This window comes from Actinoallomurus sp. CA-142502 (genome assembly GCF_050936355.1).
In the GTDB taxonomy this organism is placed as follows: Bacteria; Actinomycetota; Actinomycetes; order Streptosporangiales; family Streptosporangiaceae; genus Actinoallomurus; species Actinoallomurus iriomotensis.
In genome coordinates this window covers 6,086,287-6,142,564 of sequence record NZ_JBNJMY010000001.1, presented here as the reverse complement: position 1 = coordinate 6,142,564, position 56,278 = coordinate 6,086,287, and the positions used below count along the sequence as shown (strand labels likewise).

At 71.9% G+C, this 56,278-nt stretch carries 53 protein-coding genes and 1 pseudogene (1 of these 54 cut by a window edge); 20 read left to right on the top strand and 34 right to left on the bottom strand.

The features are described from left to right. Positions 1–319 precede the first annotated feature (319 nt). Entirely contained in the window at positions 320–1,237 is a 918-nt protein-coding gene (locus ACQEV1_RS29270) for an LLM class flavin-dependent oxidoreductase (protein WP_433397585.1), read from the bottom strand. A gap of 113 nt (positions 1,238–1,350) precedes the next feature. Here ACQEV1_RS29270 and ACQEV1_RS29265 point away from each other — a divergent pair, with 113 nt between their 5' ends. Then, on the top strand, positions 1,351–1,506 hold the full coding sequence (locus tag ACQEV1_RS29265; RefSeq protein ID WP_433397583.1) for a hypothetical protein: 156 nt from the start codon (positions 1,351–1,353) through the stop codon (positions 1,504–1,506). Positions 1,507–1,517: 11 nt separating this feature from the next. Here ACQEV1_RS29265 and ACQEV1_RS29260 read toward each other — a convergent pair whose 3' ends face one another. Continuing rightward, complete coding sequence (locus ACQEV1_RS29260; RefSeq protein ID WP_433397582.1) at positions 1,518–2,813, bottom strand: amidohydrolase family protein; 1,296 nt, start codon at positions 2,811–2,813, stop codon at positions 1,518–1,520. Positions 2,814–2,908: 95 nt separating this feature from the next. On the opposite strand from ACQEV1_RS29260, the gene ACQEV1_RS29255 reads away from it, so the two are divergent. Beyond that, the gene (locus tag ACQEV1_RS29255; protein WP_285634677.1) at positions 2,909–3,385 is read left to right on the top strand and encodes a MarR family winged helix-turn-helix transcriptional regulator; all 477 of its coding nucleotides are present in this window, start codon (positions 2,909–2,911) and stop codon (positions 3,383–3,385) included. A gap of 72 nt (positions 3,386–3,457) precedes the next feature. On the opposite strand, the gene ACQEV1_RS29250 is transcribed toward ACQEV1_RS29255, so the two are convergent. The 11 genes from ACQEV1_RS29250 to aroB form a co-directional block, all read right to left on the bottom strand. Continuing rightward, complete coding sequence (locus tag ACQEV1_RS29250; RefSeq protein WP_433397580.1) at positions 3,458–3,877, bottom strand: hypothetical protein; 420 nt, start codon at positions 3,875–3,877, stop codon at positions 3,458–3,460. A 61-nt stretch (positions 3,878–3,938) separates the two neighbouring features. After that, positions 3,939–4,289, bottom strand: coding sequence for an STAS domain-containing protein (locus ACQEV1_RS29245; RefSeq protein ID WP_433397579.1), 351 nt, complete (start codon positions 4,287–4,289; stop codon positions 3,939–3,941). A gap of 192 nt (positions 4,290–4,481) precedes the next feature. Continuing rightward, positions 4,482–5,084, bottom strand: a complete 603-nt coding sequence (locus ACQEV1_RS29240; RefSeq protein WP_433397578.1) for a hypothetical protein — start codon at positions 5,082–5,084, stop codon at positions 4,482–4,484. After that, a complete protein-coding gene (locus ACQEV1_RS29235) occupies positions 5,071–6,657 on the bottom strand; it encodes a VWA domain-containing protein (protein WP_433397576.1) in 1,587 nt (528 codons plus the stop codon). Before ACQEV1_RS29235 ends, ACQEV1_RS29240 begins: the two co-directional genes overlap by 14 nt. Then, positions 6,654–7,817, bottom strand: a complete 1,164-nt coding sequence (locus tag ACQEV1_RS29230; RefSeq protein ID WP_433397574.1) for a toxic anion resistance protein — start codon at positions 7,815–7,817, stop codon at positions 6,654–6,656. Before ACQEV1_RS29230 ends, ACQEV1_RS29235 begins: the two co-directional genes overlap by 4 nt. Before the next feature lie 26 nt (positions 7,818–7,843). Beyond that, entirely contained in the window at positions 7,844–8,911 is a 1,068-nt protein-coding gene (locus ACQEV1_RS29225) for a hypothetical protein (protein ID WP_433397572.1), read from the bottom strand. 105 nt (positions 8,912–9,016) lie between these two features. Next, positions 9,017–9,874 (bottom strand): TIGR03619 family F420-dependent LLM class oxidoreductase, encoded by an 858-nt coding sequence (locus ACQEV1_RS29220; RefSeq protein ID WP_433397570.1) that lies wholly within the window; start codon positions 9,872–9,874, stop codon positions 9,017–9,019. Further along, positions 9,871–11,385 (bottom strand): GMC family oxidoreductase, encoded by a 1,515-nt coding sequence (locus ACQEV1_RS29215; protein ID WP_433397568.1) that lies wholly within the window; start codon positions 11,383–11,385, stop codon positions 9,871–9,873. Before ACQEV1_RS29215 ends, ACQEV1_RS29220 begins: the two co-directional genes overlap by 4 nt. A gap of 24 nt (positions 11,386–11,409) precedes the next feature. Continuing rightward, a complete protein-coding gene (locus ACQEV1_RS29210) occupies positions 11,410–12,513 on the bottom strand; it encodes a sugar phosphate nucleotidyltransferase (RefSeq protein WP_433397566.1) in 1,104 nt (367 codons plus the stop codon). 23 nt (positions 12,514–12,536) lie between these two features. Then, entirely contained in the window at positions 12,537–14,858 is a 2,322-nt protein-coding gene (locus tag ACQEV1_RS29205; RefSeq protein WP_433397564.1) for a TIM barrel protein, read from the bottom strand. A gap of 65 nt (positions 14,859–14,923) precedes the next feature. Further along, positions 14,924–16,096, bottom strand: coding sequence for a 3-dehydroquinate synthase (aroB, locus tag ACQEV1_RS29200; protein WP_285634642.1), 1,173 nt, complete (start codon positions 16,094–16,096; stop codon positions 14,924–14,926). A 276-nt stretch (positions 16,097–16,372) separates the two neighbouring features. On the opposite strand from aroB, the gene ACQEV1_RS29195 reads away from it, so the two are divergent. The 4 genes from ACQEV1_RS29195 to ACQEV1_RS29180 are packed head-to-tail and all read left to right on the top strand — an operon-like array spanning position 16,373 to position 21,040. Continuing rightward, the gene (locus ACQEV1_RS29195; protein ID WP_433397561.1) at positions 16,373–17,293 is read left to right on the top strand and encodes an SDR family oxidoreductase; all 921 of its coding nucleotides are present in this window, start codon (positions 16,373–16,375) and stop codon (positions 17,291–17,293) included. 26 nt (positions 17,294–17,319) lie between these two features. Further along, entirely contained in the window at positions 17,320–18,744 is a 1,425-nt protein-coding gene (locus ACQEV1_RS29190) for a trehalose-6-phosphate synthase (protein WP_285634636.1), read from the top strand. Beyond that, complete coding sequence (locus ACQEV1_RS29185; RefSeq protein WP_285634633.1) at positions 18,744–20,003, top strand: aspartate aminotransferase family protein; 1,260 nt, start codon at positions 18,744–18,746, stop codon at positions 20,001–20,003. The genes ACQEV1_RS29190 and ACQEV1_RS29185 overlap by 1 nt, the downstream gene beginning before the upstream one ends. A 32-nt stretch (positions 20,004–20,035) precedes the next feature. After that, positions 20,036–21,040, top strand: coding sequence for an alcohol dehydrogenase catalytic domain-containing protein (locus ACQEV1_RS29180; protein ID WP_285634630.1), 1,005 nt, complete (start codon positions 20,036–20,038; stop codon positions 21,038–21,040). On the opposite strand, the gene ACQEV1_RS29175 is transcribed toward ACQEV1_RS29180, so the two are convergent. After that, a complete protein-coding gene (locus ACQEV1_RS29175; protein WP_285634626.1) occupies positions 20,949–21,404 on the bottom strand; it encodes a MerR family transcriptional regulator in 456 nt (151 codons plus the stop codon). The genes ACQEV1_RS29180 and ACQEV1_RS29175 overlap by 92 nt on opposite strands. An 87-nt stretch (positions 21,405–21,491) precedes the next feature. On the opposite strand from ACQEV1_RS29175, the gene ACQEV1_RS29170 reads away from it, so the two are divergent. Next, a complete protein-coding gene (locus ACQEV1_RS29170) occupies positions 21,492–22,151 on the top strand; it encodes an SDR family NAD(P)-dependent oxidoreductase (RefSeq protein WP_433397558.1) in 660 nt (219 codons plus the stop codon). On the opposite strand, the gene ACQEV1_RS29165 is transcribed toward ACQEV1_RS29170, so the two are convergent. Continuing rightward, positions 22,079–23,014, bottom strand: coding sequence for an NADP-dependent oxidoreductase (locus tag ACQEV1_RS29165; RefSeq protein WP_433397556.1), 936 nt, complete (start codon positions 23,012–23,014; stop codon positions 22,079–22,081). The genes ACQEV1_RS29170 and ACQEV1_RS29165 overlap by 73 nt on opposite strands. A 52-nt stretch (positions 23,015–23,066) precedes the next feature. On the opposite strand from ACQEV1_RS29165, the pseudogene ACQEV1_RS29160 reads away from it, so the two are divergent. Further along, a pseudogene (locus tag ACQEV1_RS29160) lies at positions 23,067–23,243 on the top strand (helix-turn-helix domain-containing protein); the annotation flags it as partial. Positions 23,244–23,627: 384 nt separating this feature from the next. On the opposite strand, the gene ACQEV1_RS29155 reads toward ACQEV1_RS29160, so the two are convergent. Then, positions 23,628–24,329 carry an HAD family hydrolase gene (locus ACQEV1_RS29155; RefSeq protein ID WP_433397554.1) on the bottom strand — a complete coding sequence of 234 codons (702 nt, stop codon included), beginning with the start codon at positions 24,327–24,329 and terminating at the stop codon, positions 23,628–23,630. Positions 24,330–24,506: 177 nt separating this feature from the next. Here ACQEV1_RS29155 and ACQEV1_RS29150 point away from each other — a divergent pair, with 177 nt between their 5' ends. From ACQEV1_RS29150 to ACQEV1_RS29130, 5 genes are all read left to right on the top strand, one after another. Continuing rightward, positions 24,507–24,872: a histone-like nucleoid-structuring protein Lsr2 gene (locus ACQEV1_RS29150; protein ID WP_285578536.1), complete on the top strand. Its 366-nt coding sequence runs from the start codon at positions 24,507–24,509 to the stop codon at positions 24,870–24,872. 31 nt (positions 24,873–24,903) lie between these two features. Continuing rightward, positions 24,904–25,296 carry a histone-like nucleoid-structuring protein Lsr2 gene (locus ACQEV1_RS29145; RefSeq protein WP_432705666.1) on the top strand — a complete coding sequence of 131 codons (393 nt, stop codon included), beginning with the start codon at positions 24,904–24,906 and terminating at the stop codon, positions 25,294–25,296. A gap of 500 nt (positions 25,297–25,796) precedes the next feature. After that, positions 25,797–26,120, top strand: coding sequence for a hypothetical protein (locus tag ACQEV1_RS29140; protein ID WP_433397552.1), 324 nt, complete (start codon positions 25,797–25,799; stop codon positions 26,118–26,120). Positions 26,121–26,673: 553 nt separating this feature from the next. After that, entirely contained in the window at positions 26,674–27,213 is a 540-nt protein-coding gene (locus tag ACQEV1_RS29135; RefSeq protein ID WP_433397550.1) for a hypothetical protein, read from the top strand. Positions 27,214–27,298: 85 nt separating this feature from the next. Beyond that, positions 27,299–28,288: a glutathione S-transferase family protein gene (locus tag ACQEV1_RS29130; RefSeq protein ID WP_433397548.1), complete on the top strand. Its 990-nt coding sequence runs from the start codon at positions 27,299–27,301 to the stop codon at positions 28,286–28,288. Between the two features lie 6 nt (positions 28,289–28,294). Here ACQEV1_RS29130 and ACQEV1_RS29125 read toward each other — a convergent pair whose 3' ends face one another. Next, positions 28,295–29,266: a zinc-binding dehydrogenase gene (locus ACQEV1_RS29125; protein WP_285634608.1), complete on the bottom strand. Its 972-nt coding sequence runs from the start codon at positions 29,264–29,266 to the stop codon at positions 28,295–28,297. A gap of 133 nt (positions 29,267–29,399) precedes the next feature. On the opposite strand from ACQEV1_RS29125, the gene ACQEV1_RS29120 reads away from it, so the two are divergent. Next, on the top strand, positions 29,400–29,942 hold the full coding sequence (locus ACQEV1_RS29120) for a TetR/AcrR family transcriptional regulator (RefSeq protein WP_285634605.1): 543 nt from the start codon (positions 29,400–29,402) through the stop codon (positions 29,940–29,942). On the opposite strand, the gene ACQEV1_RS29115 is transcribed toward ACQEV1_RS29120, so the two are convergent. The 17 genes from ACQEV1_RS29115 to ACQEV1_RS29035 form a co-directional block, all read right to left on the bottom strand. Next, entirely contained in the window at positions 29,920–30,459 is a 540-nt protein-coding gene (locus ACQEV1_RS29115) for a hypothetical protein (protein ID WP_285634602.1), read from the bottom strand. The two genes, ACQEV1_RS29120 and ACQEV1_RS29115, sit on opposite strands and share 23 nt — an antisense overlap. A gap of 101 nt (positions 30,460–30,560) precedes the next feature. Then, positions 30,561–31,151: a hypothetical protein gene (locus ACQEV1_RS29110; protein WP_285634598.1), complete on the bottom strand. Its 591-nt coding sequence runs from the start codon at positions 31,149–31,151 to the stop codon at positions 30,561–30,563. Between the two features lie 32 nt (positions 31,152–31,183). Then, positions 31,184–31,939, bottom strand: a complete 756-nt coding sequence (locus ACQEV1_RS29105) for a hypothetical protein (protein ID WP_433397546.1) — start codon at positions 31,937–31,939, stop codon at positions 31,184–31,186. Between the two features lie 30 nt (positions 31,940–31,969). Next, positions 31,970–32,608, bottom strand: a complete 639-nt coding sequence (locus ACQEV1_RS29100; protein WP_433397544.1) for a hypothetical protein — start codon at positions 32,606–32,608, stop codon at positions 31,970–31,972. A gap of 11 nt (positions 32,609–32,619) precedes the next feature. Continuing rightward, entirely contained in the window at positions 32,620–33,096 is a 477-nt protein-coding gene (locus tag ACQEV1_RS29095; protein WP_285634589.1) for a hypothetical protein, read from the bottom strand. Continuing rightward, complete coding sequence (locus ACQEV1_RS29090) at positions 33,096–34,337, bottom strand: MCE family protein (protein WP_433397542.1); 1,242 nt, start codon at positions 34,335–34,337, stop codon at positions 33,096–33,098. The genes ACQEV1_RS29095 and ACQEV1_RS29090 overlap by 1 nt, the downstream gene beginning before the upstream one ends. After that, a complete protein-coding gene (locus ACQEV1_RS29085) occupies positions 34,337–35,548 on the bottom strand; it encodes an MCE family protein (RefSeq protein WP_433397540.1) in 1,212 nt (403 codons plus the stop codon). The genes ACQEV1_RS29090 and ACQEV1_RS29085 overlap by 1 nt, the downstream gene beginning before the upstream one ends. Then, complete coding sequence (locus ACQEV1_RS29080) at positions 35,548–36,714, bottom strand: MCE family protein (RefSeq protein ID WP_285634580.1); 1,167 nt, start codon at positions 36,712–36,714, stop codon at positions 35,548–35,550. Before ACQEV1_RS29080 ends, ACQEV1_RS29085 begins: the two co-directional genes overlap by 1 nt. Beyond that, positions 36,714–37,724, bottom strand: coding sequence for an MCE family protein (locus ACQEV1_RS29075; RefSeq protein ID WP_285578518.1), 1,011 nt, complete (start codon positions 37,722–37,724; stop codon positions 36,714–36,716). The genes ACQEV1_RS29080 and ACQEV1_RS29075 overlap by 1 nt, the downstream gene beginning before the upstream one ends. Next, the gene (locus ACQEV1_RS29070) at positions 37,721–38,767 is read right to left on the bottom strand and encodes an MCE family protein (protein ID WP_285634577.1); all 1,047 of its coding nucleotides are present in this window, start codon (positions 38,765–38,767) and stop codon (positions 37,721–37,723) included. The genes ACQEV1_RS29075 and ACQEV1_RS29070 overlap by 4 nt, the downstream gene beginning before the upstream one ends. After that, positions 38,764–39,990 (bottom strand): MCE family protein, encoded by a 1,227-nt coding sequence (locus tag ACQEV1_RS29065; protein WP_285578515.1) that lies wholly within the window; start codon positions 39,988–39,990, stop codon positions 38,764–38,766. The genes ACQEV1_RS29070 and ACQEV1_RS29065 overlap by 4 nt, the downstream gene beginning before the upstream one ends. After that, positions 39,987–40,814, bottom strand: coding sequence for an MlaE family ABC transporter permease (locus tag ACQEV1_RS29060; RefSeq protein WP_285634574.1), 828 nt, complete (start codon positions 40,812–40,814; stop codon positions 39,987–39,989). Before ACQEV1_RS29060 ends, ACQEV1_RS29065 begins: the two co-directional genes overlap by 4 nt. Before the next feature lie 3 nt (positions 40,815–40,817). Then, positions 40,818–41,606, bottom strand: coding sequence for an MlaE family ABC transporter permease (locus ACQEV1_RS29055; RefSeq protein ID WP_285578511.1), 789 nt, complete (start codon positions 41,604–41,606; stop codon positions 40,818–40,820). Continuing rightward, a complete protein-coding gene (locus tag ACQEV1_RS29050) occupies positions 41,603–42,574 on the bottom strand; it encodes an ABC transporter ATP-binding protein (RefSeq protein ID WP_285578510.1) in 972 nt (323 codons plus the stop codon). The genes ACQEV1_RS29055 and ACQEV1_RS29050 overlap by 4 nt, the downstream gene beginning before the upstream one ends. A 286-nt stretch (positions 42,575–42,860) precedes the next feature. Then, on the bottom strand, positions 42,861–43,799 hold the full coding sequence (locus ACQEV1_RS29045) for a hypothetical protein (RefSeq protein ID WP_433397536.1): 939 nt from the start codon (positions 43,797–43,799) through the stop codon (positions 42,861–42,863). A 236-nt stretch (positions 43,800–44,035) separates the two neighbouring features. Beyond that, entirely contained in the window at positions 44,036–45,460 is a 1,425-nt protein-coding gene (locus ACQEV1_RS29040; RefSeq protein WP_433397534.1) for a DUF6801 domain-containing protein, read from the bottom strand. 384 nt (positions 45,461–45,844) lie between these two features. Further along, complete coding sequence (locus tag ACQEV1_RS29035) at positions 45,845–46,498, bottom strand: hypothetical protein (RefSeq protein WP_433397532.1); 654 nt, start codon at positions 46,496–46,498, stop codon at positions 45,845–45,847. A gap of 572 nt (positions 46,499–47,070) precedes the next feature. On the opposite strand from ACQEV1_RS29035, the gene ACQEV1_RS29030 reads away from it, so the two are divergent. The 6 genes from ACQEV1_RS29030 to ACQEV1_RS29005 form a co-directional block, all read left to right on the top strand. After that, positions 47,071–48,381, top strand: coding sequence for a PucR family transcriptional regulator (locus ACQEV1_RS29030; RefSeq protein WP_433397530.1), 1,311 nt, complete (start codon positions 47,071–47,073; stop codon positions 48,379–48,381). Positions 48,382–48,591: 210 nt separating this feature from the next. Beyond that, positions 48,592–49,806, top strand: coding sequence for a helix-turn-helix domain-containing protein (locus ACQEV1_RS29025; RefSeq protein ID WP_285634559.1), 1,215 nt, complete (start codon positions 48,592–48,594; stop codon positions 49,804–49,806). Between the two features lie 173 nt (positions 49,807–49,979). Then, positions 49,980–50,918 (top strand): hypothetical protein, encoded by a 939-nt coding sequence (locus ACQEV1_RS29020; RefSeq protein ID WP_285634556.1) that lies wholly within the window; start codon positions 49,980–49,982, stop codon positions 50,916–50,918. A gap of 175 nt (positions 50,919–51,093) precedes the next feature. Continuing rightward, the gene (locus ACQEV1_RS29015; RefSeq protein WP_285634553.1) at positions 51,094–54,471 is read left to right on the top strand and encodes a pyruvate carboxylase; all 3,378 of its coding nucleotides are present in this window, start codon (positions 51,094–51,096) and stop codon (positions 54,469–54,471) included. Positions 54,472–54,601: 130 nt separating this feature from the next. Continuing rightward, the gene (locus tag ACQEV1_RS29010; protein ID WP_433397527.1) at positions 54,602–55,810 is read left to right on the top strand and encodes a serine hydrolase domain-containing protein; all 1,209 of its coding nucleotides are present in this window, start codon (positions 54,602–54,604) and stop codon (positions 55,808–55,810) included. A 253-nt stretch (positions 55,811–56,063) separates the two neighbouring features. Beyond that, positions 56,064–56,278, top strand: partial view of a GlsB/YeaQ/YmgE family stress response membrane protein gene (locus ACQEV1_RS29005; RefSeq protein WP_285578499.1) — the 5' portion only. It continues 49 nt past the right edge of the window; only the first 215 of its 264 coding nucleotides appear in the window; it begins with the start codon at positions 56,064–56,066; its stop codon lies beyond the right edge, outside the window.

The following is a 56,278-nucleotide window of genomic DNA, read 5'->3' as shown; positions in this document are numbered from 1 at the left end:
ACGCCACTGAGACCAACGAAGGCGGGCCCGACAATGGGGTAGGGCCCGCTCCGCCCAGCGCCGCCCGGTGAACCGACCGGCCGCGGCGACACGAATCGACCGGTCCCGAGCCAAAGGGGATGGCCTCGGGACCGGTCGACCATCGTGGACGTCGGGGAGTCTCCCGGCACTTGGCCGCGGCACGTCAGCTGAACCCGCTCCACGGGCGAGCGGCACATCGGCGGGAGCACCGGCTCGACCTCCGGCCGTCCCGTCCCCGCCATCCGGCCACCCTGTCGAAGCGGCCACGGCTTACGCGGCGAACCAACGGCTCAGGACACTAGGTGAGCCGGGGAATGACCGTCTCGGCCAGGCGTTCCATCTGCTCGGCCGGGTCGAACACCGGGGTGAACAGGATGAGTTCCGCGCCGGCCTCGGCGACTCGGCGCAGCTCACGGACGCAGTCGTCCGGGGTGCCCGCGACGGCCGCGCTCTCGATGTCCGCCGAACGGCGGCCGTACAGCCGCTCCAGCTCGGTGTCGATCCGGTCGCGCGCCCGGCCGGCGTCGTCGTCGACGGCGACGTAGACCCGTTTGGCGATGGCGAAGTCCTCTTCCGGCCGCCCCTCCTCGGCGAGCGCCTCGCGTACGGTCCGGACCTGGTCGGCGAACGCGGCGGTGGGGGAGGAGCCGGCGCCGAAGAAGCCGTGGCCGTGGCGTACGGCACGCCGCAGCAGGTTCCGGCCCGACCCGCCGTACCAGACGGGAGGGAAGGGCTTCTGGAACGGCTTGGGCTCCAGGGTCGCGTCCTCCAGCCGCCAGAACTCCCCGGTGAAGGTGACGCGCGGCTCGCTCCACAGCGCCCTCATCACCTCGAGCCCTTCGTGGAAGCGCGCGGCGTATCGGCCGGGATCGACCTCGAAGGCGGCGAAGGGCCGTCTCTTGCCACCGGTGCCGACGCCGACCTCGACCCGCCCCCGGCTCAGCTGGTCGAGCGTGCTCAGGCTCTGCGCCAGGTGCACCGGGTTGTGCAGCGTGGACACGAACACGGCGCAGCCGAGCCGCAGCCGGTCGGTGCAGGCGGCGGCGTAGGTCATCGTCTCGATCGGCCGGAGCACCGGATAGGGCCCGAGCAGATGCTCCTGTGCCCACGCGCTCTCGAAGCCGAGCTCCTCGGCGCGCGAGAGATAGGCGCGGAACGCCCCCGGATCGAACGCGCCGTCGGAGAAGAACTGCGGGATCGCGATGGCGAATCTCATGAGCCGCATCGTACGACGGGGCCTCCAGCGGCCCCGATCGCGCGGGGTCCAATGGGCCGCTGACCGGGGATTTTGCCCCGAAAACTGTCAGTACCGGCGGGGAGAATCGACCCATGGTCGCCACCGATCAGGCCGTTCTGGCCGACGTCCTCCTCCTGCTGGTCGAGCGCGAGGACCACCTCGTACGCCGCGTCGGCGAGGAGTGGATCTGCGTACGCCCGCGCCATCGGGGCGATCCCTGTAGCTCCGAGTTCACCACCCGGCGGTAGGGGGCGCGGGCTCACCCTGCCGGGGGCGTCCACGAGCCGTCGACCGCGATGCCGGCGGCCGCGGCGATCCGGTCGCGGGACTCCAGCAGCCGGGCGCGCAGCGACGGCAGGTCCACGCCGAGCAGCCGGCCGTCCCGCTTGACCGCCCGGCCGGCGACGAAGACGCTGTCCACCAGGCCGGGATGCCCGGCGGCGACGACCGCGCCGACGGGGTCGGTGACCGGGAAGATCGAGGGGTCCTCGGCGTCGAGCAGGATCAGGTCGGCGTCCTTGCCGACGGTGATGCTGCCCGTCCGGGCGTCGAGCCCGCACGCTCGGGCGCCGTCCACCGTGGCGAACTCGACGAGATCCCGTGCCGTGAGGCCGCCGTCCAGGCCGCGCTGCACGGCGAACGCCGTGCGCATCGTGGCGAACATGTCGCCGCCGGCGGACGGGCAGTCGTCGACCGACAGCGACGGGCGGATCCCGGCGGCGAGCATGCGGCCGGTCTCGGGCCAGCCCATGCCCATCTTCAACTCGACGTCCGGGCTGATCGACACCGAGCACCCCGCATCGGCCATCATCGCCACCTGGTCGTCGGATACGCCGTTGCAGTGCACGAAGGTCGTGCGATCGTCGAGCAGTCCGCGGTCCCGCATGTCGGCGATCGGGCGGCGGCCACTGGGCCAGCCGGTGGCGGAGTGCACGTGCACGCTCACGCGCAGCCCGAGTTCCCGTGCCAGCGCGACATCGGCGGCGGTGGTGTCCATCGTGGTCAGCTGCGGCCCGCGCAGGCCCAGCATCATGCCGTCGCCGGGCAGCTGGGACCGCACACGCGTCACCTCTGCCGCGATGTCCGGCTCGTCGGCGGTGCCCGCGCAGTAGCAGAACACCGAGCGGCCGGGCGCCACGCGCAGCGCCTGGATCGCGGCGTCGGCGTTCGCCGGGCGGTCGGAGCAGTGGAACCAGTCGATCATGGTCGTGACGCCCGAGTCGAGCGCCTCGATCCGGCCGAGCAGGTTGCCCAGGTACACGTCCTCCGGCTGGTAGTGCGGCTTGAGCGTGCCGTGCATGGCGACGCGGTACTGGTCGAAGGTCCAGTCCGCGCCGATGCCGCGGAACGCGGTCTGCCAGGTGTGCCGGTGGGTGTCCACGAAGCCGGGCATCACGATCTTGCCCGTCGCGTCCACGACCTCGGCGTCCGTCGCGTCGACGGCGGCGGCGACTGCGGCGATCCGGCCGTCCTCGACGAGCACGTCGCCCTGCGGGAGATCGCCCACGGCCGGGTCCATGCTGACCACCATGCCGCCGCGCAACAGTGTCCTCATCGGGCCTCCATGCATGCCGGGGAAGAGTTGACGTATCAACTCTAGAGATCGTGAAGTTGACGCGTCAACTCCCGTTCGTCGGTAGGATTCCCGCCATGGCGGAGACCCGGACGCTGGAACCCGAGGAGTGGGAGCTCTGGGACCTCTGGATGCGCGCGCAGCGCGTGCTCACCCAGGAGCTCGATCGTGTTCTGCGGCGCGACTTCGGCATCTCGAAGGCCGAGTTCAGCGTGCTCGTGACGCTGTCGCGGGCGCCCGGCCGCGAGATGCGCGTCAGTGAGCTCTGCGAGTCGCTCGCCTGGGAGAAGAGCCGCGTCTCCCACCAGCTGACGCGCATGGAGAACCGCGGCTTCGTGGAGCGCACCCAGTGCGGGGCCGGCGGCCGCCGCACCCGGATCGGGCTGACCGCCACGGGCCACCGCGCCGCGCAGAGCGCCATCCTCGGGCACGCCGGCAACATCCGCCGTTACTTCCTCGACTCGCTCACGCCCGAGCAGGCCGCGGCCATCCGGGCATGGAGCGAGCAGATGATCGACCAAGTCGAGCCGCCTCACGGCGGGTCCGACGGATGATCATCGCCCGCACCGTCCGGGCGAGTCGCGCCACGGAGCCCCGGCCCGCGTCCGCCACCTCGCCGACTCGCGTCAGCCGGAGGCGCGGGCCGTTCCGCCCGTCGCCGGCGTTGACGGCGACCGGGACGGCGACGCCGGGGGCGTGACCGAGGGCCGGGCGAGCGCGGCCAGGCCGTCGCCGTCCGGCCTCGGCGCCTCGCCGAGACGCGGCCGCGTGGTCGTGGCCGTCTTCGGGACGGGGGCACCCGGGCCCTTCCGCGGGAAGTAGTACCAGACGACGATCTCGTGGCCGCGTTCCTTGGCCGTCATCTGGACGCGCGAGATGACGCCCTTCGGGCCGATGTCGCGGCGAACGTGCCGTACGAACCCGCGTACCGGGCGCATGTCCAGGCCGCGGCCCTCGCCCGCGGCGTACTCGCGGACGAGAGCCTCGTCCTCGGCGCGCCGCTGTGCGGCGAGGTCGGCCCAGCCGTCGTAGCCGGTCTCTTCCACGTGTCCTCCCGTGACCGCCACCGGTCTCCGCGAAGAACACGGCCGCCGGCCCGGCGAGGGTTCACCGGGGGACGGCGCCGGCGACGCTCGCCTCCACCGGAAACCGCCGGTCGAGGCCCGTCATGGCGGCGATCCGGCGGACCGGGCCGGCCGGCGGCAGGACCAGGCAGATGCGGGTACGCCGGGCCGCCGCCTCCCGTCCGGCGCGCAGGATGACGCCGACGCAGGCGCAGTCGCAGAACTCGGTGGCCGTCAGATCCAGCACCAGGGGGCCGGCGCCGGCGCCGATCAGGTGCAGCAACTGGTCGCGGATCGCGGTCGCGTTGGAGGCGTCGGCTTCGGCCGGGAACGTCCCCACCGTCGCCCCGGACACCGTGGTGACCGAGAGCGGAGAACGGGTAGTGGATGGCATCGACGAGCCGCCTCGGAGTCGGGGACGAGGAGCCGCACTGCTGGACCTGTCGCCCGGTCGCGCGGGCGGTGCTGCCTCAAGGCTCTAATGCCTGACACGCACAGTCAAGCCGTCGCGACCGCCCGGCGTGGTGCGGGGGAGACGCGGGAGGAAGACTCGCTGACAGCCGCGCTGACAGTTGCACGGACGGTGTCAGACGGGTGGGGGTTCGGCGTCCCGGTCGCGCAGGTAACGCGTGTGGTCGCGCATCCGCCGTTCCTCCGAAGCGTAGACCTCGCCGGCCGTCCGGGACACCGAGTCGGCGATCAGGTCCAGCTGGGTGGTCAGCTCCTTCGCGGCGTCGCCGCCGTGCCGCGCGCCGTACCAGCGCGGCAGGTTGAGGTAGGACTCCAGGCTCGTCGGCAGGTCGGTGCGGATGGCCCGCGAGACCTCGTACAGCGCGTCCGGCGAGAGGCTGAGCAGGTCGTCGCGTTCCAGCACGTCGCGCAGCATCGCCGTGGTCTCCTCGAACCGTTCCACGGCCGGCGCCGGCAGCCGGTGCGCCGGGACCCGCGCGACCAGCCCGTCCAGGTCCGTGCGCAGCCGCGACGTTTCGGCGACGGTGTCGTCGATCACCAGCCGGACCTTCTCCGGCGGTGCGATGAGCGCCCCCGCGCCGTACAGGCCGGCCACGACGACCGGCCAGTACGGCCCGGCCGCCCCGGCGAAGTACAGTCCCAGGCCGGCCAGCCCGCCCAGGCAGCCGGCGAGGTTCTTGGCCGACCCGAGGTACCGCCACCACCTACTGGTAGCCACGGATCTCCCCGAAGACGGCGGACAGCGACTGGAGCCGGGCGTCGAAGGTACGGCCGCGGGTGAGCGCGGCGAGGGCGTTCATCTCACTCGTCGCCGACTCTCCGAACAGGATCGCGAACACCGGGATCCGCCGCAGCGCGAGCGGCTGCCGGCCGTACCAGGCGCGGAAGTCGGCGAGCGAGTCGCCCTGGTTGCTCTCCCCGTCCGACATGAGCACGATCGAGGTGATCCGGTCCGTCGCCGAGGACGTGCCGATCGCCGAGTACGCCTGCTCCAGGCTCTCGTAGATCGCGGTGCTGCCCCCGGCGGTCAGCTTCTCCGTGTTGGCGCGGATCCGCGCCAGCGTCGCCGCGGACCCGGTCGCGGGCAGGACGTACGTCGCGGGCCGCCGGGGCGTGCTGCTGAAGGGCAGCAGCGTCACCTGCTCACGGTCGTGGAACCGCTGGAAGCGCCCCGACAGTGACGTGTCCGCGCCGGTCAGCGCGGCCAGCGCCGCCTTCAGCGCCGCCAGCCGTGCGCCGCGCATCGACCCGGACACGTCCAGGACGTACACGGTGCGGGCGGGGCGGCGCAGGCGGTTGAAGTACGCGTCGATCAGCGCGTCGGCGGCCTCGGGACGGGCCGGGAACGGCAGTTCCGGCGGCTGGGCCCCGAACTCCGCGCCGGGACGGACCTGGGGCACGGCCGGCCGGCGGTGCGTCAGGGTCATGACGCGTCGCTGGACGGCGGGCCGCCGCAGGTAGCCGGTGAGCGAGCGCAGGGCCTCCGACGCCCGCTGCGAGGCCGAGGACAGCCGGGTCAGGGGATAGTCCGCGGTGACCACGCCGTCGGCCGGGTAGACGAGCGTGAGCGGCTCGGGCAGGCGGTGCGCGGCGTTCAGTGTGAGCAGCACGGACTCGTAGTTGACCAGGCCGTCCGCACGGCCCGGGTCGGCCGCGTAGGTGTCGGAGAGCCAGCCGGAGGAGCCGGAGGTGATCCGCTGGGCCGAGAAGAACCCCCGCAGGCTCGGCGCGACCCGTTCGACGGCCGGCGCGTCGAGGGCCGATCCGGTGCCGGAGAGCGCCGCGGCCACGCCGACGAGCGCGGAGAACCCCGAGTTGGACGACACCGGATTCGTCATGCCGTACGTGAACTTCCCGGCCGTCGCGGCGGCGGAGATCGCGGCCCAGGTCGGCCGCGTGCGGTCCCAGCCGAGCCGGTGCGCGGCCGACGCCCGCAGCCCGAGCAGCACGGGGGAGGACATGATCTTGACCGAGGGGCCGAGCCGGCTCTGCGCGGCCGGGTGCAGGGCGAGGTAGCGGTTGGAGGAGAACCAGATCGCGTCGTGGCCGCGGCCCGCCGATCCGTCGAGCACCTCCTGGACCCCGGCGAGCGTGCCGGTGTAGTCGACCTTGACCGTGACGCCGATGTCCTTCTCGGCCTGGTCGAGGATCGGACGCATGTCGGCCAGCTCGCTGCCCGCCAGGATCCGCACCGTCCCGCCACGGCCGCCGGAGTCGCCGTCGCCGCCACCGGTGCACGCGGCGACCAGGCTCAGCGCGCCCGCGATCGCCGCGAGCCGCCACGTCCTCACGCGAGTTCGCCCCGTTCGTGGGCGCGGGCGAGGTGGGCGCTCGCCCGGGTCATCTCGGCGCCCAGCGCCTCCACGGTGGACTGCATGTTCTCCACCGCCTGCACCTTGTAGGCGTCGATCGTGTCGATCGTCCGGTAGATCTGCTCGAACGACTTGCGCAGCGTCTCCAGCCCGACGGCCGGGTCGGCCGCGATGCGCTGGATCTCCCCGCTCTGGCTCTCGAGTATCTCGGCGTTCGCGGCGATGATGTCCTCGGTCGTGCCGCGCAACGCGTTGACCTGCTCGATCACGAGCTTCTGGCTGGACAGGGCGGCGGCGATGGTGACCGCGATCCGCAGGGCCGACACCGTGGTGGTGGCCGCCCGGTCGACGCCCTTGACCAGTTCGTCGTTGTTGCGGCGCACGGTGTCCAGCGCCAGGTACCCCTGGGCGCAGACGGCGAGCTGGGTGAGGATGTCCTGGTGGCGCTGGCGTACGGGGAACAGCACGTCGGCGCGCAGGGCGTTCGCCTTCTCCTCGTCGGGCGTCCGGCGGATCCGATCCTCGACCGCGGCGTCCAGCGCCGAGGCGAGCACCGCGTACTCCTGGAGCTTGCCCATCGTGGCCCACAGGGCGGCGCGCTCGTTCTGGATCGCGGCGTTGTCGCGGCGCAGCTCGTCCTGGCCCGACCGCAGCGAGGCGACGATCTTGTTGATGTTGACGTTCGCGGACTGGTAGCGGGACACGAAGTCGCGCAGGGACCGGCCGAAGGGCAGCTTGGCGAGCAGCCTGCGGCCGGTGAGCCGGCCGGCGTCCTTCGGGTCGAGGTCCTCGACCGTGCGCCGCAGCTCCACCAGGCCGCCGGCCACGCGCTTCTGGGCGTCGGCCGCCTCGCCCCTGGCCCCGGAGAGGGCGGCGACGGAGCGGTTCAGCATCCGGTTCGCGGCCTGCGCCGACGAGCGCATCTCGCCGGCCCCGAGACCGGACACCTGCCCGATCTTGGCCAGGAACTCCGGGCTGCGCGGGTCGAGGCCGGCCAGCTCGTCCACGTACGCACGCGCGCGTTCGGTCAGGGCGTCGCGTGTCGCGTCGTCGAGGGGGATGAGGGTCTCGGCCCGTTCCGCCGGCACGGCGGCGACGGGCTCGGGCGGTGACAGGAAGAGGTCACCGGTCTCTGCCATGAGGTTCTCTCCTTCGATGGCGGCGTTCACCCGTACGCCTTGGCGACCCCGGCGAGCAGGTGTTCGAGGGTGTCGTAGGAGGGGGTGTCGACCACGTCGATCAGGTCGGTGCGGACGGGCACGTGATGGTCGGCGGTCACCGCCGCGAACCGTGCCGGGTCCGCGGTGCGGAAGCCGTGCAGGGCGGCGAGCCGCTGCAGCTCCGGGTCGGAGGTCAGCAGGCGCCCGACGCGGTCGCCCCCGTCGTCGAACGGGATCAGCGTGTGCCGGGACTGCACGGTCGGCGTGGGGTACATGAGCACCATCCCCGCCTTCAGCAGATTCCGTACGGCGGCGTCGACGAACTGCGCCTCATAGACGCAGACCAGCGGCGCCTTGCCCATGCCGAGGGACAGGTAGTCCGCGAACGGGCCCTCGGTGGTGTTGTCGGTGTAGCCCTGGTCGACGAACAGCCCCGTCAGTGTGGGCAGCACGCGGCGCTCCTCCGCCGCGCCCCGTACGACCGCGTCGCCGTTGGCCACGTACGAGGCGATGGCCAGGTACATGGCGGCCGAGTTGGAGCTGCGCGGGTCGGTCGTGGAGACCAGGACGTCCCGGCGCACCGGGTACGCCGTGTTGTGCGGGAGCCGGTCCCAGCGCGTGTGCCGCGCGACCAGCCCGAGGTAGCGCGAGACGTCGAACGTCCAGACCGGACCCTGCCGCTTCGCGACGCCGGCGCCGGCGAGGAGATCGGCGATCGGCCGGAACGTCGCGATCGCCATCGGCGACGCGAACGGCGCGTACCGGGCGGTGACGTGCCGCTGCTGCTGGATCCGGTCGGCCGCCGGCGCGCTGGAGGGGAACGCGAAGTCGTACCGGCTCAGATCGACGGAGGTGGCGATCTGGCGGGACCCGGCCGAGTCGACCTCGACCGTGAGCCCGTCGCGGGCGAACGCCTTCCGCACCGCGGGGTCGGCGAAGAACGCCTCTTTCTCCGAGCCGATGACGCCGTGGACCGTGGTGGTCCGGTGGGACGAGCCGTGTCCCCGCAAGAGTGCGATCACCACGCCGGCGAGCAGAACCACCGCCAGTGCGATCGAGAGTATCCGCCGCATTTAGCGGTGATTCTCCGCGCCGTGATCGACCGGCGGAGGACGCATCGATGGCCGGGGGGTGACCGGGACGTGACGCCTGTGGGGCGCCGGGCTCCCGGCGTCGGGTCAGAGCGCGGCGAGGGACGCCAGGACGCGGTCGGCGAAGTCGGCGAAGGCGTCGGTCAGCTCGTCCACCGGCACCTGCGGCGGGTAGACCAGCACGATCGAGACGCCCATCGCGCGCAGCTCCGCCGCGCGCTCGGCGGTCGGCGGGGCGGCCTCGGCGACCAGCTCGATGGCGTCCGGGTCGCGGCCCGCCGCCTCCGCGGCCCGCCGGCACTCGGCGAACAGCGGTGCCGGGTCGGCGACCGCCGGGAAGAACCCGTCGGCCAGCCGTCCCGCGCGGCGTGCCGCCGCGACGCTGTGCCCGCCCATGATCAGCGGGATGCCGCCCGGCCGCACCGGTCTCGGTCGGCAGCGCACGCCCTTCAGCCGGTGGTGGCGTCCGTCGAAGTCCTCGTCGTTCCACAGCGCGCGCAGCACCCCGACGTACTCCTCGAACCGGGCGCCCCGGTCGTCGAAATCGACGCCCACGGCTTCGAACTCCTCGCGGAACCAGCCGAGGCCCACGCCGAGCGACAGCCGCCCGCCCGACAGGAAGTCGAGGGTCGCGGTCTCCTTGGCCAGCACCACCGGGTTGCGCTGCGGCAGGATCAGCATCCCGGTGACCAGCCGGACCGTGGAGGTCAGCCCGGCGACGTAGCCGAGCCAGGCGAGCGGGTCGGGGTAGGGCCACTCGGCCGGTACCGGCATGCGCCCGTCGGCGGAGTAGGGGTAGGGCGTGTCGTAGGAGGCGGGCAGCACGACGTGCTCGGGCACCCACAGCGAGTGCGCGCCGTACCGCTCGGCCAGCGTCGCGATCAGGCGTGCCGCCTCCGGTGAGTCGAACGGCGGCATGCTGGGGGACAGCAGACCGACCTTCATCCGGCCTCACTCCTTCCGTGCGCGCCGCTCAGGGAGGCGGCCAGCAGCTCGCCGAGCCGGTCGGCGACCGCCACGGTCGTCAGGTGGGTGTTCGCCCGGGGGATGAGGGGCATCAGCGATGCGTCGGCGACGTAGACGTTCTCCAGGCCGTGCACCCGGCCGCGCTCGTCCGCGACCGCCAGAGGATCGTCCTCGGGGCCCATCGCGCACGTCCCGACCGGATGCCAGTAGCCGTTCGCGTCCGCGAGCACCGACTCCCTCTCCCGGCGCTCGGCCGGCCACGGCGTCAGCCCGGCGAGACCGGCCAGCGGCACGCTGCGCGCCAGCTCGTGCGCCAGGTCGATTCCGTCGAGCACCACCTGCTGGTCGTGGCCCTCGGGGTCGGTGAAGAAGCCGTGCTCGATCACCGGCGGCTCCTCCGGATCCAGCGACCCGGCCCGTACGGAGCCGCGCGCGTCCGGGGCCATCGCGAACACGTAGAACCCGGCCGTCAGCGGCCCGTTGTACAAGCCCTGCGCGTCCTCGGCCGGCGCGGCCGACGGCACGATGTGAAGGTCCCAGAACTCGTCGCGGGCCACACTGGAGCGCGCCTTGATCACCGTCTGGGCGAAGTAGGACTCGGCCGCGTCGGGCATCGCGGCGTGCAGGCTCTCCAGCGGGTCCAGCATCAGGCCGAGCGAGCTGTGGTCGACGAGGTTCTCCCCGACGCCGTCGCGGGGGTGCAGGACCGGCGCGCCGAGCCGGCGCAGCACCGCCTCGGGGCCGACCCCGCTGCGCATCAGCAGCGGAGGGTTGCCGTACGTCCCGCAGCATAGGATCACCGCGTCGGCGGTCAGCAGCCGCTCGCCGTCCTCGCCCGCCACGACCAGCCCGGTCGCCCGCTCGCCCGCGAACTCCAGCCGTACGGCGAGGGACCGGGCCACGATCCGCAGGTTCGGGCGGTCGCGCGCCGGGTCCAGGTAGGCGAACGCGGTGTGCCAGCGGGTGCCGCCCACGGCGTTCAGCGGCACCCAGCCCACGCCCTCGCGCTCGTGCTCGGCGTTGACGTCCTCCAGGTACGGCAGGCCGAGCGCGCGCGCCGCCTCGATCACCGCCTCGTGCCAGGCGGTGCGGTCGTCCGGCGCCACGGGCCGCACGCGCAGCCGGCTCACCGCCCGCCGCAGGTACGGCCGCAGCGTGGCGTTGTCCCACGAGCCGCCGGAGTACGCCGCCCAGGCGTCGTAGTCGGCGGGCGCGCCCAACGTGGCCCAGCATCCGTTGTGCGCCGAGGAACCGCCGATCACCCGGGCGCGGGCGCAGCAGGACGGCCCCGGGCTCCAGTCGTGCCCGCGGGCCGCCGAGCGCGCGTCCAGGAGTTCGGCCGGCCAGCGTTCGACGTCGAACGTGCCATAGTCGGGCCCGGCCTCGACCAGTCCGACGCTGGTCCGTTCGTCCTCGCTGAGCCGGTTCGCGAGTACGCAGCCGGCGGCGCCGCCACCGACGATCAGTACGTTGAAGTGCGTCTGCCGCACAGAAGGTCCCTTCGGAGGTCGGCGTCAGGCGGGTTCCAGTCCGGCGAGGCCGGTGCGTGGTCCGGTCAGGTCCTCGCCGACCGCCGTGACCGTGTCGGCGAGCCGCGCGCCGGCCCGCACGCGGGCGTCCGGCAGCACGACGGAGCGCTCGATCCGCGCGCCGGGCTCGACCACGCAACCGGGGAACAGCACGCTGGACCGTACGACGGCGTCGCCCGGCACGACGACGCCGTCGCCGAGCAGGCAATGCGTCTCCGCGTCGAAGCGCGGGGGACCGCCGGCCAGCGTCCGGGGCAGGTCGGCCGGCGGCAGCGGGCTCGGCCGCTCCAGCAGCCTCATCTGCTCCAGGTGGTAGCGCTCCACGGTGCCGATGTCGGCCCAGTAGCCGGAGACCGGGTACGCGAGCACGTGCCGGCCGTCGGCGATCATCGTGGGCAGCACGTCGCGGCTGATGTCGTGCTGCCAGCCGTCCTCACCGAGCGCCGCCAGCGAGCCGAGCACCTTCTCCAGCACTTCCGCGCGGAACAGGCAGAAGGCGGTGAACACCAGGTCCGACGTCGGCTCGGCGGGCTTCTCCACCAACCGTCGCACCCGCAGGTCCCCGTCCACCTCGACCATGCCGAACAGCCGCACGAAGCGGCGCTCGATCCGCTGCACGCCGATCGTGACGTCCGCGCCCGCGTCGCGGTGCGCGGCCACCATCGGCCCGTAGTCGAAGGTGTAGACGTGGTCGGCGTGCTGCACCAGCACGTCGCGGACGCCCGGCCCGAACACGTACTCGGCGTTGGTGAGCAGCGCGTCGGCGGTGCCCGACTCGGGCGGCCGTGGCGGCAGCGGTGCCCCGGGCGGCAGGTCGCCCGAACGCACCAGCGTGTCGTGCGGGCCGAAGTGGACCCGGACGCCCGCACCGTCCCAGTGCGTGGCGAGGTGGTGGACCAGGTCCCGTTCGCGGTGCATCGACAGCAGCACCACCTCCGGGATCCCGGACCGCGCGGCGTTCGCCACGCTGAAGTCGACCAGGCGGCAGGACGCCGCGTAGGGCACGAGTGGTTTGCACATGTCGTCGGTCAGCCGGCCCATCCGCTCGCCGAGGCCGCCGGCGAGCAGCGCGGCACGGACGTCACGCATCATCCGATCCCTTCCGCCGTGGGTCACCAGGTGCGGCCCTGCGGGCCGCTCTGGGGCAGCAGGTCGCACAGGAGCCGTACGGAGGCCGTCGTGCTCTGCTCCCGCGGCAGCAGGGCGTCCTCGTGCTCGACGTAGAGGACGCCGCGGAAGTCCTCGTCGAGCAGCGCCGACACGATCGCGGGCCACGGCATCTCGCCGGCGCCCAGGGCACGGAACCGGATCGGCGGTCCGGGCCCGTACCGCGACCAGCCGGCCCCGGGCGGCGCCTCCGGACGGCCCCAGCGCTGCAGGTCCTTCGCGTGCGCGGCACCGAGGCCGGCGCCCCAGCCGCGGACCGAGTCGACCGGGTCGTGGCCGGTGGCGGCCAGGTTGGCCGGGTCGACGCACAGCCGTACCGAGGCCGACGGCTCGGTCTCGGCCGCCGCGTCGAGGAGCTGCCGGGCGCTGGCCCGGTCGTAGACGACCTGCTTGGGGTGCGGCTCGACGAGGAGCGTCACGCCGTGCTCGGCGGCCAGCCGCAGGATCGGCCGCGCCTCCTCGCACCAGAGGGCGATGTTGTCCGCCCAGCTCACCGCGCTGTGCCACCACGACAGCCAGCGCGCCACGTCCGGGACCCCGTACATCAGCCGGACGTGGGGCGCGCCGAGGTCGGCGGCGAGCCGCACGGTGTCCATCGCGGATCGCAGCGCGTGCTCCCGCTTGTCCGCGGCCGAGCCCGCGAGGACCGGGTCGGTGTGCGGGCCGTGCGGACCGAGCAGCAACTGGCTGTCGCGGCTGTTGCTCACGCACTCCACCGCGGTGCCGGCGACCGCCGCGCGCAGCTCGGCCCGGTGTTCCCTGTCCCGCGCCCAGCGCACCAGGTCGACCAGGCCGGACGTGCTGTCGGTGGGCAGGTCCACCGCGTCCACACCGCAGCGCGCGGCGTGCTCCAACGCGGCGTCCAGCCGCGACCCGCCCCAGGCGGCGAGGCACAGCCCGACACCCACCGGCCGGTCCCCGGGGCTCCGCAGGGGGCGGCGCGCGGACCGCGCGCGGTGGTTCGGTGGGTGGGGGTCGGGTGGCTTGTCGGTGGGGTTTGTCGCGTTCGCGGGTGGTGTGGGGTTGTTTGGTGGGTGGAGGTCGGGTGGCTTGTCGGTGGGGTTTGTCGCGTTCGCGGGTGGTGTGGGGTTGTTTGGTGGGTGGAGGTCGGGTGGCTTGTCGGTGGGGTTTGTCGCGTTCGCGGGTGGTGTGGGGTTGTTTGGTGGGTGGAGGTCGGGTGGCTTGTCGGCGGGGTCTCCCGCGTTCGCGGGCGGTGTGCGGTGCTCCCGTGGGTCGAGGTCGAGCGACCGGACGGCGTGGCCCACCGCGCTCGCGGGCGGCCGTACCTCCCCGTCGTCGCGTGCGAGGCTCCGCAGCGCCGCGTACACGGCCTCCGCCGGCCGGTCCACCGGCACGACCTCGGCGGCGCCCGCCTCGGTGCACAGCCGCCGGTCGAGCTCGGCCAGAAACGGCGGGCAGCCGCGCAGGACGCCGCCGCCGGCGGCCACCGACCACGCGCCGGTGAGCCCGGCGCGATCGCGGGCGGCACGGACGCCCAGGACGAGCTCGCCGACCGCCGCCGACACCAGCGAGGCCGCCACGGCGTCACCGTCGAGCCAGGCGTCGCAGACCGCCGGCGCCAGGGCGGCGACCGCGGCCTTGGGGAACGCCTCGGCGGCCAGCGCGCGGGCCAGCTCCACCGGCGACCGGCCCCCGGCGAGACCGGTCAGCCGGGCCGCGATCGCGGTCGCGGATCCGCGCCCGTCCGCGGCGCGGACGGCGGCGCGCAGCCCGTCCAGGCCGAGGGTGAAGGCGCTGCCCTCGTCGCTGCCGAGGTACTCGCAACCGCCGACCCGGCACAGCGCGTCCGCGCCGTCGGCGGCGGCGAATCCCGAGCCGGTGCCGCACACCAGCACGACACCGCGGCCGGAGAGCGGCGGCGCGACCAGCCAGGGCACGCAGTCGTTGGAGACCAGCAACCGCCCGCGCACACCGGCCGCCCGCGCGAGGTCGCGCAGGCGGAGCGGCTCGTCCGCACCGACGTCCAGGTCGACCGCGGCGGTGGCGATCCACCCCGTACCGTCCCGCCCGTCCAGCGCCGCCGCGACGTCACCGAACAGGTCGCGCAGGGTCCGCGCCGCCGGTCCGGCTCCGACCGAGGCCGGGTTGACCGACCCGTAGGTCCTGACCTCCCCGGCCCCGGGAAGGACCGCCGTCGTCGTACTCCCACCCGCGTCGACCGCCCACAACGCGGTCGTGAGGCCTCCTTCGTCGGGGGGAGTGACCACCGGGCCGTGCTTTCTGGTTCCCTCGCTTCGCTCGGTCACGGGGCCTCCTTCGTCGGAGGGGGTGACCACCGGGCCGCGTTTTCTGGTTCCCTCGCTTCGCTCGGTCACGGGCCGCCCACCGGGACGTCGTCGGAGACGGTGCGGAGCAGGGCCTGCCGCACCTCGTCCTCGGTGACGTCTTCGGCGATGAGCGTGGTGCCCAGCTCGACCGGGAGGACGAAGCGCAGGCTGCCGTCCCGGATCTCGCGGATCTTGTCCAGCGCGCCGAGCACGTCGTCGATGCGCGGCACGGAGCGGAGCTGTTCGAGCCGCACCGGAAGGCCGAGCCGCCGGATCAGGTCGACGATCCGCTCGGCGAGGGCGGCGTCGAGCAGGCCGCGAGCGCGGGAGATGTCCAGCGCCACGACCATCCCGTACGCGACCGCCTCCCCGTGCAGGACGGGCCCGTACCCGGTGGTCGTCTCGACCGCGTGCCCGACGGTGTGCCCGAAGTTCAGCGGGCGGCGCAGATCCACCTCGTACGGGTCGCGGCCGACGAGTTCGGTCTTGATCGCGCTGGCCGCCCGGACGAGCGGCCCGACCGCCGAAGAATGGCATCCCACCAGCGCGTCGGTGTGCCGCTCGATGTATTCGAAGAGTTCCGGTGAGGCGATTATCGCTTTTTTCAGGGCTTCGGCAAGTCCTGAGCGCGCCTGCCGCGGGTCGAGCGTCTCGAGGAACTCCAGGCAGGAAATGACGGCGCGCGGCTGGTAGAACGCGCCGACCAGGTTCTTTGCGGCATTGTGGTCGACCGCCACCTTTCCGCCGATACCGGCGTCGACCTGGGCGAGAAGGGTCGTGGGGACGTTGATGTACGGCACGCCGCGCATGAAGGCGCTGGCGACCCAGCCGACGGTATCCATGATCATTCCGCCGCCGAGGGCCACCACCACGTCCCGGCGTGCGAGGCCGAGCTGGGCCAGCCAGTCGAGGAGCCGGTAGGCGGTGTCCAGGCTCTTGCTGCGTTCGCCGGCGTCGACGACCATGCTGCCCAGCAGCAGGCCACGCTGGTCGAGGGTCTCGGTGAGCCGGTAGGCGGGAAGCGACGCGACGGTGCGCTCGGTGATCACCGCGGCGCGGCGTCCGTCGAGTTCGCCGATCAGTACGTCGGCCGCGGCCGACGCTTCGGGCACCACATGGATGCGGTAGGTGTCCCGTCGTTCGAGGCTGACCTCGATGGCCGACGAGTTCGCGGACAGTGGGATCCGATCACGAACGATATAGCTGTTCTCGGCCATCGGACTCCTTTTTTACCAAGATCCACCAATCGGGTCAGGCAGGCCACTCCGGTGCGAGAGTAATCTTCTCGGCCAAATGTTTATCAAACACGACTTTGGGCCAAAGATCGTGATGATGCACCTGAGCGAGGGCGCCGTTCCCGGCGCCGAACCAGTGACGCCGCCGGTACGAGGGGCGTCGACCCTCACAAACCGATCACCCCGACCGACGAGCCGATTCCGGAACCCGCCGATCGTGCCCGAAAGCGCGTGTCACGAGGCCGGACCGTGCTGACGATGGTCGTCGGCAGCGGCTACCTCGGCGGCCGCATCGGCGCCCGCATGCGTGGGCTGGGCGGCCGGGCGGTCCTGTGCTCCCGGCGCCCGCCGACCGCCCGGTCCGCGGACGGCACGCCGTGGAGCGAGCTCGACGTACGGGACGGCCGCGCCTGCGCCGAGACGGTGCGGCGCCTCGCGCCGGACGCCCTGGTCGTCGTGCACGGGCCCTCCGACATCACCTGGTGCGAGCGGCACGCCGACGAGGCCATGGCCGCGCACGGCGCCGGCGCCGCCAACCTCGCGGCCGCCGCCGACGGGCGGCCCGTCCTGTTGATCTCGACCGACAACGTCTTTCCCGGCACCCGCCACAGCTACGGCGAGTCCGATCCGGTGGCGCCCGCCAACGCGTACGGCCGGGCGAAACTGGCCGGCGAGCGGACCCTCCTCGACACCGGGAACGCCCTGGTGCTGCGGGTCAGCCTCGTCTACGGCTGGGACCCCGACGGGCACCGGCCCAACTACTTCACCACCTGCGTGCGCGGGCTGCGCGACGGCCGCGCCGTCCCGGCGCCCGCCGACCACTGGAACACCCCGGTCCTGGTCGACGACGTCGCCGCCTGGTCCGCCGCGCTGCTGCACGCCGGGCGTACGGGCGTGCTCCACCTGGGCGGGCCCGAACGCCTGTCCCGGTACGAGTGGGCCGGCCGGATCGCCAAGGGACTCGGCCTGGACGACCGGCCGATCCGCCCGACCGCCAAGGCCGGTACGCCGTACGCCTGCCGGCCCGACAACGCCTGCCTGCACAGCGAGCGGGCGGCGGACCTGCCGGAGCTGGCCGGGCTGCGTCCGGCCGACGTCGACGAGGGCACCCGCCGCCTGGCGTCCGTGGCCCTCGCCGAGGCAACACCCGAACCACGACCTGCGGAGGATCGCCTGTGAGCGAGCGAACCGACGAAGGAGGGGCCGTGACCAGACGCGTCTTCCTCGCCAGCAAGCGCGCGGTGGTGACCTACGCGCCCGAGCCGGAGACCGGGCAGCTGCGCGCGTGGCTGGCCCCCGGGGGCACCGGGAACGTCGTCGCCGAGCAGGCCGGCTACCTGGACGTCGCGTGGATCGTCAGCGCGGACAGCGACGACGACCACCGGGCCGCCCTGGAGAACCCCGACGGCATGCGCATCGAGCTGCCGTCGGGCCGCGGGGTACGCCTCCACCAGCTGCGCCACGACCGCGAGACCTTCCGCGTCGTGCAGAACTTCTTCACCGCCGAGCTGATGTGGGCCGGCAACAACTACGGCTGGGACCGGTGGACGCAGCCGTCCTTCGGCGACGAGACGCGGGCGGCCTGGGAGCGCTTCGGGGAGTTCACCGAGGACTTCGCCGGCGAGATGCTGCGGCGCTCCGAGGGTGAGTCCGACCCGGTCTTCCTCGTCCATGACTACCAGCTCGTGTGCGTCCCCGCGCGGCTGCGGGAGAAGCGCCCCGACGCGCCGATTCTGCTGTTCGTGCACATCCCGTGGCCCTCGGCCGACTACTGGCGCATCCTGCCGCGCGTGATGCGCGTCGGTGTGCTGGAGGGCATGCTCGCCGCCGACACGATCGGCTTCTTCGCCCGCCGCTGGAGCGCGAACTTCCTCGCCTGCGTCGCCGACCTGCTGCCGGACGCCGAGGTCGACCTTCAGGCCGGCACCGTACGGCGCGGCGGGCACCTGACCCGGGTCCGCACCCAGCCGCTCGGCTACAGCCCCGAGACGCTCCACCGCCGCGACGCGCGGCTGCCCGACGGCATCGCGGAGTGGGCCGGCGACCGCCCGCTCGTGGTGCACTCCGGGCGCACCGACCCGATCAAGAACGGTGAACGCGCGGTACGCGCCTTCGTCCTCGCCGTGCGGCGGGAGGAACGGCTGCGCGACGCGCGCATGCTGGTGCGGATGAACCCGAACCGGCTGTACGTCGAGGCCAACGCGGAGTACCGACGGCGCGTGGAGAAGGCCGTCGCCGAGGCCAACGCCGAACTGGGGCCCGACACCGTGCGCACGCACTGCGACAACGAGGTCGGCCACAGCTTCGGCTGCTTCGAGCGCGCCGACCTGCTGATGTTCAACTCCACCGTCGACGGCCAGAACCTCAGCGTCTTCGAGGCGCCGCTGGTCAACGAGCGCGACGCCGACGTGGTGCTGTCGGAGATGGCCGGCGCGGCCGAGATCCTCGGCCCGGTGTGCCGTACGGTCAACCCGTACGACCTGGTCGAGCAGGCCGACGCGATCGCCGCCGGGCTGCTCGCCTCTCCGGCCGAGCGCGCGGAGGCGGCACGGCTGCGCCGCGAGACCGCGCGGCCGTGGACGCTCGAGTCGTGGGTCACCGCCCAGCTCGCCAGCCTGGACGTGCGGTGATGGAGGCGACCGACGCACGGGCCTTCGCCTACTACGAGCTCGGCGACGCGGAACTGGTGCACGGCGAGGGCGTCCGCGTGTGGGACTCCGAGGGCCGGGAGTACCTCGACTGCGTGTCTGGCACCTTCAACCTCGTGCTCGGGCACAACCACCCGGCGGTGGTCGCGGCGGTGCGCGGCCAGCTCGACGACCTGGTGTTCGCCAGCTCCTCCTTCCGGACCACGCCGACCGACCGGGTGATGGAACTGCTCGTGGAGCTGAGCCCGCCCTCGCTCACCCGGGTCAACCTGCGCAGCACCGGCGGCTCGACGGCCAACGAGGGCGCCATCAAGATCGCCCAGTGGCTCACCGGGAAGCGCGACGTCATCGTGCCCTTCCGCGGGCACGTCGGCCAGAGCATCGCCGCCACGAGCTACAACGGGACCTCACGGATGCGCGAGCCGTTCCCGTACCACCTGCCGGGCGCCGTGCACGTGCCCGAACCGTACTGCTTCCGCTGCTTCTACCGGCAGACACCGGACACCTGCGGCATGTGGTGCGTCGACCGGATCGAGGACTTCATCACCTACGCCAGCTCCGGCAGCGTGGCGGCGATGATCATCGAGCCGATCAGCGGAGTGGGCGGCAACGTCGTGCCGCCGCCGGGCTACCTCCAGCGGCTCAAGGAGTTCTGCGACGAGCGCGGCATCATCCTGATCTTCGACGAGAACCAGACCGGGCTCGGCCGCACCGGCAGCCTGTTCGCCGCCGACCACTTCGGCGTCACCCCGCACATCATGACGCTGTCGAAGGGCCTGACCGGCAGCGGTTTCCCGCTGGCCGCCATCCTCACCGAGGAACGCCTGGTCGGCATGCCGCGCTCGATGCACGGCTTCACGTACGGCAGCCACACCCTGTCCGCCGCGGCCGCCGTCGCGACGCTGAACGAGGTGCGGCGCCCGGAGTTCCTCGCCGGCGTGCGGACCACCGGCGCCGCCCTCGTGGACCGGCTGCGCGGGCTCCAGACCGACTTCCCGTGCGTGGGCGACGTCCGCGGCGTCGGCCTCATGCTGGGCGTCGAACTGGTCGAGCCCGACGGCTCCCGCTCGAACCGGCTGGCCACCGCGCTGAACAAGGCGCTCACGGACCTGCGGGTCATCACCCGCGTGTCCGAGCACGGCCAGGGCAACGTCATCGAGCTGCGGCCGCCGCTGGTGCTGTCGGTCGAGGACGCGAACCTTGTCGCGGACCGGTTCGGTGAGGCGCTGGAGACGCTTTGACACCCGGCGCCGAACCGGCCACACGGACGCCGATGAGCGTCGAGCTGACGCCCGCCGGGCCGCGCCTGTCCTGCGAGCGACCACGGCGGCCGGACACGCCCCACGCCGTGCTGGTCGAACCGGCTCTCGTCGGCGTCTGCCGCTCCGACCTGAAGGAGATCGGCGGACGGCGGCCGGGCCCGAGCCAGTTCGGCCACGAGCTGGTCGGAGTCGTGACGCGCAGCTCGACGCCGCGGCTCCCGGTCGGCTCGCGGGTCTGCCTCGACCCGAACGTCCCGCTGCGGCGGGGGACCGGCTTCGCTCGCCGGATGTGGGCGGGCGGGGAGGCCTCCGCGCTCGCGCGGGCGCTGCCGCCGGCCCCGGCGGGGGTCGGCGAGCGGCGGCTGGTCTTCGCCGAGCCGCTGGCCTGCGCCGCCCACTGCCTCACCATGACCCGCCACCACCTCGGCGCCGCCGACCTGCGCGGCGCGCGGATCTGTGTGCTGGGCGCGGGCATGGCGGGTGTGCTCATCGCCCGGCTGGCCGAGGCGGACGGCGCCCACGTGCTGCTGGCCAACCGTGACCGGGACCGGCTGGACTTCCTCGCCGAGCGCGCCGCCCTGCCGTCCGGCGGCGGTGCGAGGCTGGCCGAGACGCCCGGCGGCGCGTACGACGTCGCGGTGGTCGCGACGAGCTTCGTCCTGCCCGAACTGCTGGAGCGGGCCCTGACGTCCGTACGCCGCGACGGCCTGGTCATGCTGTACGGCGGGACCGCGGCCGGCGACCGGCTGCCGGGCCTCGCCTGCGACCTGGACCGCGTGCGGCGCTCCGAGCTCGTCGAGGCCGTCGCGTGGCGGGGCCGCCCGGCCCTCGTGGGCGGCAGCTACGGGACCACGCGCGACGACTTCGCGCACGCGCTGCGCGCGCTGTCCGACACACCGGACGGCCTCGGCGTCGAGCGGCTCGTCACCGCGGAGGTCTCGCTGCCGGAACTGCCCGCCACCCTTCGCCGCCTCGCGGCGGAGCGATTGTTCGGGAAGGTGCTGATGCGTCCGTGAACCCCGGCTGCCCCAGGGCGGCGGCGAGCATGGTGTCGAGCGCCTGCTGGGACGACTGAAGCCGGGTGATCGCCTCGGCGATGCGGTGGCGCTCCCGCCGCAGGTCGGTGACCATTCCGGGGCAGGACGACGGGACCAGCCGCTCACCGTCGTCGTGCACGCAGTCCAGCAGCCGCGCGATCACCGTGGTGGGCAGGCCGGCGGCCAGCAGGTCGCGGATGTGACGCACCGCGGTGACGTCGGATTCGGCGAACTCCCGGTAGCCGTTGGCCAGCCGCAGCGGCCGGAGCAGACCCTGCTCCTCGTAGTAGCGCAGCAGCCGCCGGCTGACGCCCGTCCGCTGGGCCAGGGCACCGATCCGCATGTGACTCCCCGCTCCGGGTTGACCTTCACACCGATGTGACACCTTAACGTCCCGGTTGTCGGTCCTCATCCAGAGAAGGAGCAGGTCATGCCGGGAGCAGTGGTCATCGGAGCCGGGCCGGGGATCGGCCGGTCGGTCGCCCGGCGGTTCGCCCGCGAGGGCCTGCCGGTCGCCCTCATCACCCGGAACGCCGGAACGCTCGCCGGCGCGGCCGAAGCCGTGTCGGCGTTCGGCGTGCCGGTGGTCCCGCTGACCGCCGACAGCACCGACGAGACGGGGCTGCGCGCCGCCCTCGACGCGGCGTCCGGCGCGCTCGGCCTTCCGGACGCCGTCGTCTACAACGCGGCCCTCATCCGTCCGGACCGGCCCGGGGAGGCGTCCGCGCGGGCCCAGCTGGACGCCTGGGCGGTCAACGTGGTCGGAGCGCTCACCGCCGCCGCCCACGTCGCGCCGGAGATGGCGCGGCGGGGGAGCGGCTCGTTCCTCATCACCGGCGGCATGCCCGAGCCGAAGGCGGAGTACGTCAGTCTCTCACTCGGCAAGGCGGGAGTACGGACGCTGGTGGAACTGCTCGACCAGGAGTACGGGCCCGCGGGCGTCCACGTCGCCGGCGTCACGGTGGCCGGTCCCGTCGCCGCCGGCACCGCGTTCGACCCGGACGACATCGCCGAGCACTACTGGCGGCTGCACACGCAGCCGCGAGACCGGTGGGAGCGAGAGGTCCTCCACGGCCCCGAGCCGGCGTGACCGCCCGGTCCGGCCGTCAGCCGGCATCGTGCATCCCCGCGAGGTCGATGACGATCTTGCCCTGCCGCGGTCGCCGCGCGGCGGCCGCGTGGGGCCTCGGCCGCCCGTGCCGCGGGGAAGACCCGCTGAACCGGGATCCGGACCCTCCCCTCGGCCGAGAGAGCGGCGGCGAGCGCGAGTCCGTGCCGTCCGGCCGGCTCTCCGCCGTACCGGCCGCGCGAGAGCCGCGCTCCGCGCTCCGGGCCGGTGAAGTCCGCGAGGGTGACCACCGTCGCCGTGCCGGTGACGGTGATGAGCTCCTCGAGCGAGCCCGCCCCGGCGACGTCGAGCGCCAGGTCGACCCGCGGGACGCCGAGAGCGCGGACCCGCCCGGCCAGTCCCGGACCGTACGCGACGGGCGTCGCGCCGAGCCCGGCGAGGAGGGAATGACTCTCGGGCCGGGTCGTGCCGATCACGCGAGCTCCGCGCGCCGTCGCGAGCTGGACCGCGACGCTCCCGACGCCGCCCGCCGCCCCGTCGATCAGCAGCGTCGTCCCCTCGCCGGCGCCGAGCAGGTCGAGGGCCCGGGTCGCCGTCTCGGCGCTCGTGCCGGCGGCGCCCGCCTCCTCCCAGGGCAGGGAGCTCGGTTTCGCGGCCCAGAACGCCGGCACGGCGAACTCGGCGCTCGCACCGCCCAGGCGGGCGACGTCGACCGCGCCGAACATCTCGTCCCCGTTCGTGAAACCGGCGACTCCCGCGCCGACCTCATCGATCACCCCGGCCGCGTCGGCCCCGGGGACGTGCGGCAGGGCGAGACCGTCACGCGAGGGGGAGTCGCCGGCCCGCAGGGCGAGGTCGACGGGTGAGACGCCGGCCGTTCGCACCCTGATCCGCACTTCGCCTGTTCCGGATCGCCGGAAAGTGAGAGGTGCGCGGATGACGGTCACTCGGAGACCTCGGGTGGACGCGGAACACAACCGCCGGCACATCGTCACCGTGGCGCGCGCCGCGTTCGCCGACCAAGGGCTGGACCTGTCGATGCGCGAGATCGCTCGGCGGGCGGGCCCGGGCATCGCGACGGTCTACCGGCACGTCCCCACACGGACGGATCTGGTCGCCGCCGCTCTCGCCGAGCATGTGGCCGCGTGCCGCGCGGACCTGCGGGCCGCCCTCGACGAGCCCGACGCCTGGCGTGCGCTGAGCGGGACCGTCCGCCGTTTCGCGGAGCGCCGGATCCGGGACCGGGGACTGAACGAGGCGCTGTTCGGCTCCCACCCCGCGGCGGCCGCGTTCGCCGAAGACCGCCGCGCGCACGCGAGGGAACAGGAACGGCTCGTCGACCGCGCTCGCGGCGCCGGTGCGGTCCCGAGCCGAGGTGTCCGTGGAGGACGTACGCGCCGGTCTGATGGCCATCGCGTCCCTCCAGGCGCTCCGGCCGGAGCGGGCGGCGCCCTCGACGTGGAGGCTGGTGGATCTGCTTCTGGCCGGGCTGTCGGCCTAGAGCGCGAGGCGGAGCACGGCCGCGAGGCCGCGTGGCGTGTTCGCGTCGCGTTCGCTCGGGAGCAGGTAGACCGGCAGGCCCGCGCGTACCGCCGCGCCGTCCTTCACCGGGTCGTCGCCGACGTACAGCACGCGGGCCGGTTGGGCGCCCAGGCGCTCGCAGGCGAGCGCGAACAACGCCGGGTCGGGCTTGGCGACACCGTGCTCGCACGAGAGGACGACCGTGCGCAGCGAGGCCAGCGCGCCGACCCGTTCGAAGGCCGGCCGGATGTCCCAGCCGATGTTGCTGAGCACACCGACGGGCACTCCGGCGTCGCGCAACGCGCCCAGCACCGGCACGGTGTCCGGGTACGGGCTCCAGGCGCCGGGGTCGGTGAGGCAGGAGTACACCGCCTCGGTGAGTTCCGGACCGAACGGCCCGGCCTCGGCGATCAGTTTGGTCCAGACCGTCCGGTGCGCCTGCTGGGACAGGTCGCAGCCCTCGCGCGCGGCGAACCCCGCAGGGGAGTCGACGTGGCGCAGGGTCCGCCGGATGACGTCCTCGGCCTCGGCCGCGCCGAGGGTCACACCCTGCCGCGCGGCCGCAGTGACCAGCGCCGGCGCGTCAAGGACCTCGGTGTCGTCGAACAGCGTCCCGGAGAAGTCGAACAGGACCGCTTCCACGCGTTCGCTCACTGATCCGTCCACTGGTTCGCCCACGGCGACAGCATAGAGAACCGCGCGTGTCGCACAAGATCCGGATGCCGGGCGGCGGTGACGGTGGCCGGTGTTCCGCCGCGGGCGCCATAACGACGCGTCGAGGCGCCCGGATGCCCCTTCTGCGGGTGCCGAAATACTATCCTTGCTCAGGCAACGTCCCCGAGAAAGGAACGATTAGTGGCAACCAGGGTCATCATGGTGGATGATTTCGACGGTCATGACGGCGAGGACGTCGCGAAGCGGGATTTCGAGATCGGCGAGAGCACTTACACCATCGATCTCGGTGATGAGAACTTCAAGAAACTGCAAGAGGCGATCGAGGTCCTCAGGCCGTATCTGGAGAAGGCGACCCGGGTGAAGCAGGCGGGCCGCTCCCGTCGGCCTACCGCCGACACGGCCCCTCGCCTGCGCGGATACTCTAACAGTGACGTGCGTGAATGGGCCAGGCAGGAAGGCGTCGAGGTCAGCGCGCGGGGGAAGATCGGTGATGAGGTCTATGAGAAGTTCATAGCGGCTCACCCCGACGCCAACCCGGATGACTGACTGGCCGTGAGAGACTGCAGGAGATATTGAGATGGCACAAGAAACGATCGTTCGGCTCCTCGATGACATCGACGGCAAGCCGGCGGACGAGACGGTGAGCTTTTCACTCGACGGCGTCCCCTACGAAATCGATCTCAGGTCGAAAAACGCGGACAAGCTTCGCAAGGTGTTCGCGCCGTACGTTGAGAAGGGGCGCAAGGCCGGCGCTCGCCGCACCGGACGCGGAGGACGCGGCCGCACGGCGCACAACCGTGAGCGTGCTGCCGACATCCGGGGCTGGGCGAAGGAACACGGGATCTCCATCAACGACCGGGGCCGGATCCCCGCTGAGATCGTCCAGGCGTACGAGGCGAAGGATCCCGGCCGGGCCAAGAACCCGGGCGCGAAGGTCCCCCAGACGAAGTTCCAGGCCGCGAGTCGCTGAGCGACCTCGCCGCCCGGCCCGCACCGGCACGATGACGGCCGCCGGGCCACCACCGGTCCGGCCCTCGCCGGGTGGGCCGAGCACCGGACATCGCGCGTAGTCGTGGCGCCACCGAGAGCGCCGCGGCCCCGCCGTCCCGGCCCGCACGGCATGATGATCGCCGCCGGGCCGGTACGCGGGTGGGCCGTCGCCGGCTGGGCCGAGCACCGGATATCGCGCGTGGCCGTTGCACCGCGGCCCACCGATGCGGGCCCTCCCGCGGCGCTCGCCGTCGGCGTCGCGGGTCGGAAGCGGCCACGCGTCGGCCGCCGCCGGCGTCCGCGTCTCACGGGCCGTCTCGGCCTGCCGGTGGGGTTCGTTCCCCGTCCCGGCGATCGGCCGGTCGTGCCGATCGAGGCGGCGCCGTTCTCGTTCGCCCGCCTGCCTCGTGCCGCCGGGGTGGTGCGGCCGGCATCGTCTGGCCGAGGTCGGCCTGGGGTGCCGGCCGCCCGCGACGGGGCATGACCGTCGCCTCGGACGCGACGGCGACGACCCGCAGCGGTGCCGGCATCGGTGATCCGCGGCTGTACGTGGACGGCCGGTGGCGCCCGCCTTTCACGGGCCGTCTCGGCTCGCCCGTGGGGTTCGTCGCCCACCCCGGCGATCGGCCGGCCGGGGCGGCGCCGTTCTCGTTCGCCGGCCGGCTTCGTGCCGCCGGGATGGTGCGGTGGGCATCGTCCGGCGACGGCTGTGTCGGGTTCACCTTCGGCGTTCAAGCCACCGGGTGCCACTGCCGCCTGCCGCTTGCCGCCGGGCGCGGCGGCGGACGGCGCGGCGTGGCCTGACGGGTCGCCGGCGCGGGTGCCGCGTCGCCCGGCGTCGACCGGTCGGGCGTCGTCACCGTGAACGACCGGTCCCCGGCGCGGTCCCGTGAGTTCACCGCGCGGGTGCGCGCACGCCGGTCCGCACCACGCAGGCCAAGGCACTGCGAACGAGTGCGGGCACCGGCCGAGGGCCTTCTCTTCTCCATCGCCCTGTGTCAGGAATCGCTTACTTCCTGGCGCGATCACCGCCCGGACGCCGGCCGTGAGGGCACCCCGCTGACCTGGCCCACCGCGGCACAACTGCGCGAGGACGGGACGCTGCTGGTCACGACCTCCCTGGCGTTCGCGCAGAAGGCGATCAACGTATGTCGTGACGGGCGGGTGGCGCTGCGTTCTCCGACCCGACCGGCAGCGGGCTCACCGACGCGCCCCAGGTGTTCATCGCCGGCACCGCCGTCTGCCCGGATGAGATCATGACCGGTCCGAACGGCGCGGAGGAGTACTGGCGGATGTTCGAGCGCCAGCCGCACAGCCGCACAGCCGCGCGTACGTCCGGCCGCCGGCCCGCTGGTTCATGGAGTGGTACTACCTGCGGCTCCTCATCACCGTCACGCCCGCCGACGTGGGTGTCCGGCCGCCCCTCGAAGAGCTCCTCCGGGCCGAGCCACCCGGTGCGGTCACGGTGAGTGACGCGCCGCCCGGCGCGGAGCCGCTGGCGCGGTTTCCCAGCGCCGTTCTGGGTGCCCGTGACGAGTCCGGCGCGCCCCTGCTCATGCGCGTCCGGCCGGTGACGACCGAAGGCGGCTTCCGCGTGGCCCCCGAGTGCGAGGTCACCCCCGGCCCGGCGAGCCTGCTGGTGCACGAGCACAATGACGAGCTCGCGGCCGTGCGGAACGCCCTGATCCGCGGCGAACTGCGAAAGGACGGCGACGGCTGGCTGCTGGTCCCCTCCAAGGTCGTCGAGCCGGGCTCCACCAGCACACCGCAGGACGCCGTCCGTACCCTCCGCCGGGTCCAGAAGGCGACCACGCGCTACGTGAACCGCCGTGACCTGCCCCGGCCCCGGGTCCGCTGGAGCGAGTTCCAGGCGCTCGCCCGCCCGCGCGGCGAATGAGGCCCCCGCCGAGCGGGCCGTGGTGATCGAGCTCCGGCCGTGGGTAGGGGCTACCGTGTTGTCCGAATAGAGCCGGGAGGGCCGCATGGGCACTGATGGGTCCGCGTACGTCCGGGACCAGCGTTATCTCACCACGCGTATCACCGCCGACGGGCGGGACGCGTACCCCGTCGAGCCCGGCCGCTACCGGCTCGTCGTCAGCCGGGCCTGTCCGTGGGCCAACCGCAGTGTCATCGTGCGGCGGCTCCTCGGACTGGAACCCGTGCTGTCCATGGGCATCTGCGGGCCGACGCACGACGAGCGGAGCTGGACCTTCGACCTCGACCCCGGCGGCCGGGACCCCGTGCTGAAGATCGAACGGCTCCAGGAGGCCTTCTTCGCGCGGGACCCGGACTACCCGCTCGGGATCACCGTGCCGGCCATCGTCGACATCCCCACCGGCAAGGTCGTCACCAACGACTTCGCGCAGATCACGCTCGACCTGTCCACCGAGTGGAGGGCGCACCACCGGCCCGGTGCGCCCGATCTGTACCCCGAGCGGCACCGGGACGAGATCGACGCGATCAACGCCGACGTCTTCCGCGACGTCAACAACGCCGTCTACGAGGCCGGGTTCGCCACGGGCCAGGACGCCTACGAGCGCGCCTACCGCAAGCTGTTCCGGCGCCTCGACATCCTCGAAGAGCACCTCGCCGCCCGCCGGTACCTCGTCGGGGACACCATCACCGAGGCCGACATCAGGCTGTTCACCACGCTCGTCCGCTTCGACGCCGTCTACCACGGGCACTTCAAGTGCAACCGCGGCAAACTCGCCGAGATGCCGGTGCTGTGGGCGTACGCCCGGGATCTGTTCCAGACCCCGGGCTTCGGGGACACCATCGACTTTCCGCAGATCAAGGAGCACTACTACGTCGTCCACCGCGACGTGAACCCCACCGGTGTCGTGCCGCTCGGCCCGGACACCTCCGGCTGGCTCACCCCGCACGGCCGGGATCGGCTCGGCGGACGGCCCTTCGGCGACGGGACACCGCCCGGTCCGGTCGCCTCCGGCGAGGCCGTGACCGCCCCCGTCTGACCGCGCTCAGGCCGGCACGGCGAGCAGCACGGCGCCGACCGAGCGGCGCCGCTCGATCTCGGCGTGCGCGTCCGCGGCGCGGTCCAGCGGGTAGGTGGCGTGGATCCGCGGTCGGAGGCGGCCGTCCGCCGCCGCGGCCAACGCGCGCTCGGCGTCGTCGCGCTGCTCGGCGTCGGGCTTGGCGAACACGGCGCCGAGCGGGCCGGCCACGGTCAGCCCGCGCCGGGCGAGCACCTGGGCGTCGAGCGGCAGCCAGGCACCGGAGGCGAAGCCGTAGATCCCGAACCTGCCGCGGCCGTCCGCGGCGGCCTCCAGGGCCTGGGCGCCGATCTCGCCGCCGATCGCGTCGAGCACGACGTCCACGCCGCCGCCGCTGAGCGCGCGCACCCGGTCCGGCCAGTCCCCGGCGCCGTAGTCGACGGCGTGGTCCGCGCCGAAGTCCTCGACCGCGGCGGCCTTGTCCGCCCCAGCCGCGCCGATCACCGTCGCCCCGGCCGCCTTGGCGAGCTGCACCAGCAGCGATCCGATCCGGCCCGCCGCGGCGGTGATCAGCACGGTCTCACCGTCGCGTACGCGCATGGCGGCCAGCATCCCGCTCGCCACCGCGCCGGCCTGGAAGACGGCCAGCGCCACCGGCAGGGCCAGCTCGTTCGGCACGGGGAACGTCCACGCGGCCGGCGCCAGGGCGCGCTCCCCGTAGCCGCCGGTGTTGCCCACGGTGGTGGCCACGACGCGACGGCCGAGCAACGACCGGTCCGTCCCGGGACCGACCGCGACGACCTGCCCGCCCACTTCCAAGCCGGGCACGTACGGCAGCGGGAACGGATACCCTCCCGACCGCACGATCACATCGCCGTACCCGACGCCGGCCGTCTCGACGGCCACCACCACCTGGCCCGCCCCCGGTTCCGGCTCCGGCATCTCCTCGACGCGGAGCACCTCCGGCGTCCCGAACTCACGCACCCTGACCACCCGCACGATCGGCTCCTCTCCGTTGACAGTCTGATCGCAACGAGACATGGTGTCTCGGTCGACCAGTCTTGGCGGGTGGTCCCTGCCACGACAAGCGCCGATTCGCGGGGTCTGTCCCAGTCGAGACAAGGAGCCGGAAGTGTCTCAGCCCAACGTGCGGGTCAGGCGTACGCGCAAGCTGCTGCGTGAGGCGCTGGTGGAGCTCATCGAGGAGCGCGGCTTCGACCGGATCACGGTCGGGGAGATCACCTCCCGGGCGATGGTGAGCCGGGCGGCCTTCTACCGCAACTACCGCGACAAGTACCACCTGGTCGAGCAGATCTTCGATGAGGCGATGGCCGAGCTGCGCGGCACGGTGGACGGCGACGCACGGCCGAGCGGCGAACGGTGGGTGGGCTTCTTCGAGCACGTGGCCGCCTACCGACGGCTGTACGGCGCGCTGCTGGGCCGCCGGGGCAGCCCCTGGTTCGCCGACCGGATGCGCGCCGCGCTCGCCGCGATGACCACGGAGCATTTCCGGGAGGACGATCCCGACCAGCTGGCGCCCAGCCTGCTGTCGGCCATGTTCCTGCAGACGATCACCTGGTGGCTGGAGCACGGCCGGGACATGCCCCCACGCGAGATCGCGGCGCGGTCCGCGCGCCTCGCCGCCGCGGTCATCACCGAGGCCAATCGCGTCTGAGCGCGGCCGAGCGGGATGCCGGACGCGAACGGCGGCGGTGGTAGGCCACGGTCACCGCGGCCAGCAGCGGACCCCAGGCGAGAAGCGGCGCGTAACAGCCATAGATCGCCCACAGCGCCGGACCGTGAAAGCCGGCCGCGCCGTTCGCCAGATCGGGGGAGTTCACCGCCGCGAACGTCCAGATCACGGTGACCGCGCACGCCCCGAGGGCCGCCGGCACGACCGCCGCCATCGTCGGGATCCGCCGGCCGCCCAGCAGCGGGATCCCGTCCGGCACCACCTCGCCCCACGGGCGTACGAGCCCGAGCGCGAGCAGCGCGAGAGCCTCGGAGACCACCGAGAGCGACAGGATCACCGCCGAATCCCAGGGCCGCGGCGGCCCCCGGTGCCCGGCGAGCCCCAGGACGAACGCGACCCGCCACAGGCCCGACGGCAGGGTGCACAGCGGGATGAGATGGGCGGCCCGCACCGCCCAGCGGGGCACCGTCTCCGGCGGCCGTACGGTCGCGCTGGTCATCGTTTCCTCCTGAGGAGTCGTGAGGTCCTCAGGATCCGGGGTACGGCATCTCCGGCTCCTCCCTCGCGGGCGCCGGTCCGGTCCCCCTCAGGAGTGATCGTTCAGCGCGGCACGTTCAGCGTGTCCAGGTTGCTGATCTTCCAGCGGCCGTCCCGGCGGACCGCGTCGACGGCGAGCATGGCCGCGGCGTACGTGGTCTGCTTGCCGCTCGTGCGGGTGTTGCGCTGGTCGGCGAAGACGAGCAGGCGGGCGCGGTCGCCTTCGAGCATCTCCACCGCGCTGTCGGTGACCGTCGTGGTCAGGACGAGCTTCTGGGTGGGAGCCTGCGTACGCACCTGGGCGATCATGGTGTCGTACTGGCCGACCGCCTTGCCGGTGAGCAGGCTGTCCTCGGCCTGTTGCGTCCGGCCCGCGTCGGTGTAGTCGTAGGAGAACAGGGCGTTCACGGCGTCGCTCACCTGACCCGTGACCTCGCTCGTACGCGCCGGGTCGGTCAGCGCGACGTTGCCGGCTCCGGCGCGGTCGCGTACGGCGCCCGCCTCGTCGGCGAACCACACCGCCAGGCCGCCCAGCAGCACCGTCACGACGCCCAGGACGGCCGGCAGGCGCCGGACCCGGCGCTCGCGCGTCCGCTTCGGCGCCTTGTCGTCCTCGGCGGTACGGCGGCGGATGACGAACGGGAGGGAGGGCATGCGGAGGTTCCTCTCGCGAAGGGGCGGCGGGCTCAGCCGGCGGTCGTGCCGACGGGGGCCTGGCCGAGCGCGCTCAGCTTCCAGCCGGACGACGTACGGGTCAGCTGCGCCCGCATGCGGCTCTGCTTGGTGGCCGGCGTTCCGGTCGGCGGCGTGACGGTGATCTGCACGGCGACGATCGCGCCGGCCTTGCCCGCCCGGTCGTCCAGCTCGGTCACGGCGGCGTCGAGGATCTTCGCGGTGGTGACCGTCTTGGCGGCCCGTACCTGCTGGGAGAACTGGGCGCTGCCCTGGACGAGCTGCTGGTGCAGGTCGCCGGTCGTGGACGCCTCCCAGGACGCCAGGCCCTGCTCCACCTTGCGGTAGTCCAGGGTGTTCATGTTCTGCACGCCCTGCTCGGCGGCGCGCAGGACGGCGTCGCGGTCGCGGGAGTAGGCGAGGGAGTCGTCGTGCGCCGCGCCGTACCAGGACCACCCGAAGTATCCGGCGCACACGCCCGCCACGACCACGAGCACGGCCGCCACCAGCAGGACCGGATCGGAGATGCGGGGCAGGCGCCTCCGCGACGCCTTCTTCGCGGCGTCCTCGTCCGCGGCGTCCCCGGCTTCGGTCTCCTCGGTGGCCTCGGCCTCTTCACCGTCGGTCTCCTCGGGTGCCGCCTGCTCCGGTTCGGCCTCCTCGGACGCCGCGTCCGCGGGCGTCGGCTCCTCGGGTGCAGTCTCCTCGGGCTGAGGCTCCGCGGCCTCGTCGGGCTCCGTGGGTCGTTTCTCGGCTGTGGTCCGTGCCACCTACTGTCACCTTTCCTGGAGCCGTACGGGTTACCGGGCGTGCATGTCGACGATGCGCCAGTGGCCGCCCTGGCGCCGGGCGGTGACCGAGAGCTGGGCCGCCGCCGACATGCCCTTGGGCCGGTCCTTGCGGACGATGACCTGGTCGAGGAAGACCAGGAGCTGCGCCGTGTCGCGGGTGAGCCGCACGACACCCGCCCGTACGACATGGGTCGTGACCGTCAGCCGTTCCGCCGCCGCGTGCTGCTTCACCTGGGCGAACAGCGTCCGGTACTCACTCGCGGCGGTACCGCTCAGCACCTCGGCCGCGTCCTGCTCGGTGGTCGCCGTGCTGTCCGGCGTGTACGAGAAGATCTTGGTGAGCCCGTTGCTGACATCGCCGATGACGACCGACGTCGCCTCGGTGTCGACCAGCGCCCGGTCACGGAGCGCCGGATCGTGCCGCGCCCGCGCGCTCAGCACCTGCAACCCCGCCCCGGCCAGCGCGAACACCAGCGTGAACGCCAGGACGAACGCCCACGGCCGGCGGATCCGCCGGCGACGCGGAGCGTCGGCGTCCTCGGTCTTCTCAACGGCCTCCGTCTTTTCGGCGACCTCGGCCTCTTCGGCGACCGCCGCTTCTTCGGTCTCGGCCGCTTCGACGGTCTTGGGCTCTTCGGTGACGCTCAACGACCCTCCTCCTAGGCGCCGACCGGCACGGCGGTGAGCGAGCTGAGCTTCCACCGGGCGCCCGTACGCGCCAGTACGGCGGTGAACCGCTTGCGTTCCAGGGAGCTGCCGAGCTTGACCTGGACGGTCGCGATGACCTGGGCGGTGCCGGCGTGCGTGTCCAGCTCGGTCACCGCGAGGTCGGTGACGGTGCCCACCGCGGCGGTGCCGGAACTGAGGGCCTTCTGCCGGTCCTGCGCCGACGTACGCCGCAGCGAGTCGCGCAGCGTCCCGGTCGAGGCGTCCAGCCAGCGGCTCAGGCCCGCGTCGCTCTGCCGCGGGTCCAGGGTGTTGAGGACGGCGATCTCCTGCCGGGCGTCCCGCCGCACCTGGTCGCGTGCCCGCGCGAACGGCACGGACGACGAGTGCGCGCTCTGGTGATAGGTCCAGCCCGACCACCCGCAGAAGACCGCGGCGGCCGTCAGCAGGGCCACTCCGAGGACGCGCATCACCGCTCCAGCCCGAGGAGGTCGCCCATGGAGGCCGGTCCGGCCGGCACCGACGGCAGCCCGAGCGCCCCGGGCAGCGACGCCGCGGCCGCCCGGGCCGACGTGCCCGGACGTACGGGCGACGGCACCCCGCCGCCGTACGGGGCGTTGGCCGAGCCGCGCACGTCCACCCCGCTGGAGGCCGGCATCTTGCAGGACGCGGCCGTGTTCAGCGGCGGTGCGGCGGCGGTGTCCAGGCCGTTGCGGTACGTCGTGCCGCCGTACCCCCTGGTGCAGGGGAGCGGGGAGAAGAACGTCAGGGCCATGCCGAAGTTGAGTCCCTTCGAGTCGACCACCGACGCGCCCGCCGCCGCGACCTGGGGCAGGCGAACCAGGAGTTCCTGGATGCCGCGCTGCCGCGTGACGGTGAGTTCGGACGTGGTCGTCAGGTTGGCCAGCAGCACGCTGAGGCTCGGATCGAGGTCGCGCAGGAGCCCGCTGATCTCGCCGGCGGCGACCGGCGCGGTGGTGATCAGCCGCCGCAGGTCGGTGTCGGACGCGTCGAGCTGCCCGGCGAGCAGCCGCGCGCTGTGCGCGAATGACAGCAGGGCGGCGCTCTCCTCGCGCTGCGTCCGCAGCACGGTCTGCCCGTCGAGGATCAGCTGGTTGGTCTCGGGCGCGGCGTCGTTGGCGTCCTGGAAGAACTCGTCCGAACCGTCGAGCAGCGTCTGGAGGTTCTCGCCCTGTCCCTGGAACGCCTTGCCGAGTTCGTCCACCACGGTGCGCAGCGACTCCAGCGGCACCGAGGCGGCCAGGTCGTTCACGTTCGTCAGCACGTTCGTCACGGGCGGCGGCGTCTGCGTGGCGGTCCGCGGGATGAGCGCGCCGTCCGTCAGGTACGGGCCGTCGCCGCTCGCCGGCCGCAGGTCGACGTACTCCTCGCCGACCGCCGACAGGTTGGCGACCACGGCCTGCGACCGGGCGGGGATCCGGGGCGCGGAGGCGTTGATGTGCAGGTCCGCTCGTACGCCGTCGCCGGTCAGGTGCAGGTCGCCGACCCGGCCGACCGACACGCCGCGGTACGTCACGTCGGAGCCGGGGAACAGCCCACCCGTCTCGGGCAGGTCCATCCTGACGACGTAGTAGCCGCGCAGGCCGACGTAGCGCCCGAGGTCGGCGTACCGGTAGCCGATGTAGCCGATGACGAGCACGCCGATGACGATGAACGCCAGGTTCTTCAGGCGGGTCCCGAGCGTGAGCATCAGCCACCCCCGTTCGGAGAGGAGGACGGCGTCGCCGTCGGCGTCCCGGGAGGTACGGAGCCCGACGGCGACGCGGGCGTGGACGGAGAGGTGGCCGGCGGCGAGCCCGTCGGCGTGGTCCGCGCCCCGCCGACGGGAGGCAGCGGCAGCGGCAGCGGCGCGATCTGTCCCTTGCGCCCGGACGACTTCGCCTGTTCCTCCTCCGCGGGCACGATCGGCGGGATGACCTCGGTCCCGGGCGGCGCGGTCACCGACAGGTAGACGTTGAGGTAGTCGCCCTTGACCCCGTTCAGCACCTCGTCGGTGAACGGATAGGTGAGCAGCACCTGCAGCGACTTCGGCAGGTTCCGCCCGGCGTCGGACAGGTTGGCCAGCACCGGGGCGAGCGCCTGCAGGTCCGCGACCATGTCCGCCTTGCTCTTGTTGATGGTCGTGACCGCGACGCCGGACAGCTCCTCCAGCGACCGCAGCATGGTGACCAGCGCGCCACGCTGCTGTTCGAGCACGTCCAGGCCGGGTCCGAGGTCGTCCAGCACGGTGCCGATCTGCTCCTTGCGGGAGGCGAGCGTGGCGGAGAGCCGGTCCAGCGCGTCGATGGCGTCGGTGATGTCCTTGCGATGGTCGTTGAGGTTGGAGACCAGCGTGTTCAACCGGCCGAGCATGGACCTGACCTGCGGTTCGTTGCCGCCGAGAGCCTTGTTCATCTCCTGCGTGATGGTGCGGAGCTGGCTCAGGCCGCCGCCGTTCAGCAGCAGCGACAGCGCGCCGAAGACCTCCTCGATCTCCGGGTCGCGGTCGGTGCGCGCCATCGGGATGACCGCGCCGTCGGCCAGCGTGCCCGAACCACCGCCGGAGGGGGTGCTGAGCTCGATGTACTTCTCGCCGAGCAGGCTCGACTGGGCGAGCCGCGCGTACGCGTCGGCGGGCAGGTGGACCTTGCCGTTGACGAGCATGACGACGTTCGCGGTCCAGCCGTTCCGCGGCAGGGTGATCTTCGAGACCCGGCCGACCGCGACGTCGTTGACCTTCACCGCCGCCTGCGGCACGAGGTCGTGGACGTTGGCGAACTGCGCGGTGACCTGGTACGGGTGGGAACCGAGGTCCGCGCCGCCCGGCAGCGTCAGGCCGTACACGCCGCCGAACCCGCCGGAGCCGCAGCCCGCCAGAGACAGGCACACCACCACGACGGCGGCCGGCCGTGCCGCGCGCATCACCGGCCTCCGTACACGTCGCCGACCGGCGGCAGGGGCAGCGGCGCCCGCCGTGAGGGCGGCAGCGGCTTGAGACCGTCGGAGCCCAGCTTGTACTTGGCGCACAGTGACTTCAGGGACTTGGTCGCGCCGGTCACCGAGCAGAGCTGGTCGCCGGCGGTCTGCCCGGCCGAGGCGGGTGTGAGCGGCCCGCCCATGCTCAGCTCGTTGAGGTCACCTCGGCCGTCGAGCGTCCGGTTGACCGGGTCGTAGGTGTTCAGCACGTTGTCGGCGGCGAGCGGCGCGGTGTCCAGCACCTCGGCGAGCGACGCGCGCTGGTCCACCAGGGTCTGGGTGATCGACGCCAGCTTGGTCACGTTGGACTTGAGCCGCGCCCGGTTGTCGTGGATGAACCGCTGTACCTGGCCGAGCGCGGTGGCGAGCTGCTGCAGCGCCGCGCCGAGGTTCTGCCGGTCGTCGGAGAGGAAACCGGTCACCTGCGCGAGCTGCTGCTCGGCGAGCCGGACCTGCCCGTCGTTGGCCTTGAGCATGGTGGTGAACTTCTGCAGGTTCGTCAGGGTCGAGAACAGGTCGCTGGACGAGCCGGACAGGGTCTTGGCCGCCTGGCCGAGGTCGCCGACCATGTCGCCGATGTCCTGCCCGTTGCCGGCCAGGTTCGCCGCGCCGGTGTTCAGCAGGTTGGACAGCGCGCCCTTGCGGTTGGCGCCGTTCGGACCGAGGGCGGTGGCGAGCCGGCTGAGGCTGTCGTAGAGCTGGTCGATCTCCACCGGCGTCGCCGTACGGCTCGCCGGGATGACCGCGTGGTCGGTCAGCCGCGCGCCGTCGGTGTAGGCGGGGGAGAGCTGGATGTAGCGGTCGGCGACGACGCTCGGCGCCACGACGACGGCGACCGCGCCGGCCGGCACGGCCACTCCGTGGTCCACCGTCATCGTCACCCGCACCTGGCGGCCCTCCGGCCGCACCGAGTCGACCTTGCCGACCTTCACGCCGAGGACGCGCAGGTCCGAGCCGGTGTAGACGCCGACGGCCTGGCCGAAGTACGCGGTGATCCTCATGCCCGCGGGACGGGACAGCAGGTACAGCGCGCCGAAGAGGAGCACGATGAGCGCGAGCCCGGCGCTCATCACGGCGGGGCGGCGGGCCGGCGGAACCGAAGGTGTGCGCATCACTGACCGTCCTGCTTCGGCGGCATGCACCCGGTCGCCGGAGGCGTGCCCGGCGGCAGGTAGTTCTTGGGGACGATGCCGCACAGATAGCTGTCGAACCAGCGCCCGTTGCCGAGCGTGTTGCCGACCAGCCGGTAGTACGGCCCGGCGACGGCGAGCGCGTGGTCGAGGCTGCCCTGGTTGCGCCGCAGCATCGCGGTCACCTGGTCGAGCGCGCGCAGCGTCGGGTCGAGCTGGGCCTGGTTGTCCTTGACCAGGCCGCTGAGCTGCGCGGAGAGCTGCTGGGTGCCGGTCAGCAACGCGTGGATCGCGAGCCGGCGGCGCGAGATCTCCGCCAGCAACTGGTTGCCGTCGTGCAGAAGCGCGGTGAAGTTGCCGTTCTGCGCCGCCAGCGTGGCGGTGATCTGTTTGGTCCCGGCCAGCAGCCGGGCGAGCTGCGCGTCCCGCGAGGAGATCGTCTTGGACAGCGCCGACAGGCCCTGGACGGCCTTGCGGACGCTGGGGGCCGTGCCGCTGAACGTGTCGGAGATCGCCTGCAGGCTCTGCCCGAGCTGGTCGGTGTCGATCTGCCCCAGCGTGCCGCCGAGCTGCTGGAACGCCTGCGTCACGTCGTACGGGGAGGTCGTGCGGCTGACCGGGATGCGCCGCGAGGGGTTCTGCCGCGCCGTACCGAGCGGGTCGACCGCGAGGTACTTCTCGCCCAGCAGCGTCTTGATCATGATCGAGGCGGTGGAGGCGTTGCCGATCCAGGTGTCCTTGACGCGGAAGCTCACCTTCACCCGTCCGTGGTCGAGGGCGATCCCGGTGACCTTGCCGACCTTCACCCCGGCGACGCGGACCTCGTTGCCGGACTGCAGCCCGGCGGACTCGGTGAAGTCCGCGTCGTAGGTCGTGCCGCCGCCGATGAGGGGCAGGTCGTCGGCGGCGTACGCGGCGGTACCCAGCCCGGCCAGGATCACCAGGCCGACCACGGCGACCTTGACCGGATTCCGCTCCCGGATCGGCTTCACGACTCGCACCTCGATTCGGTGACCGGGATGCCGGTCGGCGGGGGTCCGGGGATCGGCGGGCCGACCGTGGACCACGACACGCCGGAGACGGTGGCCTGGCACATGTAGAGGTTGAGCCACGAGCCGTACGAGGCGAGCCGGGCGATCGTGGTCATCTTCGTCGGCAGCATCCGTACGAAGCCCTCCACCAGCGGCTGGTCGCGGTTCAGGTTGGACGACAGCCGGCCCAGGTCGCGGATGTCGCGGCGCAGCGGGTCGCGGCCGGCGCCGAGCAGCCCGGCCGTGCTCGTGGTGAGGCCGGAGATCGCGCCGATCGCCTGCCCGATCGGCTTGCGGTCGGCGGCGAAGCCGTGCACGAGCTGTTTCAGCGTCGTGATGAGCCCCTCGAACTCGCCCTCGCGGGAGTTGACGGTCTCCACGACGGTGGTCAGGTTGTCGATGACGCGCCCGATGACCTGGTCGCGGGTGGCCAGCGTGGTGGTCAGCGTGCCGACCGTGGCGATGAGCTGCTCCATGGTGGTGCCCTCGCCCTGGAACACCTGGATGATCTCACCGGAGAGCTGGTTGACGTCCTTGGGCGACAGGGCCTGGAACAGCGGCTGGAAGCCGTTGAAGAGCTGGGTGAGGTTCAGCGCGGGCGTGGTCCGGTCCACCGGGATCGTCCCGCCCGGCCGCAGGGTGCCGCCGACCGGCCCGACGCCCTGGTCGAGCTCGATGTACCGCTGCCCGACGAGGTTGAGGTACTTGATGGACGCGGTCACCGAGGCGGGCAGCGTACGGCCGGACTCGACCGAGAACGTCACGCGCGCCAGCCGCCGGCCGGTCACGTGAATGCTCTCGACCTGGCCGACGCGCACCCCGGCGATGCGGATGCTGTCCCCGGTGTTCAGGCCGGTGACGTCGGTGAACGTCGCGTGGTAGCCGGCGGTCCGGCCCACTCCGGTGCCCGCGATGCTGAGCGCCAGGACCGCGGTGGCCAGAGTGGTGACGACGATGAAGATCGCCGACTTGGTCAGCGGCCCGGCGAGGCTCCTGCGGTTCACTTCACCGTCACCTCCGTTCCCCGGTAGATCGGGCCGACCAGCACGCTGCTCCAGTCGGGCGGCGCCTTCTGCGGCGTGGTCCCGCCCGGGTTCAGCAGCTCGTTGACGAGGTCGTTCTCTCCGGGGGAGTTGGGCACGCCGAGCGCGCCGGCGGCTCCCTGGTACGGCACGGAGTAGCAGTGCGGGCCGCCGTCGGCGTTGTAGACCGGCGTGTCGCGGCCGGGGACGTACTTGCCCTTCGAGGGGACCACGCGCACGGTGACGTGCATGCCATGCCGGTCGGTGCCCTTGCCCAGCGCCCGGTCCATCGCCGGGACGAAGTCGCTGAGCGTCTTCAGCGTGCAGGGGAAGGAGGGCGAGTAGCGGGCCAGCGTCTCCAGCACCGGGCGGCTGTCGGCGGACAGCCGGATGATGTTCGCGGAGTTGGCGCGCAGGAATGCGGTGATGTCCCGCGACGAGTCGGTCACCGAGTCGTACAGCTCGCCGAGGTTGGCGCGCTGGTCGACGATGGTGCGGCTCGTGGTGGTGAAGTCGGTGAGCGCCTGGAGGATGTCCGGACTCGCCTGGGAGTACGCCTGCGCGACGCGCACCAGCTCGGTGATGTCGCGGTCGAGCGCGGGGAGCTGCGGGTTGGTCTTGCCGAGATAGGAGTCGAAGTCCACCAGCGTCCGGCCGAGCTCCTCGCCGCGACCTTGCAGCGCCTGGGCGATCGCGGTGAGCGTCGCGGACAGCTTGTCGGGCCGTACGGCGGTCAGGAGGGGCAGGACGTTGTCCAGCACCCGCTCCAGCTCGATGGCGTTGGAGCTGCGGTCCTGCCCGATGACGCTGCCGGCGGTGAGGGCCACCGGCGCCGGGTCGGGCGGCGGGACCAGCGCGACGTACCGCTCGCCGAACAGCGTGGTGGGCAGCATCTGCGCGGTGACGTTCGCCGGGACGTCCTTCAGCGCGCCCGGCTGGAGGGCGAGCCGCAGACGGGCCCCCGACCCGTCCGCGGAGATGTCGCGTACCTCGCCGATGACCTGGCCCCGCATCTTCACGTCGGCGTGCGAGTGCATCTCGTTGCCCACGCTGTCGGTGCGCAGCGTCACCATGGCCACGTCCGTGAAACGCTTCTGGTAGGCCGCGATCGACAGCCACACCAGCAGGCACAGCACCAGCAGGAACGCCACGCCGGTCAGCCGCCGCCGGGCCTTGACCGCGGCCGAGTCGTCGACACTGATCATCCGGCCACCTTCACCGTCGTGGTGGCCCCCCAGATCGCCAGGCTGAGGAAGAAGTCGGTGAGGCTGATCAGCACGATGGAGGTGCGCACCGCCCGGCCGACCGCGATGCCCACCCCGGCCGGTCCGCCGGACGCCCGGTAGCCGTAGTAGCAGTGCGCGAGGATCACCATGACGGCGAAGATCAGTACCTTCCCGAACGACCAGAGCACGTCCACCGAGGTCAGGAACTGCCCGAAGTAGTGGTCGTACGTGCCGGCCGACTGGCCTTTGAACAGCACGGTGATCTCGCGTGAGGACAGGTACGAGCTGAGCAGGCCGATGCCGTACAGCGGGACGATCGCCACGGCGCCCGCCGCGATCCGCGTGGTGACCAGGTACGGCAGGCTCGGCACGCCCATGCCCTCCAGCGCGTCGACCTCCTCGTTGATGCGCATCGCGCCGAGCTGGGCGGTGAAGCCGGCGCCGACCGTCGCCGACAGTGCCAGCCCGGCGACCAGCGGCGCGATCTCGCGGGTGTTGAAGTACGCGGAGACGAACCCGGTGAAGGCGGCGGTGCCGATCTGGTTGAGCGCGGCGTACCCCTGCAGGCCCACGACGGTGCCGGTGAACAGCGTCATCGCGATCATCACGCCGATGGTGCCGCCGATGACGCCGAGCGCGCCGCTGCCGAAGGTGACCTCGGCGAGCAGGCGGCGGATCTCCCGCAGGTAGCGGTGCAGTGCCCGTGGCGTCCACAGCAGCGCCCGCAGGTAGAAGGTCAGCTGGTCGCCGAGCGTGTCCAGCCAGGACAGCCGGCGGTCCAGATCGATGCGAGGTAGCGCCACGGCTCAGCTTCCCTTCGGCGGGACGATCTGCAGGTAGATGGCCGTGAGCACGAGGTTCACGAAGAACAGGAGCAGGAAGGCGATGACGACCGACTGGTTCACCGCGTCGCCGACTCCCTTGGGCCCGCCGCGCGGGTTCAGCCCGCGGTGCGCGGCGACCGCGCCCGCGATGAAGCCGAAGATGAGCGCCTTGATCTCGCTGATGTACAGGTCCGGCAGATGGGCGAGGGCGGAGAAGCTGGCCAGGTACGCGCCGGGCGTGCCGCCCTGCATGATCACGTTGAAGAAGTAGCCGCCGAGCACGCCGACCACCGAGACCAGACCGTTGAGGAAGACGGAGACGAGCATGGCCGCCAGCACACGCGGCGCGATCAGCCGCTGGACCGGCGAGACGCCCATGACGACCATCGCGTCGATCTCCTCGCGGATCGTTCGCGAGCCGATGTCCGCGCAGATCGCCGAGCCTCCGGCCCCGGCGATCAGCAGCGCCACGATCAGCGGGCTGGCCTGCTGGATGACCGCGAGCACGCTGGCCGCGCCGGTGAAGGACTGGGCGCCGAGCTGCTGGGTGAGCGAACCGACCTGCAGGGCGATCACCGCGCCGAACGGGATGGAGACGAGCGCGGTCGGCAGGATCGTGACGCTGGCGATGAACCAGAACTGCTCCACGAGCTCCCGCCCCTGGAACGGCCGCCGGAACATCGCGCCGAGCGAGGCGGCGGCCAGCGCGAACAGCTTGCCGGTCTCACGGAGCGCGGCGGTGCCGGGGACGGAGCCCGCCGGGGTCGTCATCGCCGCTCCCGGATGCTCGCGAGGATCGCCTGCTGCGCCGGGTACGGCAGTTCGTGCAGCATGCCCATCACCCGCGCGCGGCGGCGCTCGACGGCCTGGCGGGGCGGCAGGCCGGGACTGGGTTCGAGCTGCGGCACGATCGGCGGCAGCCCCTCGTCCTCGTCGTGGTATCCGGCGGTGCGTTCGGCCTCCAGCAGAGACTGGTCCTTCTCCTCCGACATGCCGATCGGGCCGTGCCGCCGGCCGCGGAGGAACTGCGCGACCACCGGCTCCTCACTCGTCAGCAGCACCTCGCGCGGGCCGAAGGTGACCAGGTCGCGGCGGAACAGCATGCCGATGTTGTCCGGCACCGTCGAGGCGACCTGGATGTTGTGCGTGACGATCAGGATGGTCGCGTCGATCTGCGCGTTGAGGTCGATCAGGAGCTGCGAGAGGTACGCCGTGCGGACCGGGTCCAGGCCGGAGTCCGGCTCGTCGCAGAGGATGATCTGCGGGTCGAGCACGAGGGCGCGCGCCAGCCCGGCGCGCTTGCGCATACCGCCGGAGATCTCGCCCGGCAGCTTTCCCTCGGCGCCCGCCAGGCCGACCATCTCCATCTTCTCCAGCACGATGCGCCGGATCTCCGGCTCCTTCTTGGAGGTGTGCTCGCGCAGCGGGAAGGCGATGTTCTCGAACAGGTTGAGGGAGCCGAACAGCGCGCCGTCCTGGAACATGATCCCGAACAGCTTGCGCACCTCGTGGAGCTTGCGCTCGGGGCTGTTCACCATGTCGACGCCGCCCACGAGGACACGGCCCTGCTCGGGTTTGAGCAAGCCGATCAGCGACTTGAGGAAAACGGTTTTTCCGGTCCCCGAGGGGCCGAGCATCACGCTGACCTCACCGGCGGGAAGGGTCAGGTTGATGTCCCGCCAGATGTTCTGCCGGCCGAAGGATTTCGTCAGTCCTTCGACCACGACTTCAAGTCCCATTAGGTAGAGCCAACCATCGGAATTTTCCCAACTTAGGCCCCCGAATATAAATGAGCCCAAATTTATACCGAACCGTAATATGATTCCGCCGGATCGGCTCGGGCGACACCCTTTGCTACTGGCGGGTATCATACTTTTCTCGAACGGCGATAAGCAAGACATTCCACGCGACCACCAAGATCGCGCGGAATGTCCTGTCATCGAATGACAATCAATGCCTCCGGTTTTATCCACCGGTGAGCATCGGGTGTCCCGGGCCGCCGGCGACGCGTCCGGAGTTCGGCCGTCAGCGCGCCGCGGAATGCCAGAAGGCCGACATCTTGCGCCCGGAGGTGGGTGCGAAGGAGGACGGGTCGTACAGCCCGCCGAGGTAGGTCGACGCGCTGTTCAACACCAGCTTGTTCTTCCCCGCCGCGGAGGGGAGGCCGGTCTTGAGATTGACCGCGGCGTCGAGCAGGCCGAGGCCGCCGCAGCCGGTGGCGCCGGGAACGGCGAAGGAGTCGTCGCTCACGGACGCCCCGGTGAGATCGATCCTGAGCAGGTCGCCGTTGTCGGGGTCGGGGGTGCCGTTCCCGTCGAACCGCGCGAAGCTCGTGTCCGGGGCGGTGACGTTCTTCGGCTTCAACAGGATCGGGTTGGAGTCGGAGCCGATCGTGCAGGTGGAGGCCAGGAACGGGTTCTGCAGGTGGATCTTGACCGGCAACGTGAGGATCGGCTTTCCGGAGCCGAGGCCGGCGGACAGGTCGAAGTCCGACGGCTTGCCGGCGGGCTGCACGGTGGCGATGACGTTGTTCAGCGTGTTGTCGGTGAGCTGCTGGCAGATCTGCGTGATCACCGGCACCTTGCTCGGGCACATCAGGCCGAGCAGTCCGCCGGGGATCTTCACGGGGTCGGCCACGAGGCCGCCGCCGGAGGGCGAGACCAGCGACACCGTCGATCCGGAGAGCACCCCGAACTGCATGTCGGTCACACCGGTCGTGGCGGTGGTGTTGCCCAGCTTGATGGTGCCGCTGGACGCATGGGTGGTGAGGCACGTGTCCGTCACATTCGCGCCGTCCGCCGCGAGCATCGCCGGATCGTCGACCGGGCAACGCGAGAACGGCGCCCAGGAGCCGTTCAGCGTCGTCGCCGAAGCCGAACCGGCCGTGACGAGCGTCGTCAGCGTGGCGAGTGTGGTGGCCACACCCGCGGCCGCGAGCCGTGCCCTCTTACGGGAAGGACTCATTTCTCGGTCCCTTTCTCCACAGGGGACCCTCGACGGAGCCGTCGCCCCGACCGCCCGCCGATCACCGGCATTTATCCGTCTAGCCGCCGGAATTCCGCCTCGAGATCCCTACTGGCGAGTACGGTAACTATCGGCTGCACGAACGGCAATAGAACGTCTTCTGGATATTTTTGCTCGCGGAATAACGTTGCCGTCGAATGACAATCTCTCCGCTGCGATTCATCCGTGCGTGAGTCTCAGGGCCGGGGAGTCGGCCGGTCGATCGGGTCGCAGTTGACCGGATCCTGGTCCGGCGGGCGCGTGCACGGAATGCCCTGGGTCAGCTTCATGTAGTTGTCCGGACCGGAGAGCGACGCGGTGAAGATGGGATCGAGGTCCTCGCCCACTCCGCACCCGGAGAACGGCGGGATCGTGACCATGCCGGTCAGCGGCCCACCCTGGTCCACCGTGTAGTCCGGAGACTTGCCGGTCAGCGTCACGGCGAGCGACGAGGCGGTCTGGCAGTGCGGGCCCACATCGAGCGGCTTTCCGTTGACCAGCACGTCGTAGATGCGCATCGTCATCTGGGAGGTGACCGTCGAGACCTGCGGGAACCCGGTGCCGTCGAACCACGAGTGGCTGTCGATCTCCATGTGGGTGCCCGGGGGTTCCGAGAACTCGACCGTCGCGGTGGTCGGCATGAAGCCATAAGTCAGGAGGGTGGCCTTCGCGGGTGGCAGCGAATGTGCTCCGTGGTAGTCGAGCGTCGCCCTGCTCAGTACGTCGACGCTGCTGTCCGTGGCGCAGAGGTTGAGGATGACCTCGTAGTTCAGTTCCAGGAGGGTGTGCCCCGTCGTCTCGCCGTTCTCGACGCCGAGCAGTATCGCGCCCCCGAGTTTCGCGGCATTCGCGAATCCCGCCAGGTACGCCTCCCCGGGTATCGGGTCCTGGGGCACGGGGAGCAGACACGGATCGTCGTCGAGTGGCCGGGCCGATCGAGGGTTGAGCTTGGCCCCACCCGTGCCGGGCGACGGAGTCACCGAAACCCCGGGATCGGTCACCGGAACACGTGCCAGGACCACGTCCGGGCCGGGCTCGACCTTGCAGTCGAGCGGAATACCGGCCGGGTTCGTCGCGCTGCCGTCGGCCTTGTGCGGTGTGAGGACGAGCGAGAGCGAGCCCGCGACGAAGGCCGCCGAGCCGACGGCCTTGGCCGTGACCGGCGACACCGTGGCGGATCCGGGCAACGGCAGGCTCCCCGACGCCGGGATCGGCGCCGACGCGGCCGCGCTCGGCCAGGTGGTGGCGGCGGTGCCGCCCTTCTGCGCGACGGTGACGGAGATCCGCGCCGACGCCGTGACCGACGTCGCGTCCAGGCCGGTGAGGTCGGCGAGCGCGGCGCGCGGCAGGGTCGGGGTGATCGTCACCTGGCCGGGCTGGATGTGGTCGCCGACCGTCGCGGCGGCGGGAAGGGCGCCGGCGACCTTGACGGTGATGCGCTGAGCGCCTGAGGGGAACGGGCAGGCGTAGGCCAGGGACGCACCCATGATCTGGTCGGGCGGAGGCTCCCCGGACGAGGACTTGCCGGCCGAGGACGCGGCGCCCGGGACCAGGCCCATCGCGATGATGACCAGCCCGGCGACGGTGGCCCGCGCCACCGCACGAGGCGTCCAGCGCGTCATGCTCATCCACGATCACCCGTGCCGTTCTCCGGCCGGCGTTCACCTTGGCGGAATCGGCACCGCGCGGATTCGCGGTCGTCCCCGGAAAGTGAAAGCCGAAGCATCGGAAGACCACATCCAAAAATCGTCGGCCCCGATCGCCGGAACGACAGGCCACCCAGCGCTACTGGCAAGTAGAGGTAGATTAGGTGCGGATTCCCGTCAGGGGCAAGCGGCCGCGCACGTGGGCGATCGATCGCCGCATTTTTATCACCGCACGACAAATGCTGTTCCGCCTTTTATCCGATATCGAGCACCCGGCTTCGGGTCATCGCCGTCTCGCATGCGAAGACCGGCCGGGGGGTGGACCCCGGCCGGCCTCCGGTCATACCCGGGCCTCGACCGTCAGGTGGGCCTGACGGTGAGCGGGGGAGTGGGGCTGGAGACCACGTAGGTCGCCTGGAAGGTGACGAGGTCGTTGGCGTTCAGCAGGCCCGCGCAGACGCCGCTGGTGGTGGCGATCTTGAGGGTCTGCGTGGCGGGGTCCGGGGTGAGGGTGAGCGTCCCGGTGCCGTTCGCGTAGGTGTCCTGGTTGTTGTTGCCGACGCTGCCGGTCACCGTGGCGTTGCAGGTGCCCAGAATGCTCTTGATCGTCAGGGCGGCGCTGATCCCGCTGATGTTCCCGCTGACCGTGTCGGTGCTCGAGTTGTACGTCACGGCGTTGAGGCCACCGGAGCTGATGGTCGCGCTTCCGGTGCTGCTCAGGGGGCCGGTGCAGCCGGTGAAGCTGCCGCTGGTGATGCTCGCGACCGGGTTGGGACGACTGGTGCCGGCGGGCGCGCTGCCGTTGATGGTCGAGGCGCTGCAGGTGAACGTCTGGTTGGTGTTCACGTCCTTGAACGTCACGGTCGTGCCCGACTTGAGCCCGACGGTGAAGGCTCCGCTGGCGTTGCCGTTGGTGACGGTCCAGCCGGCGGCGAAGGCCGCCGGAGAACTGAGCGCGAGCGCGGCGGCGGCGGCGCCGCCGACAAAGAGCGAACTGCTGAGAAGTTTACGCATGAGGGTTCTTCCTTCGTGGTGACTGTGGCCGGCATGTGCGGCGAGGCCGGTCGACGAAATCGGAAGTCGAATTGACAGTGGTGATCTCGGCTCAGGGGCAGCCTCCTTCATCCCCGCGGGTCCGGCGGGGTTTCGGTAAGGGCATCAGAGTCTGCGGGGGTCGTTCGATCGCAAAGATGATCTCTATTTGCTAGGCTTTCCCGTACGCTTGCTACCTGTCGGTAGGTTAAGCGCGTGTTACGGCCCAATCAAGGGCGAAATTGACATTTGCGCCGAATTGTCATCGCAAGCGAAAGATCGCATTGGTCTTTATCCATCGGTGATTAAGGCGTTCCATTACGATGATTATGTGGCGTCCGTAGACGGACCGTTCCACGGCAGGTGGCCGAATGGATGCGGAGGGTGAATGTCGTCGCCGCGCGGTGTGAATTGCGTCCGTTCCGATCAGCGATCAAGATGATCTGGATCACGCTTCGCCGGCCGGCCGGGGCCGTGCGGAGCGAGGCCGCCGGTGACCTCGCCGCCCGGTGGCCGGTGGAGACGAGTCACCCGGCCAGAGAGAGACGGCGACGGTGTGGCTCGAACAGGAGACGGAAAGACGGGAGCTCGCCGGGCTGTTGCGGTCCGAGATGGGCGGCCTTCCCGGCGAGATCTGTACCGGGATCCGCGAGGCCGTCGCGGAGTACGCGACGCCCTGTGACGGATTACAAGAGTCGCCCATGCGGCCGGCGGTCGAACAGGCGATCTTCTCCTTCGTCGACCGCGTCGCCGAACCGTCCGCGTCGTCGTCCCGGCTGACGGAGATCTTCCGGCTGCTCGGCCAGAACGAGGCGCACCACGACCGGAACCTGAACGCCCTGCAGGCGGCCTTCCGCGTCGCCTTCCGGGTGGCCTGGCACTGGACCATGGGCTTCTGCGCGCGCCATGAGCTTCCGTCCGAGACCGTCGCCGGCCTGGCCGACGCGCAACTGGAGTACATGCACGAGCTCACCTCCATCTCCGTGGAGGGCTATCTGGAGGCGAGCGCGCACTCGCCGGAAGAACTGGCCGAGCTGCGCCTCCGCCTTTTAGGCCTCATCCTCGAGCGGCCGGCCGCCCCGCGGCAGGCCATCGCCGAACTGGCCGAGCGCGCCGACTGGACGGTGCCCGCCGAGGTCACCCCGATCGTCGTGCGTCCGGGCGTTCGCCTGGTCCGCGGCGCGCTGACCGACGACGTCCTCGCCGATCCGGACGGCGCCGAGCCGCGGCTCCTGGTTCCGGGCCGGTTCACCGCGGCCCGGCGGGCGATGATCGAGGCCGCGGTGCCCCGCGACCGGATCGTCGTGGGCGTCACGGTGCCGCTGGACGAGGCGGCGGACTCGTTTCGCTGGGCCGTGCGGACCCTCGGCCTGATCACGGAGGGGGTCGTGGACGACGCGCGGCTGACGTTCTGCGAAGACCATCTCCTGACCCTGTGGCTGATGTCGGATCCGCAGCTCATCGACGAACTGGCGCGGCAGCGGCTCGACCGGCTCGCGGACATGCCGGCCGGCAAGCAGAAGGCCCTGACCGAGACGCTCCGGGTGTGGCTCGAGAGCTGGAGCACCGCGGCCGACGTGGGAAACCGCCTCCACGTACACCCGCAGACGGTGCGGTACCGGCTGAACCAGCTCAAGGAGAGCCTCGGTGACCGGTTCGGCGACCCGGAGGCGCGGTTCGGCCTGGAACTCGTGCTACGGGCGCAGCGGCTGCGGGACCGCCCCGCGCTCCCGGGCGGCCGCGGCGGCAGGCCCGAGCGGGCGACTCCTCTTTCCGCTCACGACGTCACAAAAAAACATAGTGCGCTGTCCGAAAACAGAGAAACGCCTACGGTCAATGACAGACCGTATGGCTCCGGCAAGTGAACGCCGCAAAATCTTGCCGGAGGCTGTTCTCTGCTCTACCGTCACGGTGTCCTAGATCGCGGTTCGCCCGGGAGATACAGGGGTTCCCCGCTCGGTATTTCCCTCGCGGTCCGCGATCACCGGCGAACGCCACCTGACGGCCGATTCTGAATAAGGGCGACCCCGCCCAGCGACGCACCGACTCCGACGGTGGCGGTGGGAGGTACACGCATGCCTCGAACGCTCGAACCGGACGGCTTGAACTGGTCGAGTTCCGATCTGACCGAGCGGCTGACGGCGATCATACGGCGCGAACTGCCCAGCCTCACGCAGGAGATCGTGGGCGAGATCCGGGACGGCATTCCCGAATACGCCCGCCCGATCGACGGTCCGTACGGACGGACGCTCCGTTCCGGGGTCGAGCGCGCACTCGCCGGATTCGTCGTATGGCTCGGCTCGCCCGACGCCCTTCCGGACGACATCTGCTACAAGCTCGGCCGGTTCGAGGCGTACGAGGGCCGCCAGCTCAACGTCCTGCAGTCCGCGTACCGGATCGGCGCCCAGACGGGCTGGAGGCGGGTGATGGCCCTGCACCAGCGGTACGACCTGGCCCCGGCGACCGTGTCGGTGCTGGCGGACGCCCTGTTCACCTACATGGAGGAACTGGCGTCGTCGTCGGTGCGCGGTTACCGGGAGGCCAGGGCGCAGCTGAACGACGAGATGCGGGCCGGACGCCGGCGGCTCCTGCGGCTCATCGTGGACGCGGCACCGCACGACCTGCTCGCCGAGCACGCCGAATCGGTCCGCTGGGTGCTCCCGGACGAGGTGACCGTGGTCGTGCTGCGGCCGAACGCGCCGATCGTACGGACGCTGCTCGACGACGACCTGCTGACCGACCTCGACGGCACCGAGCCGTACCTGCTGGTCCCCGGCCCGCTGACGGCCGACCGCCGCGCGATGCTCGAACTCGCGGTGGCCGAGTCCAAGGCGGCGGCCGGGCTGACCGTGCCGCTGGACCGCGCCCCCGACTCGCTGCGCTGGGCCCGGCAGGCATTCGGCCTGGTCCACTCCCAGATCATCGATGACGGCCCGCTCACCCTCTGCGCGAACCACCTGGAGACCCTCTGGCTGTTCACGGACGCGCCGCTGATCGACCAGATCGCCCGCCGGCAGCTCGCCGCCCTGGACCACCTGACGGCGCGCCAGCGCGAACGCCTCGTCGAGACGCTGGGCGTGTGGCTGCGCACCCGCGGCACCGCCGCGCAGGTCGGCGACGAACTGGGCGTGCATCCGCAGACCGTGCGCTACCGGATGCGGCAGATCGAACACGCCCTCGGGGACGACCTCGCCGATCCGGACACACGGTTCGCCACCGAGGTCGCCCTGCGCGCGCTGTGGCTGCGTGAACAGGCACGGGAGTACGACGCGGCCGGGGACGGAGCGTGAGATTCACCTCTTCCGCTAACCGGGGGCACAAGGCGCGAGACGAATTACGCATCCGTTGATAGCGCTGCGCGCCATGGTTGATCCATCTCCTGGTCCCGTGTTCGCATGGGTTCGACCGCTTCGGGTAACGACGAGTCCCGAGGGCGGATGGCGATGGACGCGGAGGTGCCGGAGTGCTGTCCGGATCGAACGCACGACCAGTATTCGTCGCACTCGGTGCGGCGACGGTCATCACGCTCGGCGCGGTGGCGACGCCCGCGACGGCGCTGGCCGCCGACCCGTCGCCCACGGCCGCCGACGACCCGGCGCCCGATCCGTCCGGCGGCAGCACGCCCAGCGACTCGCCGAGCAATCCTCCGAGCGACTCGCCCAGCGACCCGCCGCCCGCCAGTTCGCCGCCGGTCAAGCCCGCGCCGCCGCCCTCCTCGCCGCCGTACCAGCGGACCCCGTCCCTGAGCGTCCACCTGTCGTTCTCCGCGGCCAAGGCCGCCCCGGGCGGCTCGGTCACCGCGACGGCGCGGGTCAGCGCGGCGCACGCGGTCGCCCACCACGCGATGCTGCGATTCTCCGCCACCGGCGCCTCGGTGGTCAGCGGCCTTCTCTCGCTGGGGGACGTGAGTGCGGCGCGCTCCGCGTCCGCCGTCGTGAAGATCCCCGCGGGCCACGCCGCCGGCACCGTCACCGTGACCGCCTCGCTCAGCGCCGACCGCGCGAGCACGCACAGCGACGCCGGCAAGATCACGGTCACCGGGAGCGGCTCGTCGGTGGGCGCGTCCGCCGCGGGAGCGGACCTGCCGTCGTCGGCACTGGCCACCGGCCTGGGCCTGCCCGACCAGACCGCCACGGCGGGTGCCGGCCCGGCCGGCGCTCAGCTGCCGCTGATCGCCGGGCAGGCGCCCGCGGTCGCTCCGGACCAGCTGCCCGCGGTCCAGCCGGTCTCGCTGCGCACCAAGACCTCGCCGCTCGGCCTCGACGCGACCTCCTACCGTCTCCTGTGGACCCAGGTGGCGTGGCTCACGGCGCTGCTCGTCGGCATCTCCCTGCTGCTCACCCAGCTGCGGTTGAACCGCCGCCGGCCGGCACGCCCGGCCACCCGCCGCTCCCGGTCATGAATCCTCCTGCGTCGGAGGGAGTGACCACGGGGCCGCGTCTTTGACTCCCTCGCTTCGCTCGGTCATGACCGTCGCGGCTCCCCGGACCTGTGGTCACGGTCCGCATCCATGGATAATCGTCGTGGCCGGCGCCACGACGATGTGATGCGGGACTACGACCACCTGAGGGAGCTCGATGTTCGGCAAGGTCCTGGTCGCCAACCGTGGCGAGATCGCGATACGGGCGTTTCGCGCCGCGTTCGAACTGGGAATCTCCACCGTCGCCGTCTATCCGTACGAGGATCGCAACTCGCTGCACCGCGCCAAGGCGGACGAGTCGTACCAGATCGGCGTGCCCGGTCACCCGGTCCGCGCCTACCTGTCCGTCGACGAGGTGATCAAGGCCGCGCGTACGGCCGGCGCCGACGCGATCTATCCCGGGTACGGCTTCCTGTCCGAGAACCCCGAGCTCGCCGCCGCCTGTGACGAGGCGGGGATCACGTTCATCGGCCCGCCGGCGCCGGTGCTGAACCTGACCGGCAACAAGGCGCGGGCGGTCGCGGCGGCGCGCGAGGCCGGCATCCCGGTGCTGCGGTCCTCAGCGCCCTCCACGGACGTCGACGCGCTCCTGGCCGCCGCCGAGGACATCGGCTTCCCGGTGTTCGTCAAGGCCGTCGCCGGCGGCGGCGGACGCGGCATGCGGCGGGTGGCCGAGCCGGCCGAGCTGCGGGAGTCGATCGACGCGGCGATGCGCGAGGCCGCGTCCGCGTTCGGCGACGCGACGGTCTTCCTGGAGCAGGCCGTGGTCAACCCGCGCCACATCGAGGTGCAGATCCTCGCCGACGCCGCGGGCAACGTCGTGCACCTGTACGAGCGCGACTGCTCGATGCAGCGGCGGCACCAGAAGGTCATCGAGATCGCGCCCGCGCCGAACCTCGACCCCGCGCTGCGGGACCGCATCTGCGCCGACGCGGTGGCCTTCGCCCGCCACATCGGCTACGTCAACGCCGGCACCGTGGAGTTCCTCCTCGACGAGCGCGGCCGGCACGTGTTCATCGAGATGAACCCGCGCATCCAGGTCGAGCACACGGTGACCGAGCAGGTCACCGACCGTGACCTGGTCATCGCCCAGATGCGCATCGCCGCGGGCCGGACCCTGCCCGAGCTGCGCCTGACCCAGGACGTGATCACGCTGTCGGGCGCGGCGCTGCAGTGCCGCATCACCACCGAGGACCCGGCCAACGGCTTCCGACCCGACAAGGGCACTATCTCGGCGTACCGCTCGCCCGGCGGCCCCGGCGTGCGTCTCGACGGCGGCACCGTGCACACCGGTGCGGAGGTCTCCCCGCACTTCGACTCGATGCTGGTCAAGCTCACCTGCCACGGCCACGACTTCACCAACGCCGCCCGGCGGGCGCGCCGCGCGATCGCCGAGTTCCGCATCCGCGGCGTGGCCACGAACCTGCCCTTCCTCGGCGCGGTGCTCGACGACCCCGACTTCCGCGCCGGGCGGATCACCACCGCCTTCATCGACGACCGGCCGGACCTCGTGCACGCCCGGCCCTCGGCCGACCGCGGCAGCCGCGTCCTGCGCCACCTGGCCGAGACGACCGTCAACCGGCCGCACGGACCGCGTCCGGTGGTGGTCGAGCCGGCGGACAAGCTGCCCGCCGTGTCCCTGACGGACGCGCCGCCGGAGGGGTCGCGGCAGCGGCTGGCCGCCCTCGGGCCGGAGGGGTTCGCCGCCGAGCTGCGGGCCCGGTCCGCGGTCGCGATCACCGACACGACGTTCCGCGACGCACACCAGTCGCTGCTCGCCACGCGGGTCCGCACCCGTGACCTGCTCGCGGTCGCCCCGCACATCGCCCGTACGGCGCCGGAGCTGCTCAGCCTGGAGTGCTGGGGCGGCGCGACGTACGACGTGGCGTTGCGGTTCCTGGCCGAGGACCCGTGGGAGCGGCTCGCCGCGCTGCGCGAGGCGGTGCCGAACATCTGCACGCAGATGCTGCTGCGCGGCCGCAACACCGTCGGCTACACGCCGTACCCGACGGAGGTCACCGACGCGTTCGTGGCCGAGGCCGCGGAGACCGGGATGGACATCTTCCGGATCTTCGACGCGCTCAACGACGTCTCGCAGATGCGCCCCGCGATCGACGCCGTACGCGCCGCGGGCACCGCCGTCGCCGAGGTGGCGCTCTGCTACACCGGCGACCTGTCCGACCCATCGGAGACTCTCTACACGCTCGACTACTACCTGCGGCTCGCCGAGGAGATCGTCGAGGCGGGCGCGCACATCCTGGCGATCAAGGACATGGCGGGGCTGCTGCGCCCGCCCGCCGCCCGCACGCTTGTGACCGCGCTGCGGTCGCGCTTCGACCTGCCGGTTCACCTGCACACCCACGACACCGCCGGCGGTCAGCTCGCCACGCTGATCACCGCGATCGACGCCGGGGTGGACGCCGTGGACGCGGCGGTCGCCTCGATGGCCGGAACGACCTCGCAGCCCTCGCTGTCCGCGCTGGTCGCGGCCACCGACCACACGCCGCGGGCGTCCGGCCTGTCGTTGCAGGCGGTCGGCGACCTGGAGCCGTACTGGGAGGCCGTGCGCAAGGTGTACGCGCCGTTCGAGTCGGGGCTGGCCTCGCCGACCGGGCGCGTCTACCACCACGAGATCCCCGGCGGCCAGCTGTCGAACCTGCGGCAGCAGGCCATCGCGCTCGGCCTCGGCGACCGGTTCGAGCTGATCGAGGACTGCTACGCCGCCGCCGACCGGATGCTGGGCCGTCTGGTCAAGGTGACGCCGTCCTCCAAGGTCGTCGGCGACCTGGCCCTGCACCTGGTCGGGGCGGGCGTCACCGCGGCCGACTTCGAGTCCGACCCGGCCAAGTTCGACGTGCCGGACTCGGTGATCGGCTTCCTGCGCGGCGAACTCGGCGTCCCGCCGGGAGGCTGGCCGGAACCATTCCGCACGCGGGCGCTCGAAGGCCGGCCGCCCGCCGCACAGGTGACCCCCCTGAGCGAGGACGACCTGCGGGGGCTGGCCGAGTCGCGCCGCGCCACGCTGAACCGGCTGCTGTTCCCGGGACCGGCGAAGGAGTTCGCCCACCGGCGCGAGGTGTACGGCGACACGTCGGTGCTGTCGTCGAAGGACTTCTTCTACGGCCTCGAACCCGACACCGAGCACACCGTGACGCTGGAGCACGGCGTCTCACTGCTGATCGAGCTGGAGGCGATCTCCGAGGCCGACGAGCGCGGCTACCGTACGGTGCTGACGACGCTGAACGGCCAGCTGCGCCCGGTCCGCGTACGCGACGAGTCCATCGCCACCGACGTCAAGGCGGCCGAGAAGGCCGAGCGCGGCAACGACCGGCACGTCGCGGCGCCGTTCGCCGGAGTGGTGACGCTGCAGGTGGAGGAGGGCGCCACGGTGTCGGCCGGGCAGACGGTCGCGACCATCGAGGCGATGAAGATGGAGGCCTCCATCACCGCCCAGCGCGACGGCACGGTCCGCCGCCTCGCGGTCGGCGCGGTACAGCAGGTCGAGGGCGGAGACCTGCTCATCGAGCTCGGCTGACTCCGCGAACCCCGGGGGCCGGGGCGGCTTCGTGCCGCCCCGGCCCTCATTTTTTCAGATCACTTAAACTCCATTGTCAAAACGATTAACGCTATTGACGCCATTAATTCGCGATGCTTCGATCTACGCCATGTCATTTCCCCGTAAGGTCACGATCGCCGCTTTCCTGGTTCCGGTGATGGCGACCGTCGGCACGCTGGCCCTCACCGACGTGGCCGAGGGCCACGCGAAGGCCACCGATGTGAGGGTCGCGGCCGAGACCGAGCAGTTCTCGCTCCCCGCGCTCATCCACATCCCCCACTACCCGCTCACCCCCGTGCAGCCGTCGTCCACGCCGGTGCGGTTGAGCGGCACGGGCAAGCCCCTGGACGTGAGCTACACCTACCAGGGGCAACGCCACACGATCACCGACTTCCTGCGGCGCAGTTCGACGCTCGGCTTCCTCGTCCTGCACGACGACAAGGTCGTCGACGAGCGATACTTCCAAGGGCAGAACGCCGACAGCCGGTTCAACTCCTGGTCGGTCGGAAAATCGATCACGGCCGCCGCGATCGGCGTGGCGCTCAACGAGGGCAAAATCCGTTCGGTCGACGACCCCGTCACCCGTTACGTGCCCGAACTCAAGGGCACCGGGTACGACGGCGTCCCGCTGATCGATGTGCTCCACATGGCGTCCGGCGTGAAATGGGACGAGTCGAATTACTTCAATTTCACCACCGGCGCCACGGCGGCCCAGCTGCGCCTGGTCCTCGGCACTCCGTTGACCGACGTCGCCAAAGAGTCGGTCAGTGAACGGCCTCCCGGCACCAAGTGGAACTACGACAGCATGGACTCCTTCGTGCTCGCCTGGGTGCTCAGCAAGGCCACCGGGCAGTCGTTGGCCTCCTATGTCCAGGACAAGATCTGGAAGCCGGCGGGCATGAAGTCCACCCTCTATCTCGGTAAGGACTGGGCGGGCAACGGCCTGGGCTACTGCTGCTATCACGTGACGACGCGCGACCTGGGCCGCTTCGGGCTGCTCTACCTCAACCAGGGCAAGGCTCAGGGGAAGCAGGTCGTACCGGCCGGGTGGGTGCGCGACTCCACCCGTGTCACCGTCCCGATCAACGAGCCGGGGCAGATCAACTCGGCGGGCTGGGGCTACGGCAGCCAGTGGTGGGTCGCTCCCACCCCGGGCGACTACACCGCGAACGGCGTGTTCGGCCAGAACGTCTACGTCAGCCCGCGCGACCACGTGGTGATCGTGAAGACGTCCCAGGACGTCCTCACCTACTCGAGCCACTTCGCCGAGTTGGCGACCGCGTTCCGTGCCGTCGCCGACGCGGTCGGGGGGAGCTGACCGGTCGATGCCACCGCCGGGGGTCGCGCAGGGTGCGCGCGGCCCCCGGCGGCGTGTTCACGGGAGGCCGGCTCGGCCGCGTTGCCCGTGCTGCGGGGCTCCTGCCGGATTCTCGCTGGTCACGACGGTCATGTTCGTGCGGTCCGGTGCTCCGTGGCCCGGTCCGCCGGATTTGCGGGATGGTTTCCGCTTAAGACGGGCTAACGAGGGCAGAACGGCTGCGCGTCCTTACGAGCGAAAGGAAGCCCCCGATATGCACGTCACCGGAATCGTCATGGCGATCATCATCGGCCTGGTCATCGGTGCCCTGGGCCGGCTGGTCGTACCAGGACGTCAGCCGATCCCGATCTGGCTGACCATCGTCATCGGCATCGTCGCCGCGTTGATCGGCACCGCCATCGCGGGCGCGGTCGGTGTGGCCGACACCAGCGGAATCGACTGGATCGAACTGGCCATCCAGGTCGTACT

Coding starts and splice junctions, on each gene's coding strand:
- ACQEV1_RS29170 (WP_433397558.1), top strand. CDS start 21,492: ATGCCGGGAGCAGTGGTCATCGGAGCCGGGCCGGGGATCGGCCGGTCG.
- ACQEV1_RS29180 (WP_285634630.1), top strand. CDS start 20,036: ATGAGCGTCGAGCTGACGCCCGCCGGGCCGCGCCTGTCCTGCGAGCGA.
- ACQEV1_RS29010 (WP_433397527.1), top strand. CDS start 54,602: ATGTCATTTCCCCGTAAGGTCACGATCGCCGCTTTCCTGGTTCCGGTG.
- ACQEV1_RS29080 (WP_285634580.1), bottom strand. CDS start 36,714: ATGCGCACACCTTCGGTTCCGCCGGCCCGCCGCCCCGCCGTGATGAGC.
- ACQEV1_RS29045 (WP_433397536.1), bottom strand. CDS start 43,799: ATGAGTCCTTCCCGTAAGAGGGCACGGCTCGCGGCCGCGGGTGTGGCC.
- ACQEV1_RS29245 (WP_433397579.1), bottom strand. CDS start 4,289: ATGCCATCCACTACCCGTTCTCCGCTCTCGGTCACCACGGTGTCCGGG.
- ACQEV1_RS29210 (WP_433397566.1), bottom strand. CDS start 12,513: ATGCGTGACGTCCGTGCCGCGCTGCTCGCCGGCGGCCTCGGCGAGCGG.
- ACQEV1_RS29040 (WP_433397534.1), bottom strand. CDS start 45,460: ATGACGCGCTGGACGCCTCGTGCGGTGGCGCGGGCCACCGTCGCCGGG.
- ACQEV1_RS29095 (WP_285634589.1), bottom strand. CDS start 33,096: ATGCGCGTCCTCGGAGTGGCCCTGCTGACGGCCGCCGCGGTCTTCTGC.
- ACQEV1_RS29175 (WP_285634626.1), bottom strand. CDS start 21,404: ATGCGGATCGGTGCCCTGGCCCAGCGGACGGGCGTCAGCCGGCGGCTG.
- ACQEV1_RS29135 (WP_433397550.1), top strand. CDS start 26,674: ATGGAGTGGTACTACCTGCGGCTCCTCATCACCGTCACGCCCGCCGAC.
- ACQEV1_RS29130 (WP_433397548.1), top strand. CDS start 27,299: ATGGGCACTGATGGGTCCGCGTACGTCCGGGACCAGCGTTATCTCACC.
- ACQEV1_RS29195 (WP_433397561.1), top strand. CDS start 16,373: ATGGTCGTCGGCAGCGGCTACCTCGGCGGCCGCATCGGCGCCCGCATG.
- ACQEV1_RS29230 (WP_433397574.1), bottom strand. CDS start 7,817: ATGGCAGAGACCGGTGACCTCTTCCTGTCACCGCCCGAGCCCGTCGCC.
- ACQEV1_RS29185 (WP_285634633.1), top strand. CDS start 18,744: ATGGAGGCGACCGACGCACGGGCCTTCGCCTACTACGAGCTCGGCGAC.
- ACQEV1_RS29145 (WP_432705666.1), top strand. CDS start 24,904: ATGGCACAAGAAACGATCGTTCGGCTCCTCGATGACATCGACGGCAAG.
- ACQEV1_RS29140 (WP_433397552.1), top strand. CDS start 25,797: ATGACCGTCGCCTCGGACGCGACGGCGACGACCCGCAGCGGTGCCGGC.
- ACQEV1_RS29085 (WP_433397540.1), bottom strand. CDS start 35,548: ATGCGCGCGGCACGGCCGGCCGCCGTCGTGGTGGTGTGCCTGTCTCTG.
- ACQEV1_RS29255 (WP_285634677.1), top strand. CDS start 2,909: ATGGCGGAGACCCGGACGCTGGAACCCGAGGAGTGGGAGCTCTGGGAC.
- ACQEV1_RS29050 (WP_285578510.1), bottom strand. CDS start 42,574: ATGGGACTTGAAGTCGTGGTCGAAGGACTGACGAAATCCTTCGGCCGG.
- ACQEV1_RS29220 (WP_433397570.1), bottom strand. CDS start 9,874: ATGAAGGTCGGTCTGCTGTCCCCCAGCATGCCGCCGTTCGACTCACCG.
- ACQEV1_RS29265 (WP_433397583.1), top strand. CDS start 1,351: ATGGTCGCCACCGATCAGGCCGTTCTGGCCGACGTCCTCCTCCTGCTG.
- ACQEV1_RS29035 (WP_433397532.1), bottom strand. CDS start 46,498: ATGCGTAAACTTCTCAGCAGTTCGCTCTTTGTCGGCGGCGCCGCCGCC.
- ACQEV1_RS29090 (WP_433397542.1), bottom strand. CDS start 34,337: ATGCTCACGCTCGGGACCCGCCTGAAGAACCTGGCGTTCATCGTCATC.
- aroB (WP_285634642.1), bottom strand. CDS start 16,096: ATGGCCGAGAACAGCTATATCGTTCGTGATCGGATCCCACTGTCCGCG.
- ACQEV1_RS29260 (WP_433397582.1), bottom strand. CDS start 2,813: ATGAGGACACTGTTGCGCGGCGGCATGGTGGTCAGCATGGACCCGGCC.
- ACQEV1_RS29015 (WP_285634553.1), top strand. CDS start 51,094: ATGTTCGGCAAGGTCCTGGTCGCCAACCGTGGCGAGATCGCGATACGG.
- ACQEV1_RS29270 (WP_433397585.1), bottom strand. CDS start 1,237: ATGAGATTCGCCATCGCGATCCCGCAGTTCTTCTCCGACGGCGCGTTC.
- ACQEV1_RS29110 (WP_285634598.1), bottom strand. CDS start 31,151: ATGCCCTCCCTCCCGTTCGTCATCCGCCGCCGTACCGCCGAGGACGAC.
- ACQEV1_RS29065 (WP_285578515.1), bottom strand. CDS start 39,990: ATGATCAGTGTCGACGACTCGGCCGCGGTCAAGGCCCGGCGGCGGCTG.
- ACQEV1_RS29025 (WP_285634559.1), top strand. CDS start 48,592: ATGCCTCGAACGCTCGAACCGGACGGCTTGAACTGGTCGAGTTCCGAT.
- ACQEV1_RS29225 (WP_433397572.1), bottom strand. CDS start 8,911: ATGCGGCGGATACTCTCGATCGCACTGGCGGTGGTTCTGCTCGCCGGC.
- ACQEV1_RS29055 (WP_285578511.1), bottom strand. CDS start 41,606: ATGACGACCCCGGCGGGCTCCGTCCCCGGCACCGCCGCGCTCCGTGAG.
- ACQEV1_RS29115 (WP_285634602.1), bottom strand. CDS start 30,459: ATGACCAGCGCGACCGTACGGCCGCCGGAGACGGTGCCCCGCTGGGCG.